This is a genomic window from Anaeromassilibacillus senegalensis, from assembly GCF_001261775.1.
Taxonomy (GTDB): Bacteria; Bacillota; Clostridia; order Oscillospirales; family Acutalibacteraceae; genus Anaeromassilibacillus; species Anaeromassilibacillus senegalensis.
Map to the genome: position 1 here is coordinate 113,324 of NZ_LN868536.1, position 56,856 is coordinate 170,179.

Annotated in this window: 53 protein-coding genes, 1 tRNA gene, 2 pseudogenes and 1 riboswitch (1 of these 57 running past the window's edge); of the genes and pseudogenes, 29 read left to right on the forward strand and 27 right to left on the reverse strand. The window is 54.3% G+C overall.

Annotated elements, in window-relative coordinates; genetic code table 11:
- Positions 1-80: 80 nt before the first annotated feature.
- Both BN2106_RS03085 and BN2106_RS03090 read right to left on the reverse strand, forming a co-directional pair.
- Entirely contained in the window at positions 81-323 is a 243-nt protein-coding gene (locus BN2106_RS03085; RefSeq protein WP_050697112.1) for a helix-turn-helix domain-containing protein, read from the reverse strand.
- 7 nt (positions 324-330) lie between these two features.
- Positions 331-579: a helix-turn-helix domain-containing protein gene (locus BN2106_RS03090; protein WP_050697113.1), complete on the reverse strand. Its 249-nt coding sequence runs from the start codon at positions 577-579 to the stop codon at positions 331-333.
- A 96-nt stretch (positions 580-675) separates the two neighbouring features.
- On the opposite strand from BN2106_RS03090, the gene BN2106_RS03095 reads away from it, so the two are divergent.
- On the forward strand, positions 676-1,146 hold the full coding sequence (locus tag BN2106_RS03095; RefSeq protein ID WP_050697567.1) for an SLOG family protein: 471 nt from the start codon (positions 676-678) through the stop codon (positions 1,144-1,146).
- Positions 1,147-1,217: 71 nt separating this feature from the next.
- Here BN2106_RS03095 and BN2106_RS15525 read toward each other — a convergent pair whose 3' ends face one another.
- Positions 1,218-1,394, reverse strand: coding sequence for an Arc family DNA-binding protein (locus BN2106_RS15525; protein ID WP_074017390.1), 177 nt, complete (start codon positions 1,392-1,394; stop codon positions 1,218-1,220).
- Between the two features lie 158 nt (positions 1,395-1,552).
- On the opposite strand from BN2106_RS15525, the pseudogene BN2106_RS15530 reads away from it, so the two are divergent.
- Positions 1,553-1,693 (forward strand): annotated as a pseudogene (locus tag BN2106_RS15530) (helix-turn-helix transcriptional regulator); the annotation flags it as partial.
- Between the two features lie 453 nt (positions 1,694-2,146).
- Here BN2106_RS15530 and BN2106_RS03100 read toward each other — a convergent pair.
- Positions 2,147-3,424, reverse strand: coding sequence for a PepSY1/2 domain-containing protein (locus BN2106_RS03100; protein ID WP_050697114.1), 1,278 nt, complete (start codon positions 3,422-3,424; stop codon positions 2,147-2,149).
- A 161-nt stretch (positions 3,425-3,585) separates the two neighbouring features.
- Here BN2106_RS03100 and murD point away from each other — a divergent pair, with 161 nt between their 5' ends.
- The 8 genes and pseudogenes from murD to BN2106_RS03140 all read left to right on the forward strand — a co-directional run bounded on the left by murD (position 3,586) and on the right by BN2106_RS03140 (position 9,721).
- Positions 3,586-4,980, forward strand: coding sequence for a UDP-N-acetylmuramoyl-L-alanine--D-glutamate ligase (gene murD, locus BN2106_RS03105; RefSeq protein ID WP_050697115.1), 1,395 nt, complete (start codon positions 3,586-3,588; stop codon positions 4,978-4,980).
- Between the two features lie 186 nt (positions 4,981-5,166).
- Positions 5,167-5,214, forward strand: a pseudogene (locus BN2106_RS16690) (hypothetical protein); the annotation flags it as partial.
- A gap of 210 nt (positions 5,215-5,424) precedes the next feature.
- Positions 5,425-6,219 (forward strand): zinc-binding metallopeptidase family protein, encoded by a 795-nt coding sequence (locus tag BN2106_RS03115; protein ID WP_050697117.1) that lies wholly within the window; start codon positions 5,425-5,427, stop codon positions 6,217-6,219.
- Positions 6,220-7,251, forward strand: coding sequence for a M42 family metallopeptidase (locus BN2106_RS03120; protein ID WP_050697118.1), 1,032 nt, complete (start codon positions 6,220-6,222; stop codon positions 7,249-7,251).
- Positions 7,248-7,976, forward strand: coding sequence for a GNAT family N-acetyltransferase (locus BN2106_RS03125; protein ID WP_050697119.1), 729 nt, complete (start codon positions 7,248-7,250; stop codon positions 7,974-7,976). Before BN2106_RS03120 ends, BN2106_RS03125 begins: the two co-directional genes overlap by 4 nt.
- A gap of 13 nt (positions 7,977-7,989) precedes the next feature.
- Positions 7,990-8,175 carry a DUF6440 family protein gene (locus BN2106_RS03130; protein ID WP_050697120.1) on the forward strand — a complete coding sequence of 62 codons (186 nt, stop codon included), beginning with the start codon at positions 7,990-7,992 and terminating at the stop codon, positions 8,173-8,175.
- A 33-nt stretch (positions 8,176-8,208) separates the two neighbouring features.
- Positions 8,209-9,480: a methionine gamma-lyase family protein gene (locus BN2106_RS03135; RefSeq protein ID WP_050697121.1), complete on the forward strand. Its 1,272-nt coding sequence runs from the start codon at positions 8,209-8,211 to the stop codon at positions 9,478-9,480.
- A gap of 157 nt (positions 9,481-9,637) precedes the next feature.
- Positions 9,638-9,721, forward strand: a tRNA-Leu gene (locus tag BN2106_RS03140).
- Positions 9,722-9,803: 82 nt separating this feature from the next.
- Here the strand turns inward: BN2106_RS03140 and BN2106_RS03145 are convergent.
- A complete protein-coding gene (locus tag BN2106_RS03145) occupies positions 9,804-11,405 on the reverse strand; it encodes a hypothetical protein (RefSeq protein WP_050697122.1) in 1,602 nt (533 codons plus the stop codon).
- A gap of 861 nt (positions 11,406-12,266) precedes the next feature.
- On the opposite strand from BN2106_RS03145, the gene BN2106_RS03150 reads away from it, so the two are divergent.
- From BN2106_RS03150 to BN2106_RS03160, 3 genes are all read left to right on the forward strand, one after another.
- Positions 12,267-12,701, forward strand: a complete 435-nt coding sequence (locus BN2106_RS03150; RefSeq protein WP_050697123.1) for a cell wall hydrolase — start codon at positions 12,267-12,269, stop codon at positions 12,699-12,701.
- A 15-nt stretch (positions 12,702-12,716) separates the two neighbouring features.
- Positions 12,717-13,232 carry a hypothetical protein gene (locus BN2106_RS03155; protein ID WP_050697124.1) on the forward strand — a complete coding sequence of 172 codons (516 nt, stop codon included), beginning with the start codon at positions 12,717-12,719 and terminating at the stop codon, positions 13,230-13,232.
- Between the two features lie 189 nt (positions 13,233-13,421).
- Entirely contained in the window at positions 13,422-13,634 is a 213-nt protein-coding gene (locus BN2106_RS03160; protein WP_050697125.1) for a cold-shock protein, read from the forward strand.
- 70 nt (positions 13,635-13,704) lie between these two features.
- On the opposite strand, the gene BN2106_RS03165 is transcribed toward BN2106_RS03160, so the two are convergent.
- Entirely contained in the window at positions 13,705-13,956 is a 252-nt protein-coding gene (locus tag BN2106_RS03165) for a helix-turn-helix domain-containing protein (protein ID WP_050697126.1), read from the reverse strand.
- 134 nt (positions 13,957-14,090) lie between these two features.
- On the opposite strand from BN2106_RS03165, the gene BN2106_RS03170 reads away from it, so the two are divergent.
- Positions 14,091-14,363, forward strand: a complete 273-nt coding sequence (locus BN2106_RS03170) for a hypothetical protein (protein WP_050697127.1) — start codon at positions 14,091-14,093, stop codon at positions 14,361-14,363.
- A 248-nt stretch (positions 14,364-14,611) separates the two neighbouring features.
- Here the strand turns inward: BN2106_RS03170 and BN2106_RS03175 are convergent, their stop codons facing one another.
- Positions 14,612-15,994, reverse strand: coding sequence for an MATE family efflux transporter (locus BN2106_RS03175; RefSeq protein WP_050697128.1), 1,383 nt, complete (start codon positions 15,992-15,994; stop codon positions 14,612-14,614).
- A gap of 66 nt (positions 15,995-16,060) precedes the next feature.
- The gene (locus BN2106_RS03180; protein ID WP_050697129.1) at positions 16,061-17,530 is read right to left on the reverse strand and encodes an APC family permease; all 1,470 of its coding nucleotides are present in this window, start codon (positions 17,528-17,530) and stop codon (positions 16,061-16,063) included.
- A 421-nt stretch (positions 17,531-17,951) separates the two neighbouring features.
- Here BN2106_RS03180 and mgtE point away from each other — a divergent pair, with 421 nt between their 5' ends.
- Entirely contained in the window at positions 17,952-19,301 is a 1,350-nt protein-coding gene (gene mgtE, locus BN2106_RS03185; protein ID WP_050697130.1) for a magnesium transporter, read from the forward strand.
- A gap of 424 nt (positions 19,302-19,725) precedes the next feature.
- Positions 19,726-22,167 (forward strand): DsrE/DsrF/DrsH-like family protein, encoded by a 2,442-nt coding sequence (locus BN2106_RS03190; RefSeq protein WP_050697131.1) that lies wholly within the window; start codon positions 19,726-19,728, stop codon positions 22,165-22,167.
- A gap of 818 nt (positions 22,168-22,985) precedes the next feature.
- Here BN2106_RS03190 and BN2106_RS03200 read toward each other — a convergent pair.
- The 5 genes from BN2106_RS03200 to BN2106_RS03220 form a co-directional block, all read right to left on the reverse strand.
- Complete coding sequence (locus BN2106_RS03200) at positions 22,986-23,615, reverse strand: acetyltransferase (protein ID WP_050697133.1); 630 nt, start codon at positions 23,613-23,615, stop codon at positions 22,986-22,988.
- A gap of 20 nt (positions 23,616-23,635) precedes the next feature.
- Positions 23,636-23,941: a DUF6809 family protein gene (locus tag BN2106_RS03205; RefSeq protein ID WP_050697134.1), complete on the reverse strand. Its 306-nt coding sequence runs from the start codon at positions 23,939-23,941 to the stop codon at positions 23,636-23,638.
- A gap of 136 nt (positions 23,942-24,077) precedes the next feature.
- Positions 24,078-24,257, reverse strand: coding sequence for a ribbon-helix-helix domain-containing protein (locus BN2106_RS16425; protein WP_050697135.1), 180 nt, complete (start codon positions 24,255-24,257; stop codon positions 24,078-24,080).
- A 343-nt stretch (positions 24,258-24,600) separates the two neighbouring features.
- On the reverse strand, positions 24,601-25,392 hold the full coding sequence (locus BN2106_RS03215; RefSeq protein ID WP_050697136.1) for a class I SAM-dependent methyltransferase: 792 nt from the start codon (positions 25,390-25,392) through the stop codon (positions 24,601-24,603).
- Between the two features lie 28 nt (positions 25,393-25,420).
- Positions 25,421-26,029 (reverse strand): TetR/AcrR family transcriptional regulator, encoded by a 609-nt coding sequence (locus BN2106_RS03220; protein WP_050697137.1) that lies wholly within the window; start codon positions 26,027-26,029, stop codon positions 25,421-25,423.
- Between the two features lie 107 nt (positions 26,030-26,136).
- On the opposite strand from BN2106_RS03220, the gene BN2106_RS03225 reads away from it, so the two are divergent.
- The 6 genes from BN2106_RS03225 (at position 26,137) to BN2106_RS03250 (ending at position 29,222) form a co-directional block, all read left to right on the forward strand.
- Positions 26,137-26,646, forward strand: a complete 510-nt coding sequence (locus BN2106_RS03225) for a flavodoxin family protein (RefSeq protein ID WP_050697138.1) — start codon at positions 26,137-26,139, stop codon at positions 26,644-26,646.
- Complete coding sequence (locus BN2106_RS03230) at positions 26,647-27,291, forward strand: NADPH-dependent FMN reductase family protein (protein WP_050697139.1); 645 nt, start codon at positions 26,647-26,649, stop codon at positions 27,289-27,291. It begins immediately after the preceding gene.
- A 350-nt stretch (positions 27,292-27,641) separates the two neighbouring features.
- Positions 27,642-27,875 carry a hypothetical protein gene (locus BN2106_RS03235; protein ID WP_050697140.1) on the forward strand — a complete coding sequence of 78 codons (234 nt, stop codon included), beginning with the start codon at positions 27,642-27,644 and terminating at the stop codon, positions 27,873-27,875.
- 162 nt (positions 27,876-28,037) lie between these two features.
- Positions 28,038-28,529, forward strand: coding sequence for a helix-turn-helix domain-containing protein (locus tag BN2106_RS03240; RefSeq protein ID WP_050697141.1), 492 nt, complete (start codon positions 28,038-28,040; stop codon positions 28,527-28,529).
- Positions 28,526-28,768 (forward strand): hypothetical protein, encoded by a 243-nt coding sequence (locus BN2106_RS03245; RefSeq protein WP_050697142.1) that lies wholly within the window; start codon positions 28,526-28,528, stop codon positions 28,766-28,768. Before BN2106_RS03240 ends, BN2106_RS03245 begins: the two co-directional genes overlap by 4 nt.
- A 73-nt stretch (positions 28,769-28,841) precedes the next feature.
- Positions 28,842-29,222, forward strand: a complete 381-nt coding sequence (locus tag BN2106_RS03250) for a hypothetical protein (RefSeq protein WP_050697143.1) — start codon at positions 28,842-28,844, stop codon at positions 29,220-29,222.
- A 335-nt stretch (positions 29,223-29,557) separates the two neighbouring features.
- On the opposite strand, the gene BN2106_RS03255 is transcribed toward BN2106_RS03250, so the two are convergent.
- Positions 29,558-30,454 (reverse strand): cation diffusion facilitator family transporter, encoded by an 897-nt coding sequence (locus BN2106_RS03255; protein WP_050697144.1) that lies wholly within the window; start codon positions 30,452-30,454, stop codon positions 29,558-29,560.
- 88 nt (positions 30,455-30,542) lie between these two features.
- Positions 30,543-30,640: riboswitch (NiCo riboswitch) on the reverse strand.
- 175 nt (positions 30,641-30,815) lie between these two features.
- Here BN2106_RS03255 and BN2106_RS03260 point away from each other — a divergent pair.
- Both BN2106_RS03260 and BN2106_RS03265 read left to right on the forward strand, forming a co-directional pair.
- Positions 30,816-32,282 carry a polysaccharide deacetylase family protein gene (locus tag BN2106_RS03260; RefSeq protein WP_050697145.1) on the forward strand — a complete coding sequence of 489 codons (1,467 nt, stop codon included), beginning with the start codon at positions 30,816-30,818 and terminating at the stop codon, positions 32,280-32,282.
- A gap of 293 nt (positions 32,283-32,575) precedes the next feature.
- Entirely contained in the window at positions 32,576-35,188 is a 2,613-nt protein-coding gene (locus tag BN2106_RS03265) for a cation-translocating P-type ATPase (protein WP_050697568.1), read from the forward strand.
- A 256-nt stretch (positions 35,189-35,444) separates the two neighbouring features.
- On the opposite strand, the gene BN2106_RS03270 is transcribed toward BN2106_RS03265, so the two are convergent.
- The 3 genes from BN2106_RS03270 to BN2106_RS03280 all read right to left on the reverse strand — a co-directional run bounded on the left by BN2106_RS03270 (position 35,445) and on the right by BN2106_RS03280 (position 42,939).
- Positions 35,445-38,981 (reverse strand): NPCBM/NEW2 domain-containing protein, encoded by a 3,537-nt coding sequence (locus BN2106_RS03270; RefSeq protein ID WP_050697146.1) that lies wholly within the window; start codon positions 38,979-38,981, stop codon positions 35,445-35,447.
- A 140-nt stretch (positions 38,982-39,121) separates the two neighbouring features.
- Positions 39,122-40,735 carry a hypothetical protein gene (locus BN2106_RS03275; RefSeq protein ID WP_050697147.1) on the reverse strand — a complete coding sequence of 538 codons (1,614 nt, stop codon included), beginning with the start codon at positions 40,733-40,735 and terminating at the stop codon, positions 39,122-39,124.
- Between the two features lie 125 nt (positions 40,736-40,860).
- Entirely contained in the window at positions 40,861-42,939 is a 2,079-nt protein-coding gene (locus tag BN2106_RS03280; RefSeq protein ID WP_154666410.1) for an FIVAR domain-containing protein, read from the reverse strand.
- Between the two features lie 451 nt (positions 42,940-43,390).
- Between BN2106_RS03280 and BN2106_RS03285 the strand changes: the two genes are divergently transcribed.
- Together BN2106_RS03285 and BN2106_RS03290 are read left to right on the forward strand one after the other, a co-directional pair.
- Entirely contained in the window at positions 43,391-43,864 is a 474-nt protein-coding gene (locus tag BN2106_RS03285) for a hypothetical protein (RefSeq protein WP_050697149.1), read from the forward strand.
- Positions 43,865-43,883: 19 nt separating this feature from the next.
- Positions 43,884-44,573, forward strand: a complete 690-nt coding sequence (locus BN2106_RS03290; RefSeq protein ID WP_050697150.1) for a DUF2461 domain-containing protein — start codon at positions 43,884-43,886, stop codon at positions 44,571-44,573.
- On the opposite strand, the gene BN2106_RS03295 is transcribed toward BN2106_RS03290, so the two are convergent.
- Together BN2106_RS03295 and BN2106_RS03300 are read right to left on the reverse strand one after the other, a co-directional pair.
- On the reverse strand, positions 44,574-45,182 hold the full coding sequence (locus tag BN2106_RS03295) for a hypothetical protein (RefSeq protein WP_050697151.1): 609 nt from the start codon (positions 45,180-45,182) through the stop codon (positions 44,574-44,576).
- Between the two features lie 16 nt (positions 45,183-45,198).
- Complete coding sequence (locus BN2106_RS03300; protein ID WP_242846253.1) at positions 45,199-45,801, reverse strand: DUF4004 family protein; 603 nt, start codon at positions 45,799-45,801, stop codon at positions 45,199-45,201.
- A gap of 261 nt (positions 45,802-46,062) precedes the next feature.
- Here BN2106_RS03300 and BN2106_RS03305 point away from each other — a divergent pair, with 261 nt between their 5' ends.
- Both BN2106_RS03305 and BN2106_RS03310 read left to right on the forward strand, forming a co-directional pair.
- Positions 46,063-46,767 carry a PBECR4 domain-containing protein gene (locus tag BN2106_RS03305; protein ID WP_242846237.1) on the forward strand — a complete coding sequence of 235 codons (705 nt, stop codon included), beginning with the start codon at positions 46,063-46,065 and terminating at the stop codon, positions 46,765-46,767.
- A gap of 26 nt (positions 46,768-46,793) precedes the next feature.
- A complete protein-coding gene (locus BN2106_RS03310) occupies positions 46,794-47,045 on the forward strand; it encodes a kinase to dihydroxyacetone kinase (protein ID WP_050697154.1) in 252 nt (83 codons plus the stop codon).
- A gap of 35 nt (positions 47,046-47,080) precedes the next feature.
- On the opposite strand, the gene BN2106_RS03315 is transcribed toward BN2106_RS03310, so the two are convergent.
- The gene (locus BN2106_RS03315) at positions 47,081-47,416 is read right to left on the reverse strand and encodes a hypothetical protein (RefSeq protein ID WP_050697155.1); all 336 of its coding nucleotides are present in this window, start codon (positions 47,414-47,416) and stop codon (positions 47,081-47,083) included.
- A gap of 124 nt (positions 47,417-47,540) precedes the next feature.
- Between BN2106_RS03315 and BN2106_RS03320 the strand changes: the two genes are divergently transcribed.
- Positions 47,541-47,840, forward strand: coding sequence for an AbrB/MazE/SpoVT family DNA-binding domain-containing protein (locus BN2106_RS03320; RefSeq protein WP_074017392.1), 300 nt, complete (start codon positions 47,541-47,543; stop codon positions 47,838-47,840).
- Between the two features lie 698 nt (positions 47,841-48,538).
- Here BN2106_RS03320 and BN2106_RS03325 read toward each other — a convergent pair.
- The 7 genes from BN2106_RS03325 to BN2106_RS03355 all read right to left on the reverse strand — a co-directional run.
- On the reverse strand, positions 48,539-49,180 hold the full coding sequence (locus BN2106_RS03325) for a D-sedoheptulose-7-phosphate isomerase (protein WP_050697157.1): 642 nt from the start codon (positions 49,178-49,180) through the stop codon (positions 48,539-48,541).
- 4 nt (positions 49,181-49,184) lie between these two features.
- Positions 49,185-50,159: an ROK family protein gene (locus tag BN2106_RS03330; protein WP_050697158.1), complete on the reverse strand. Its 975-nt coding sequence runs from the start codon at positions 50,157-50,159 to the stop codon at positions 49,185-49,187.
- 136 nt (positions 50,160-50,295) lie between these two features.
- Positions 50,296-51,282 (reverse strand): ABC transporter substrate-binding protein, encoded by a 987-nt coding sequence (locus tag BN2106_RS03335; RefSeq protein WP_050697159.1) that lies wholly within the window; start codon positions 51,280-51,282, stop codon positions 50,296-50,298.
- Between the two features lie 34 nt (positions 51,283-51,316).
- A complete protein-coding gene (locus BN2106_RS03340; RefSeq protein ID WP_050697160.1) occupies positions 51,317-52,357 on the reverse strand; it encodes an ABC transporter permease in 1,041 nt (346 codons plus the stop codon).
- 24 nt (positions 52,358-52,381) lie between these two features.
- Entirely contained in the window at positions 52,382-53,899 is a 1,518-nt protein-coding gene (locus BN2106_RS03345) for a sugar ABC transporter ATP-binding protein (protein WP_050697161.1), read from the reverse strand.
- 670 nt (positions 53,900-54,569) lie between these two features.
- On the reverse strand, positions 54,570-56,066 hold the full coding sequence (locus tag BN2106_RS03350) for an ATP-binding cassette domain-containing protein (protein WP_050697162.1): 1,497 nt from the start codon (positions 56,064-56,066) through the stop codon (positions 54,570-54,572).
- Between the two features lies 1 nt (position 56,067).
- On the reverse strand, positions 56,068-56,856 hold the 3' portion of the coding sequence (locus tag BN2106_RS03355) for a sensor histidine kinase (RefSeq protein ID WP_050697163.1). 240 nt of this gene lie beyond the right edge of the window; only the last 789 of its 1,029 coding nucleotides appear in the window; the start codon falls outside the window, past its right edge; it ends in the stop codon at positions 56,068-56,070.

Here is a 56,856-nt window from a genome sequence, read left to right on the forward strand (position 1 = left end):
CTTAAGGCCGTTGCAGTTTGTATGCTGCAACGGCCCCTTTCATTTTTGTCCCCAGCTGTTTTCGTATCATCTTACATGAGTTACTTTATTTCCTGTTCTAATGCGTCAAATTCAGGTGTGCTGAAAAATTCGCCTAAAGTAATTCCAAACCCGTCACAAAGCTTTTTGATGTTGACAATTCCTGGATTTTTGCTTTTGGTATTCAGCATGCATTGAACAGTCGAAGTCGGCATGCCTGATATGTAAGCGACAGCGTTTACACTGATATTTCGATCTTCACATAACTCTTTGATTCGGTTAGAAACAGCTTGTTTTGTATTCATTGTTTTTCTATTGCTTATTTTTTGTCTTACTAAAATTTTCACTGCGTTTGTAAGGGCGGGGGTCATCTGTCAACTCCAAAAGATAATCGGTGCTTGTGCCATAATATTCGGCCAGCTTAACTAAGGCGGCGTTTGGAATGTTTAAATTTCCTAATTCATAATCCGAGTATGTTGTCTGGTGTACCTGTAAATAGTCGGCCAGTTCTTTTTGCCCTAAGTCATTGTCTTCTCTTAGCTCACGAATTCTTTTATACATTTTATATCACCTCAAAATTAGTATGTAATAAGGGAATTACCCTTATTGACTTCCAAGGGTATTTCCCTTAAAATAGAGAATGAGGTGATTTTTAAAATGCTTGTATCTTGTTGTTTCTCCGGTCACAGAGATATACCGGAGGATAAAATTCCGCAAATAAAAGCACGACTTCGTGCAGAAGTTCAAAAGCAGGTGGGGAAAGGGGCGCGACTTTTCTATGCGGGGGGCGCACGCGGGTTTGATACATTGGCGGCATTAACCGTTTTGGAATGTAAGAAACGGAATCCGCAAATTGTGCTGATCCTTTGTTGTCCCTGCCAGAATCAGACGAAGGGATGGAACGAAGATGATATTGTATTACATGAATACATAAAGAAGCATGCAGACGCTTGCATTTACGTATCAGAGCAGTATTACAGTGGATGTATGCACAAAAGGAATCGTTATATGGCAGATCGAAGCGATGTCTGTATTTGCTATTTGACTGCTGTGACCGGAGGGACAAAATACACAGTGGACTATTGTATAAGAAAAGGCATACCATATATAAATTTGGCGGAAAGATAAAAAGAGACGGTGTATTAACGCCGTCTCTTTTTTATAATGATTCTTTGCCGATTTATCTCTTGAAATATAAATTATGATAGATTGTTACTTAAAGAAATTGGGCCATGATCGTTTTCAAAAGCCTCAACATGAATTCGTACTAGACGTAATAGCTCCCTATTGACGGAACGGTCGTTATAATCGGCGACATAGTGAAGTTTTTCCAAAAGTTCCTCGTCAATGCGAAGAGAAAAGTCTTTTATCTTCATATCTCACCTCATTCAATAAGATTAAGCTTATTATAAGCTCATAACATATGATATGCTTTATATTGAGCTCATATGAGCTCGCTAATTATGATATGACGCTGAAGAATAAATATAAATTGCAAGTTTTGTTAAATCAACTGTAGTAACAGGAAGCAGCTGACATATTAGGCGTTCACTATACTACTTATGCATATTACGAATATGGTAGTGTATTACCGTCTATTCAGACTTTGCTAAAGCTTTGCGCAATATATTATGTTTCACTTGATTATCTTGTAAGCAGGTATAGAAATAAATGAAATGTAAAGGGGCCGTTACAGTGGCACACTGTAACGGCCCCGGAAGCTTGCCCGGTAGCACAAAAGGTTTTTAAAGGCCCATATCACTCGTTCCCACTCGCTCTTCTCAGGAAGAGAATCCCGCTCCTTGCGAGGAGCGGCAAAGGGCTCTGCCCTTTGATCCCGCCGCTTTTTAGAAAAGCGGAAAAATACGTTTTAGTCATTACCAGTCAGATAAAAGTGTTCCTCGCCGTAGGCGCGAGCTGACCGCAGGTCCCGCTTTTTAGAAAAGCGGAAAAATGCGTTTTAGTCATTACCAGTCAGATAAAAGTGTTCCTCGCCGTAGGCGCGAGCTGACCGCAGGTCCCGCTTTTTAGAAAAGCGGAAAAATGCGTTTTAGTCATTACCTGCCAGATAAAAGTGTTCCTCGCCGTAGGCGCGTCCCGACCGGAGGTCCGCATGCTGAACGCAGGTCTATTTCACTAAAATACCCGCGTCGGACTGCATCATAATGAAAATCTGTTCCTCCATGCCAGTGGAAGCATTGATATAAACCAACACGCGGTCGTCGTTTTCGCCCTTGCACTGGAATTCGTAGCAGAGCACTTCATTCAGGCCCGGCGTGGGAATCAGCGCCAGTCCGGCGCTTTCCACCGTGAGTGCGGGGCTGACGGATTTCTGCGCTTCGTCCTGGCTGAGTTTCGGTTCCAGCTTCGCGCGGTCGTGGTGGTTCATGATATAGCCGGTCGCGTTGTACTCTACAATATCGCCCGTGTCCAGCGCCACGCTGACCTTGACCAAATCGGGGTAGCACACGGCGTAATCCTGCGTGTAGGCGTAATTGATGGTGCAGATGCCGTCGTTGATCACGTAGTAGCTTTCTTTCATGTTGCGGATGCCCTTGGCGTTTAAAAAGTTCTGCGCGGCGGCTTTGGCGGCGGTTTCGTCCAGCTGCATGCCGCCGATCTCGCGGGAGTCCGTCATGGCGCAGACCACGCCGCCCGCCTTGGTGACGGAAACGCGGATGGTGCCGTATTCAAAGTTGTACATGGGCAGGCCGCCGTCGTTGTCCTGCGTGTGGGTCAGCTTGTCCTGCGTCAGGCCGAGGAATTCCGCGGCGTTGTTCTGCGCGTTGCCCTGCGGCACCTCCGCCAGACCTTCCAGCAGCCGGGGCTTCATCTGTCCGATGTGGTCGGAGAATGGGCCGTCGTAAATCAGGGACGGGTAGTCCGTGAAGTCGTCTGCCGTTTGCCGGAAGCTTTCGTCCACCGGGCCGGCGTCAAAGTCCGGCTGTACCTCGCGCAGGCTTTCCTTCAGCTTGGCGGCGTACTGCTCCAGGTTTTTCATGGAGGCGTATTCTTCCTCCGTGATCTTGCCGCCCGCGGAGATGCGGCTGGACAGCGCCATGGAGAAGTCGCCTACCTGCGAAATATACTTGTTCACGTTGGAAAGCGTGCCGTTTTCCAGTGGCAGGATGGACAGCGCGGCCTTCGCCATGCTGGTTTCCCGCATCAGCTTGGCGGCAAGCCCGTTCTGTTGGGTGGGGGTGTTGGCATAGACGCTCTTGTTGAGTGTGTTCTCGATGTTGTCCACACAGTCGCCCAGGTCCATCACCGCGCGCTGGTAGTTGTAGTTCAGGTTCATCTTGTACTTGGAGGCCTGCACGTATCCGCTGACGGTGGTGCCGCCAAGCACCACGATCACGGCGATCATCGCAATGGTTAGCATCACAAATTTCCTATTCTGTTTCATAAAATTTGAACCAGCCTTTCCTGACAGAGGTGTTCTGGAAGATACGGTTATTTTTAACAGCTGACCGCCCAATTATGCGGGTTTTCGATTGCGAAAACGGATATTGTGGGCTATAATAGGGAAGTTGTGAGAACGAAAAAATCGAAACGCGGGGGCAAAGTATGGATAGCAGAGTGGAAGCATTCTTTACATCAATCAAAGGCAAAACGGCGGCGTTCTGCGGGATCGGCGGCAGCAACCTGCCACTGATCAAAATATTCCGGGAAAAAGGCGCGCGGGTGCTTGCCTGCGACCGCCGCACGCGCGAACAGCTCGGAGAAAAGGCGGAGGAGCTGGAAGCGCTCGGCGTGGAGCTGCGTCTGGGCGAGACGTATTTGCAGAATCTCGAAGCGGATATGATCTTCCGCACCCCCGGCATGAAGTTTACCCTGCCGGAGCTGGAGGACGCACGCCGGCGCGGCGCGGCGGTCACCTCGGAAATGGAGGTCTTCTTTGACCTCTGCCCCTGCAAAATTTACGCGGTGACGGGAAGCGACGGCAAAACGACCACCACAACCATCATTTCGGAGCTTTTAAAAGCCGCGGGCAAAACCGTGCACCTCGGCGGCAACATCGGCCGTCCGCTGCTGCCGGAAATTGCGTGCGTCCAGCCCGGCGATGTAGCGGTGGTGGAGCTTTCCAGCTTCCAGTTGATCTCCATGCGGAAAAGCCCGGCGGTGGCGGTGGTGACAAACCTGTCCCCCAACCATCTGGACGTCCACAAGGACATGCAGGAGTATATTGACGCAAAGAAAAATATTTTCCTGCACCAGAACGCGTTCAGCCGCACGGTGCTCAACGCGGACAATGAAATCACCGCTTCCTTTGCGCCGGAGGTGCGCGGACAGCTTTTCCAGTTCAGCCGGAAAGGCCGCAGTGCATACGGCGCGTGGGCGGATGCACAGGGGAATATCTATATGGCGCAGGGCGGAGAGGATACCTTTATTCTGAATGCTTCGGAGATTAAAATTCCCGGCGCGATCAACGTGGAGAATTATCTGGCGGCAATTTCCGCCGTTTGGGGCGACGTTGAGCTGGAGGTGATCCGGCAGGTGGCGCGGAACTTCGGCGGGGTGGAGCACCGCGCGGAGCTGGTGCGCGAGCTGGACGGCGTCAGGTGGTACAACGATTCCATCGGGACCAGCCCGACCCGCACGGCGCGCGGCACATTGTCCTTGTACGATCGCAAGATTATTTTAATCGCGGGCGGCTACGACAAGAAAATTCCGTATGACGCCCTTGGCCCGGTCATCGTGGAAAAAGTTAAGACGCTGGTGCTGCTGGGGGCGACCGCGCCGAAGATTGAGGCGGCGGTGCTGGCTTCCCCCGCCTATCATGAAGGGAATCCCAAAATCCTGCACGCGGCTTCCATGGAAGAGGCGGTCCAGCTCTGCCGGAAAGAAGCGGAGCCGGGGGATATTGTCTCGCTTTCCCCTGCCAGCGCGAGTTTTGACCTGTATCCCAACTTTGCGGAGCGGGGCAACCATTTCAAACGAATTGTAAATGATTTGGTATAATTTAATTTTATTATACTATTTGTATAAAAGGAGAACGACATGGAGGAATTAAAGGAACTGCTGTTTGCGCTTTGCGCGGAGCCGGGCACGCCGGGCGACGAATGCGCCCCAGCGAAGCGGGCCGCGCGGGAACTGCTGAACTTGGGAGAGACCACCGTGGACCGCATGGGGAACGTCGTGTGCCGCATGGGGAAGCGGGGCGCCAAACGTCACGTCCTGCTGGATGCGCATATCGACCAGGTGGGCCTGATCGTGACCCGCGTGGAGGACGCCGGCTTTTTAAACGTGACCACCAGATTTGCCACCACAATCAAAGCCAGCAAAATCTGCGACATATAATTGACAAATGCAATCACCTCGCCCTGCGTCATACCGCCTGCGCTGGGCAAAAGGAGTTTGGTTTGCCACTGATAAACATGGAAATAGGTATGAGGAGGAGCCCGCGTGGAGGACGCGGGCTTTTTGCGCGTGGACCGCTGCGGCGGCACGGACCGCCGCGTCCTGCCCGGCAGCCCGGTGACAGTTTTTGGAAAGGAAACGCTGACGGGCGTCGTCTGCTGCATGCCGCCGCATCTCACCGACGGCGGGGAGGACAAGGTGGAAGGCGTGGATCAAATGGCAGTTGACGTCGGCCTGACCGGGGAAGAGGCAAAAGCGCTGGTTTCCCCCGGGGACCGCGTGCTGGTGCGCGCGCCGCAGAAGCGATTGCTGGGGAACCGCATCGCGTCCCCCGCGCTGGACGACCGCGCGGGCTGTGCGGCGCTGATCCGCTGTGCGCAGCTCTTGCAGAAGGAGCCGCTCGACTGTGCGCTCACGATTCTGCTCAGCAGCCGGGAAGAAACCGGCGGGCAGGGCGCGGAAACAGGTGCGTTTGCGCTGGACCCGACCGAGGCCGTCGCGGTGGACGTGAGCTTTGCCGCACAGCCGGGCGTGGACCCGGCAAAATGCGGCAAGTTGGGTGGTGGGCCGATGATCGGCGTTGCACCGGTGCTTTCCCGTCCGATGACGGACAAGCTGGTGCGGCTCGCAAATGAAAGGAATATTCCATATACACTGGAGATCATGGGCGGGGACACCGGCACCAACGCAGACGCCATTGCCACCGCAAAGGCGGGCGTCCATACGGCAATGGTTTCCATCCCACTGCGGTATATGCATACGCCGGTAGAGGTCGTCGACGTGCAGGACGTGGAGCACGTAGCGCAGCTGCTGGCGGCCTATGTAAAGGGGGCGGAATAAATGGCGGATCTGAATCTTTTGGAAACACTTTGCACCGCGCGCGGCATCTCCGGTTTTGAAGAGAATGTCCGCACGCTGATTCAAAAGGAAATCGAACCCTATGCCGACCGGATGGAAGTCACGCCGCTGGGCAATCTGATTGCCTTTAAAAAGGGGAAGCAGCGCCCCAAAACCAGGCTGATGCTCAACGCCCACATGGATGAAGTGGGGATGATCGTGACGCACATCGGGGAGGACGGTCTGCTCCGCTTTGCGACCGTCGGCGGCATCGACCGCCGCGTGCTGTGCGGTAAGCCCGTCACCGTAGGCGAAAACGTGGCGGGTGTGATCGGCGCGAAGCCCATTCACCTGCTGACCGGCGAGGAGAAAGAAAAATCCGTCCCGGTCAAGGATTTATATATCGACATCGGCGCGGCGGACCGCGAAGAGGCGGAAGCCGTTGTGCGGCCCGGCGACCCGGTGACGTTTGATTCGCTGTTCGACACGTCCCACGGCATGATCAAGAGCCGCGCATTGGACGACCGCGCGGGCTGTGCCATTTTGATCGACCTGCTGAAAAGCGACCTGCCGTACGATATGATGTTCGCGTTTGTCGTGCAGGAGGAAACCGGCCTGAATGGCTCTAAAACGGCGGCGTTTGCCATTGAACCGGATGCGGCCATCGTGGTGGAGAGCACCACCGCCGCCGACGTGGCGGGCGTGCCGGAGGACAAGCAGGTCTGTCATGTGGGAAAGGGTCCGGTGCTGTCCTTCATGGACCGCCGCACCATCTACGACCGGGAATATTACAGGATGGCGTTTGACGCGGCGGAGGAAACCGGCGTAAACTGCCAGGCGAAGCAGGCGGTTGCCGGCGGCAACGACGCGGGGGCCATCCATGTGTCCAGGGAAGGCGTGCGCACGGTGGCGGTATCCCTGCCGTGCCGGTACCTGCATTCCGCCGTGAGCCTGATTTCCCAGCAGGATTTCCACGACGCGGAGACGTTGATTGCGCGGCTGGCGGAGAAAATCGCGGGCGTGGAGCCGGTATGATTCAGCAGATAAAGGCTCTTGCCGAACTGGAGCCATTCCGGAGAAGCGCGTTTGCCTGCCGGATTCGCGCCACGGCGGAGGCCTACGGGCTGGATTACCCCTTTGCGCGCTTTTGGGTGCAGGGAGAACACGCGGCGCTGTGTCTGCTGGACGACGTGCTGGTATTGGACGCCCGCCCTGGCGCAGACTGGGAAGAGCTGGCCTCCTTTGTACGGATGGCCGGTGCGCGGACGGTGCTCTGTGCGGAGGAAGCCGCACAAAAGATGCTGCTTCCTGCTTTCCTCGCGGGCGAAATCATGGTGCTGGACACCACCGATGCGCCGGAACCCGCGTGCGAATGGAATCCCAGCCTGCGGGACGTCCACGCGCTGCTGTGCGATTGCGAAAGCGCGTCCTTTGTGCCGCCGGAATTCGAACCGTTCTATCTGGACCTGTCCCACCGCATCCGGCACGGGACCGCGCGAACGGTGGGCTTCCATCAAAATGGACAGCTTGCTGCGTGTGCGATTTGCTCCGCGTGTACAGAGGAGGCCGCCGTACTGTCTGCCGTGGCGGTGCATCCGGAGTTCCGGCGGCAGGGCCTGGGCGCGCGGGCGGTACGGTCGCTGGCCGCGTCGTTACACAAGCAGAAAACATATATTTTCCGGGCAGATGGGGAGAACGAAGCGTTCTACCGTGCCCTTGGGTTTGCCGGATGCGGCCGCTTTGCGGAGCTGCAACCGTGAGAAAGGAGTTCACATGAAAGATAAACGCTTTGAGGTGTCCTATACACAGGGTACGATGGACGTCATCCGTGTGCTGGTGGACCGGGAAACCGGGATCAACTATTTGCATGTTTCCAGCGGATACGCAGGTGGACTGACGCCCCTGCTCGGCAGGGACGGGAAACCGGTGATCACGCCGGTCAGCCCCTTTGAAAAATAAAATTGACAGGGAAAAGGAAAGAGAGGGAGTCCCGTGATATACCCAGATTTTCGGATAGATGAGAGCATCCAGAGCGCCGCAAAGCGCGCCATGGAAAAGATTGCGCCGGTCCTCCTGGGGATCGACGAAACCACGGACTACAACCAGCAGAAGATGCTGGCATCGTTTATCGAGGCAGGTGTCAGCGAGAGCCATTTTGCGGCGTCCACCGGCTACGGCTACGGCGACCGGGGCCGCGAGGTGTTGGATCAGGTGTATGCAAAAGCGCTGGGCGCGGAGGACGCGCTGGTGCGCTACAATTTTGTAAGCGGCACGCACGCGCTGGCAGTGGCGCTGTTCGGCGTGCTGCGCCCGGGCGACAAGATGCTCAGCGTGACCGGTCTCCCATACGATACCCTGCGCGGCGTGATCGGCCTGACAGGGGACGGAAACGGTTCCCTGAAGGAATTCGGCATCGAGTATGAGCAGATCGACCTGCTGCCGGACGGCACGCCCGACTATGCGGCGATGGAGGAGCAAATTAATCCCTCAGCGAAAATGGTGTATATCCAGCGCTCCCGCGGATACAGCCTGCGTCCCTCCCTGTTTGTGGAAGACATTGCGCGCATCGCGGAGATTGCAAAGCGCAAAGCCCCGGACTGCATCGTGATGGTGGACAACTGCTACGGCGAGTTTGTCCAGCGTGAGGAGCCGACCTCCCACGGCGCGGACCTGATGGCGGGTTCCCTGATCAAAAACCCCGGCGGCGGCGTAGCCCCCACCGGTGGCTATATTGCGGGCCAAAAGGATCTGGTGGAAAGCTGCTCCTACCGCCTGACCACGCCCGGCACCGGCAAGGAGATCGGCTGTACGCTCGGCAACAACCGGGAACTGTTCATGGGTGCGTTCCATGCGCCGCACGTGACGGGTGAGGCGCTCAAGACGGCGGCTTTCACAGCCGTGCTGTTCAACGAGTTTGGATACGATGTAACGCCAAAACCGGACGAGCCCCGCGCGGACATCATCCAGGCGGTTTTGCTGCGCCGGGAAGAGGCGCTGGTGGCCTTCTGCCAGGGCGTACAAAAGGGCGCGCCGGTGGATGCGTTTGTTACGCCGGAGCCGTGGGACATGCCCGGCTACGACTGCAAGGTGATCATGGCGGCGGGCGCGTTTACGCTCGGCGCTTCCATCGAGCTTTCCGCGGACGCGCCTCTGCGCGAGCCGTACGCGGCCTGGATGCAGGGCGGCCTGAATTTCCACAGCGGACGACTCGGCGCAATGCTCGCAGCGCAGTCCATGCTGGAGCGGGGGATTTTGGGCAAATAACCTTGCATTGTGGCAGGGAATTCGATATAATAGCAGTTGACAGTGGAAAGTTGGGGAACGATGGTTGCTGGCAAGTCCTTTGACTTTGTCGTCCGGACTGTGAAACTAAAATTTAAAATAACGTTCAACTTTCCATTTTTCACTTTCAACTGAATACGCGGGTATGGTGGAATTGGCAGACACGCCAGATTTAGGTTCTGGTGGGAAATCCGTGCAGGTTCAAGTCCTGTTACCCGCACCAAACGATAAAGAAACCGAACCTAATCCCGATGGGGATGGGTTCGGTTTCTTCATTTATATAGATAAATACATACCAGGCGTAGTCAATACGGAATTGCGATAATTCCAGACTTCACGCTATCCTCATCGCAGTAAATCAGATAGTGGTCCGTGACAGCGGCGCGATAGACATGTTCCCCCCGAATGGTACAGAGTGTTTGTACTGCGGATTCCCGGGCGGGATAGCGGATATCCAGGCAGCGAATACCATTTTTGTCCCGGTGCCTGTACTCCTCAAACCACTTGGCGCCGTCGCGGGGTCTGTAAAAGGAAGACAAGCTCTCAAATTGATTTGTATCCACGAGTGTCCGCTGCAGGGTTGTAGCGTTGATCTCCGTCATGCCCGCCTCTGCAAAAGTCTGCACCGTTTTGTCGTCTGGGATATTCATTCCGTTCACGTTGATGCCAAACAGATTCCAGAGATAGGTTTTCTCGCCGGTCAGCAGATCCAGAAACAGCAGGCCGACATACCCGTTTTGGCTTTGCTCCAGATATACAGCGGCGCAAAGCCGTGTTCCGTTTGCCAACAGCTGTGGGTCGGAATACCGGCAGTCCGCTTCCGACTCCTGCACGTACTGCAGCTCTTGTGATACAATTGTAGGAAGCTCCCCGTTATCGAGCAGTTGACGGGAAATGCCGTTTTCCCAAAGATAAACGCCGTCCGGGGCGGGATATACGATTTTGTTATCCGCTATATCGTACTGGTAAACACGGTTTAGCCAGTTTACCTCCTGGATACCGCTGCGGATGTCCTCCGGCAGATCGAAACGGCTGAGCTCCTGACCATCCATGTCGTACTCCGCGACATAGGCGTCCGACAGCAGGCGAATTCCGCCGTTGTAGGGCTCGGTCCGCAGAATTTGGGCTGGGCTGCTCAGCGTAAACAGAAGTTTTCCCGTCGCTGCGTCTAATACCGGGACGTTATGCCAACCCTGCAAAAAAACGATGCGGCCGTCCTGATCGAAAAAGCAGCCCCTCCATTCGCCGCTCTCGTCCGGCGGAACCTTCAGTTTCACATAATTTCCATCAAACGATACTTCCGATGGTACCGTCTGTGCATCCACCAGCGACCGGATGGAATAGTAAAGCGCGGGCGGAGCCATGAAACAAGAGATTGTAGATGCGTCCTGCGGAAAAAACAGGAGCGTTTTGTCATGATACATCGCCCGTTCCTTGTTGGGAGGGTATACCTGGATGTCATGGTCCGGGTAACCCGCATAGGTTTTATAATAGTAAAGATCGATGAGGTCGGGCTCGTAGTAGCTTGTGATGCCTTCGCTTTCGATTTCCGTCAGCTCCGCCGCCGCAATCGCGCCGTATATATCGCGAAGCAAATCGGAGGTGATTCTCACGCTTCTGCCACCCGATCGGTACAGTTCCAAGTGATTCGGGCTTTCCACCGAGGTCAGAAGTTCTTTCAGGAACGGATAGCTTCCTTCTTCCGTTTTTACAGATTCTTTCACCGCGCTGGATAGTTCCTGGCTGACGGCGGAGGGTTTGCTCTGTATTTCGGAGGAGACAGCTTCGGATCTCAATTCCGGCGTTTTCACCGCTTCGTTTTCGCAGGCTGCCAAGGCCCCCAGTATTGCGAAACACAGAAACGGCGGCAAAAGCCGGCGCAATAGAGGCGCTTTTCTGCACTTCATGGGTGATCCTCCTTTTTTCGCCAAACGATTTCGGGTTCTTTTCATCTACAGGATACCACCGGTGCGCTCTCGCTGCAAGAGAAAAACGCTTCGGCGCATAAAAAGGAGAGACGGCCTCAAATAGGATGGGCAAGTTCCGTTTAGGATTAGAGAAACGGCCGGTGAATAAAAGCCGTTGTCGGATTGGTCCGTTCTGTCCTATTGTACTTTTCAGAAGTAGATATAGGGCCGGATCTTACTATATTTCCAGCAAGCCCAGCCTCTTCTGGTTCATTGCCCAATTTCTATTGTATCTAAAAATACTTTTGTCAATTTTTTAATTTAAGACTGAATTTTGTAAAAATGTGAACTCTTTTATCATGGAGAAGGGTTCGTTTTTTTATTTATATAAATATAAAAACACAGCCCTTCCCATTTGTATCTTTCACTTTTCTGTTGCTTGATGTGCAGAAACGATCAGCTGAGAAAATCATTGCAAACGGAGAATCTAAAAGCGCACATTGACGCTCAAATGCATAGAATGGAGCAAAGCGGAGAAAGGCTGGGAGTGCGCATGGAGGAAGAAACGCGCTCTTTGCGGCCGGCTGGATGCCGTTGGCGTTCCATCTTTTCCTCCGGATTTTTTGTATCCAACAGATTTAATTCATCCAGCGTGGACAGCTGGTGTGTACCATTGAGAGGGACGCCCAGGCCGCCGCCGGTTTATCCCATCCGTTGCCCGGTGTGGATCAAGCCTTTTGGCTCTCTTTTCATTCCAGTGGCCGCCCTTCTGCGCTGAAACAACCTGGACTTCGTGGAGTGCAGCTAAAAGCAGGCCACTGCGGCAGGCCAGGTGCTCCCGATTAGGAGGGTTTCATACACATGGCATATTCAGACCTGGAGCTTTTGGCACGCATCGTCAAATGTGAGGCGGGGGGCGAGGGAGAGAACGGGATGAAGGCGGTAGCCTCGGTGGTGATGAACCGGGTAAACGTAACATACGGGGAGTATGGGCGGTTCAATACTGTCCGGGAAGTGGTCTTTCAGCCCCGCCAGTTCACCTGCGCAATGGAGACGGTCAGGGGGCGCTATAACTCCCAGAACATCTATAACATGGCATTGGAGCAGGTCAACTGGGACATCGCCGAGTGGGCCATGGCGGGCAACCGCCTGACCAACCTGGGTATCGCCCTTTGGTTTTTCAATCCTTTTAGCCCCAATTGCCGAAACAATTTCCCCTCCCGTGTGGGAGAATTCGTCATCCGCATCGGTGACCACTGCTTCTATAACCCGACCGACGCCTATGCGGACACTTAGATTTGGAGGTACCCAATGAACCAGTATTATCCCGACGCGGTTCAAGACATTGCTCTGACCAGAGCCAATGAAAACAGCGGACTCAACGTCCCACCCCAGCCGGATTTTGATACCCCCGCCATGCAGGGCTCGCTTCAGCAGGCCCTGAGCGAGAACCTGGGACAGTTCGTGGTGGTGGAATTCCTGATCGGCACCCAGAGCATTCAGACAAAATCCGGTATTCTTTATGCGGTCGGCAACGCCGTCCTTACGCTTTATGAGGAAGCGACGCAGACTTTTGTCATCTGCGACATGTTCTCGGTAAAATTCGTGACCTTCTACCTGCCCGGACAGCGGCCCCAGCGCTACGCGGGCCCCTATAACGGCACGACGCCTGCTGCGCCCTCTGACTTTGGCCCGGTTGTGCCCGGCCCCGGCGGCGGCGTGATCTTTTCAGGTGCGCCCAATATAGACAATCTGAGCGGAATGGGCGGCCCCAGGAATGGAATGAATGGGATGAACGGCATGAACAATTTTCCCGGAATGGGCTGAGAAAGGCCGCGCAAAAAACCTGAAAAAGAAAAACTTGACTTTTTGAAATCATATGGTATACTATAAAAGTATTCTAAATGTACTAATTGATTTCCGTGGTGTGTCGAATCAATTTCGTTTTGATTTGATACACCGCGGTTTTTTGTTCGGATATTTTTGAATGTAATATTTTTACAGGAGGTGCCACTTATGAATAGAGGTACTGTTAAATGGTTCAATGAGACAAAAGGATTCGGATTTATTTCCAACGACGAGGGCGGCGAGGATGTGTTTGTGCATTTTTCCGCGATTGTCGGTGAAGGCTTTAAAAACCTTATGGAAGGTCAGCGCGTGACCTACAGCACGGAGCAGGATCCCAAAAACAGCAGCAAGCTTCGCGCGGTTAACGTCTGCCTTGCCTAATCGTCCCATATAGACGGCTTTATGATTGCCCCCGGTTAAAAACCGGGGGCAATTTTTTATGTGACGCGGTTTAGTCTCTGAACTCTAATAGTTTATGGACAGGTATATTGAGTGAGTTTGCGATTTTGAACAGGATTTCCAAAGTAAATGTTGTCACCATATTTGGTGCTTCGATTTCGCCTAAATAAGAACGGCTAATCCCTGCTTTTTCCGCAAGCTGATCTTGTGTAAGCCCTTCGCGTTTTCTGTAATAGGCGATATTTAAGCCTATCGCAATATATTTATCCTTGTTTTCAAAATCTATTTTTGCACTTCTTGACATAGAAATCACCTCATAAAAAGTGTACTGCTATGAAAAGAAAACATACATAATCTATTAAACTACTATTGACGTCTAATAGATGGCAAATTATAATTAATAGTAGACAATTGTAGAGATATGAAAGGATGAATGATATGAGTCAAGAAGCGCTGAATGAAATTTTTAACCAGTTGTTTGACAACGCCATGCAGGACTTTACGTACGAAGAGGGATATGAATCCCAACTGGAAAAGCGGAACCGCATCGATCAGGATTGCGATACGATGCTGGCAGAGGTTGAACGGGGCTTTGTGCAAAAATGCTTTGAAACCCTTGCGGAGATCAGCTGTCATGAAAACCAGTACGCCTACCGCCGGGGGATGCTGGATTGTGTTTCCCTGTTGAAAGCGCTCCGCGTGCTGGCATAGGGAAAAGGGTTTGTATTATCATTGACAAGGGGCCGTTGCAGAATAAAACTGCAACGGCCCCTGAAGGTTGCCCGGGAGCACAAAAGGTTTATAAAGGACCATATCACTCGTTCCCACTCGCTCTTCTCATAAAGAGAGTTCCGTTCTCTGCGGAGAACGGCAAAGGGCGCTGCCCTTTGATCCCGCCACCTTTCAGAAAGGTGGAGAAACACATTTTGACCATTACCTGCATAGTTCCTTTTTCATTGTCAGAAAAAGCCAGCAAGGGTTGGCAACGACTTACGGACGCGCTGCGTTTCGTCCCCAAAACACCGCGCAATAAACCACTGGCAGAGCAGCATGGAGAGAAGCGAGGCCGCGGGTGCGGCGAAGCCGATCTGGAACATCGACGGGTTTGCCGTACAGGTCAGCAGGTACGAAACGGGAATGCGTACCAGAAACGTTGTCAGCAGGCTGTGGACGAGCGGGAACAACGGGTGCCCGCCGCCGCTCAAAAAGCTGTTCATGCAGAACACAAAGCAGACGACGACGCAGTCCAGGCTGTATGAGCGCAGGTACCACGCGCCGGATTCGATCACCAGCGGGTCCGCAGTGAACAGGCCCACCAGCATCGGCGCGTTCCACTGCGCCAGCAGGAAGCATGCGATTCCAAAGACCAGCGAAAGCCCGATTGCCATGCGCATGCAGCGCCGTGCCCGATCCATCAGCCCTGCGCCCTGATGCTGGGCCGTGACGGCGGAGAGGGCCGCGGCAAAGGCCGTGGTGGGCAGCATGCTGAACGCGATCAGCTTTTCCACCACGCCGATCGACGCGGACGCGACCAGTCCCATGCCGTTGATCAGGGCTGTGATGATCAAAAACGAAACATTGACCAGCCCTTCCTGTAGGGCGATGGGAAGCCCTGCCGCCAACGCGTCCTTTGCGGCGCAGAGCCGGAAGCAGGGCGCGCGCCTGCGGTATTTTCCCAGAAAGCCCCGGTATGCCAGGTAGATGATTGCCAGAAGCAGGCTGGCGATCTGCGCGATCACGGTGGAAATCGCCGCGCCGGGCGCGCCCATTCGGAATATGCCTACAAACAGCAGGTCGGTGGAGACATTGATGACGCACGCCACCGCAATCAAGATCAACGGCGTGCGGGAATCTCCCAGCCCGCGCAGGATGGCACTGATGGCGTTGTATCCGACGATGAATAAAATACCGCACGCGCAGATGAACAGATATTGCCGGGTGATCTCCACCGCTTCCGGCGGCACCTGCATCCATTGGCAGATGGGGTCGAGCAGCAGAATCGTCGCCGCGGTCACCAGCAGGGAAAACAGGCCGAACACAATGCAGATCGTCTTGACCGCGTGGGCAACCTCCTGTTTGCGCTGTGCGCCGAAGGTCCGGCCGATTAAGACGGTGCCGCCCGCTGTCAGCCCGATCGACAGCCCGGTGATGGTCTGCATGATCTGCCCGCCTGTCGCGACTGCCGCAACGCCCACGGAATCTGAAAAATGGCCCACCATGAACAGGTCGGACGCGCCATAGCAGGCCTGTAATATGTTTGACAACAGAAATGGAAGAGAAAACCGCACCAATGTTTCAAACGGGCGGCCTTCCGTCAAAAGCCGTTGCTGTACCGTATCCAAGTCCCCCTTTGGTTCCTGTTTCTTAATAGGTATGCGGGACAAGGCGGCGGTATGTGCGGCAGATTTTCAGAAGACGGCCCCCAGCAGGAGCGGGAGATGCAGGGCGAGCACAAGCAGGACGGCAACGGCAACGGCCCATTTCCACAGGCGGTATTCCCGGTCCATGCGCCGCTGTTCGTCGGGAGAAGGCGGCGGGTCGTCCGGCGGAAGAAGCGCATCCTCACTGGGAGAGCCTCTTTTGCGGCAGAGCAGGAAGGCTGCCATCCCGAGTGCGCAGCAGACAATGCCTGTCAGCACAGCGGAGCGTTCCAGCTGCGTCATCATAAACAGGTAGATCAGGATGCTGACCGGCGCGCCCAGCCAAATCCACGGCGCGCGGTAGGGGCGGAAAAGCGCGGGTTGCCGGACACGCAGAACACAGGCCGCCGCCATGCCGATGATGTAATACAGCAGGGTGCAGAACAGGGAGAGCGACGCGATGTAATTGATGGAATCGGTTGAGATCAGCACGAGTGTGAATATCCCAAGCGCTGCGATTGCCGCAATGGGCGTTTTCCAGCGGGGATGCAGTTTTGCAAAGACCTTCGGCAGCGCGCCGTCCCGCGCCATGGTGTACAAATACCGGGCGGGCGCGGTCACACTGGCGTTCAGGGTGGAGAAATCCCCTCCAAAGGCGATGCCCAGGCACAGCAGAATCAACGGAAAGCCGACAACGCCCGCCTGTTTCATCCCCTGCGCGTAGGGAGCCGCGGCATCCGCCAGGGAGGCAATCGACTCCGGCGGGACGATGCGCAGCAGCGCCCACTGGAACAGCCCGTTTACCGCGAAGACCAGGAAGGGCGCGAGAAACAGCGCGCGCGGCAGGTTCACGCGCGGGCGGCGGATTTCTTCCCCCATGGCGCAGCAGGTCTCAAAGCCCGCGAAGCACCACCATACCATGGCGACACAAGGCAAAAAGCCGGCAAAAGTCAAACTGGTTGGGTCCGGCACAGTCAGCGCCTCTCCAAAGTGCATGGACGGGAGAGTCGAAAGAATCCACACGATTGCCACGCCCCAGAAGAAGAACATGAACCCGTTTTGCAGCCGTCCGGTCATTTCCACGCCGCGCACCGCCAACACCAGGAATCCGGCGACGGCAAGGCAGGCAATCCAGCGGTCGCTGATGGGCAGGGAGAGCCCCAGCGCCTCCAGCAGGGTCCGCAGGTAGAAGCTGAACGCGAGCGCTTCCCCGCTGGCGACGGAGATCATGGAGATGACAAAGCTCCATCCCGCCAGCATGCCGAAGGGACGGCCCAGCCCAAGGGCCGCATAGCGATAGGTTCCCCCGGCGGAGGGCAGGGCCCCGCCCATCTCCGCGTAGAGCAGGGAGGGATAGATGCTGATGAGCAGCGCTGCAAGCGTTGCCAGAATGACAAACGGGCCGAGGACGCCCACGACGTTGGCTCCCACGGTGAACAGGCCCACGCCGATGACAGTCCCCGCCGTGATGGTGATGGTCTCGCGGAGACCCAGGCACCTATGTAACGTTTCCCGCATATGCGCACTTCCTTTCCAGACAATTGTTCCATACTATGCGGGAATCGAATATTGGGAAACAGAAAATACGCTGGGCGCATCCAATTTGCGGAAAATACGAAAAAGAATTCGTAAATGGGTTGAAATCGGCGTGCGAAAGTGCTATTCTGTGATTGCGGGTAAAATCCGCCCGGAATGAATGTATTTGAATCAAAAAGGGGGAAAAACAAGTGGACTTATGCGGACGAAGTACGAAGATGGACAGTGACGTTCCTTTGCGGAGCTGCTTTACGCTGCGGCGCTTGTTTTTCCGCGCCCTGTAAAACAGGTTTAACATGAGACGTCACCGCATGGGGATGCGCTGTCACAACCAGCGTATCCCCATGCGGTTCTGTCCGTTTGGCTGCTTCCTCGCTGTAATCAAAGACAGGAGGAGAAACCAATGGAAAAAGAATATGATTTTGAACGGCTGTTCCGTCTGCTGGAACGGAAAGATTTTCGCGCCCTGCGCGCGGCGCTGGCGGAAGAAAACGAAGTGGACATCGCCGGCTTTATCGAGCAGCTTCCGCAGGAGCGCGCAACGGTGGTCTTTCGCACCCTGCCCAAGGAACTCGCGGCGGAGGTGTTTGCCAACTTGCCGCCGGAGGTGCAGCAGGTTATTGTCGGCTCTATCACGGATACGGAGCTGTCCGCCATCATCGAGGACCTGTTCGTGGACGACGCGGTTGACATGCTGGAGGAGCTGCCCGCAAACGTCGTCAAGCGCGTGCTGAAAAACGCCAAGCCGGACACGCGCCAGCTCATCAACCAGTTTTTGAATTATCCGGAGAATTCCGTCGGCAGCCTCATGACGGCGGAGTACATTGACCTGCGCAAAAATATGACGGTCAGCGATGCGATCAAGCGTATTCGCCGCACCGGCGAGGACAGCGAGTCGATTTATACCTGCTATGTGATCGACGAAAGCCGCCGCCTGGAGGGTGTTGTCACCGTCAAAGAGTTGCTGTTGGCGCAGGACGACCAGATCATTGAAACGCTGATGGAGCCGGACGTCATCACGGCGGGCACCATGGAGGACCAGGAAGAGGCCGTCCAGCGCATGATGAAATACGACTTTATCTCTATGCCCGTGGTAGACCACGAGAACCGGCTGGTCGGCATCGTCACCGTCGACGATGTGATGGACGTCATGGAGGAAGAGGCAACCGAGGACTTTGAAAAGATGGCGGCAATGCATCCGTCAGAGAAACCCTATTTAAAAACGAATGTGTTTGTATTGGCGAAAAACCGCATTGTCTGGCTGCTGGTGCTGATGGTTTCCGGCATGATCACGGGCGGCATTCTGGGCCGGTACGAGGCGGCGTTTGCCGCCATGCCGATGCTGGTCACATTTATTCCTATGCTGACCGATACGGGCGGCAACGCGGGCAGCCAGAGCAGCACCATGGTGATCCGCGGCATGGCGGTGGGAGACATCACCTTCCGCGATTTTTTCCGCGTGTTCTGGAAGGAACTGCGCGTCAGCCTGCTGGTTGGCGTAGCGCTGAGCGTGGTGAATTTTATCCAGCTATCCATCCGGTTCCCCGGGAATGAGCTGATAGCCCTGACTGTGGCAATTGCGATGCTTGCCACCGTGCTGATGGCAAAGACCGTCGGCGGCGTGCTGCCGATGCTGGCAAAGCTGCTGCACGCGGACCCGGCGATCATGGCCGCGCCGCTCATTACAACCATTGTGGACGCGTTTTCGCTGATCATTTATTTTAATGTGGCGCAGGCGCTGCTGCCGATTTGAAGCATGGACTTTGTAGAATAAGACTGACATAAAGGGGCCGTTGCAGTTTACATTTTGCAACGGCCCCTGAAGCTACCCGGTAGCACAAAAGATTCGCAAAGAACCATATCGCTCGTTCCCACTCGCTCTTCTCAGAAAAAAGCGTTCCGCTCCTTGCGAGGAGCGGCAAAGGGCTCTGCCCTTTGATCCCGCCGCTTTTCAGAAAAGCGGAAAAACACGTTTTAATCATTACCAGTCAGATAAAAAAATAACCCTCGCCGTAGGCGCGAGCTGACCGCAGGTCCCGCTTTTCAGAAAAGCGGAAAAACGCGTTTTGGCCGTAAACGAGAGTTGACCACAAGTCCGCCTTTTGTAACTTAGTCACTTGCCAATTATGAAAAAGAGTATAGAATGGAAGCAGGAAATGCAGAGAGGAGCGAAAGCTATGAAAATATGCATTGTGGGCGGCGTCGCGGGCGGAGCCAGCGCGGCTACCCGGTTGAGAAGGCTGAGCGAGGACGCGGAAATTGTTTTATTTGAAAAAGGGGAATATATCTCCTATGCAAACTGCGGCCTGCCCTATTATATTGGTGGAAGCATCAAAAGCAAGGACGCACTTCTGGTGACAAAGCCGGAGCTGCTGCGCAACCGTTTTCGCGTGGATGTGCGTGTCCGGAACGAGGTGCTGTCCATCGACCGCAAGGCGAAGACTGTGCAGGTGCGGGACCACGCGGCGGGGAGGACCTATACGGAGCCGTACGACAAGCTGATCCTGTCCCCCGGCGCGGAGCCGAAGCGCCCGAACCTGCCCGGCGTGGAGCTGGACGGCGTGTTCACCCTGCGCACGGTGCCGGACACCTTCCGCATTGATCAATACATCCGGGAGAAAAACGCCGCATCCGCCGTGGTGGTGGGCGGCGGCTTCATCGGCGTGGAGATGGCGGAAAACCTCAAGGAGCGCGGGCTGGATGTAAGCATCGTCGAGTTTGCGGACCAGGTGGTTGCGCCGCTTGACAAAGAGATGGCAAACCTCCTGCACCGCCATCTGACGGAGCACGGCGTGCGCCTGCGCCTGGGAACCGGTCTGACGGGGATTGAAGAGAAAAGCGGCGCGCTGGCGGTAAGCCTGACGAAGGGCGAACCGCTGCGTGCAGACCTGGTTCTGCTCAGCATGGGCGTCGCGCCGGAAAACAGGCTGGCGAAGGAAGCGGGCCTTCAATTGGGCGTCGGCAACAGCATCGCTGTGAACGAATTTTACCAAACCTCCGACCCGGATATCTATGCGGTGGGCGACGCGATCGGCGTGAAAAACCTGGTCACCGGTCAGGAAAATCTGGTGCCGCTGGCAGGCCCCGCCAACAAACAGGGGCGTATTGCGGCGGAAAATGTATTGGGCGCGCAAAAGACGACGGGTGAGGGCTTACAGGGCAGCTCCGTGCTGAAGGTGTTCGACCTGACCGCCGCTTCGACGGGCCTGAACGAAAAGCAGGCCCGGGCGCAGGGGATTGCCTACCGGAAGACCTATGTTCACCCGCAGTCGCATGCTTCCTATTATCCCGGCGCAACGCCGATCACGATGAAGCTGCTCTTTGCGGAGGATGGCAAAGTATTGGGCGCGCAGGCCGTGGGATATGAGGGCGTGGAAAAGCGCATTGACGTGCTGGCGACGGTGATCCGCCTGCACGGCACGGTGTACGATCTGGAGGAGCTGGAGCTTTGTTACGCGCCGCCGTATTCCTCCGCAAAGGACCCGGTTAATATGCTGGGCTTCACCGCCGCGAATATTTTAAAGGGCGATATGCCCGTGATCTATGCCGAAGACGTGCCGGCGCTCGACCCGGAGCAGACCACGCGGCTGGACGTGAGTATGCCGGAGGAAGTGCGCATGGGCACGGTGCCGGGCTTCCGGAATCTGCCGCTGGATGAGCTGCGCGGACGATTGAACGAGCTGGACCCGAAAAATCCGGTCTATGTAACCTGCCGCGTGGGACTGCGCGGCTACCTTGCCACGCGGATTCTGAAGCAGCACGGCTTTGACGCGTATAACCTGAGCGGCGGGTACAAGACCTATCAGCTGGTACATGCAAAGAATGTATTTGCAGAGCCTCCCGCGCCGCAAAAGCCGAAAGAAGAAAGGACGGATCATGACGTGAAGACCATTGCGGTGGATGCCTGCGGGTTGCAATGCCCCGGGCCGATCATGAAGGTTGCCGAAGGGATGAAGAGTATCGCGGAGGGCGAACAGCTCCGCGTCCGCGCAACGGACCCCGCCTTTGCCTCTGATATTCAGGCATGGTGCAAGAGCACGGGGAACCAGCTGCTTTCCGTCCAGAACGAGAAGGGAACCTATGAAGTCGTACTGCAAAAGGGCTGCGGCGCAAATCCCGCGCCGTCATGCGCCATCGCATCGGAGGAAGGGCACGACAAAACGATGGTGATTTTCAGCGGCGATCTGGATAAAGCGATTGCGGCGTTCATTATCGCCAACGGCGCGGCGGCGATGGGCCGCAAGGTGACGCTGTTCTTCACCTTCTGGGGGCTGAACATCCTGCGCAAGAGCGAGAAAGTCAGGGTTAAAAAGAATGTGATTGAAAAGATGTTCGGCGTAATGATGCCGCGCGGCAGCAAAAAGCTGAAGCTTTCCAAGATGCATATGGCGGGCGCGGGCTCGAAGATGATCCGGGAAGTGATGAAACGCAAAAACGTTTCCTCTCTGGAAGAGCTGATCCAATCCGCTATGGACAACGGCGTGCGCGTCGTTGCCTGCCAGATGTCCATGGATATTATGGGCATCCGCGCGGAGGAATTGCTCGACGGCGTAGAGCTGGGCGGCGTGGCGACGTTCCTCGGCTCAGCGGAAACTTCTGACACCAATTTGTTTATTTAAGCGATGATTATACGAAAAGTATAGGGTTGTAACGAGAATCAGCGCGGATTTTGCTTAAATGTGTTGTTCCACCTTTCTAAAAAGCAGGACCTGCGATAAGGGTTGCTTTTTGCTTGGTTGGTAAGAATTAAAACATGTTTTTCCACCTTTCTAAAAGGTGGAACCTGCGGTTAGCTCGCGCCTACGGCGAGGATTGTTTTCTACCAGACAGGTACTTTTTAAAACGCGTTTTTCCGCTTTTCTGAAAAGCGGCGGGATCAAAGGGCAGGGCCCTTTGCCGTTCTCCGCAGAGAACGGAACTCTTTTTCCTGAGAAGAGCGAGTGGGAACGAGTGATATTGCTGTTTATGAGGCAGAAAGCTTTCGCTGGGGCTTTTCCTGTAGCCCCAGCGAAGGCTGGGGATTCATACAAAACTCTAATAAAATCATACGATTACGGCGAGTTTTTTCCGCTAACCAATGTTCGTCTCCTTGCCGGGCGTCAGCCCGCCCAAATTGTCCTCCTTGTCTGGCGAAAAATCCATCACCATTCTATTTGCGCTTTTATCAGAGTTTCGTATAAGGTTCGTTACAAGTGACATTATGAGAAATAAATGAAAATGCCCTTGAATCTGGCTCTGAAAGGCCATCTTCAAAGGCATTTTCTGTTTTAGAAAGCTATTTCTTTGTACGATTTACTATTACAATCTCATTTTATAAAAAACTCAATCTATCATATCAACCGGTTTTCCACGTGTTCCGCCATAGGATACAGCCTCCGTTTTTTCTGGCGGGATCAGCTGCCACTTGGTATTATCGCATGGGAGACAGCGGTTCCTGTTATGACTGGATGCGCTTTGCCGGAACGCCTGCCACCACCTCATGGGCCGGCACGTCGCGGATGACCACCGCCCCGGCTCCAATGACCGCTTCTTCCCCGACGGAAAGATTGTTAATGATGGTACATCCAATCCCCAAAAATGCTTTTTTACCAACGGTAGTATGCCCAGCCATGGAAACCTTGGGGCAGACATTGACGAAGTCCCCCAGCACGCAGTCGTGCTCCACGATCGCCCCTGTGTTGACGATGCAGCCAGTTCCGACGGAGGCGTTAATATGAACGACGGCGAACGCTAGAACGGTACATCCCGCTGATACCTGTGCAAAGGGACTGATGTAGGCTGTGGGGTGTATGATGGTTACCAGCGGAATGCCCAGCGCGTTCAACATGGAAACTTTCTGTTCACGCAATGCGTTGTCACCCGTCGCGACAATCACCTCGTCAAAGGACGGCAAAAATGTGTGGAGTTCGACGTCCTGTTCCCGGTAGATAATGTAATTGGGAATCTCGCGTGCGCCCCGCTCCGCGAAGGATAAAAAGGCGATGGAATCGTATGTATTCATCGCCAGCGCGCAGTCCAGTGTGACGGTGCCCTGGTCGCCCGCGCCCCAGATCAACAGTTTTTTCATGGTCAGACCTCCCGTTTCTCTCAAGGTTTTTTGTAAAAGATCTGCCCTTCGGCAAATTCCTCGTAATCGTTCAAAAGTTCCAGCATCAGTAATGCTCCCATCCGGAAGCCGTAGCAGAATTTTTCCGCTGAAACGGAGCCTTCGATGGTTGACTGCGCGTCCACGTAATCCGAAAAGAGCTGGCGTTCCCTGCCGTGCAAAAGGTCAAACAGAATCTGCTGATTCTGCTGGACGGTTTGGTCCGCGCGGTCCGCAAAAGAATCGTCGTCAAAAATGGTGGTGTTTGCTTTGTTGTCCATGAAAAACAGATTTTCAATTATGCTCATTGGTTTATTTCCTTTCTGTTTCCACGGCGCCTTGCCAGAATGCTTTACACATGGTAAAATATTTATGCAGAGCCTTTCTGAGGCGCTGTGGTTTTGTGGGGAAAGCGGTGCATTTTTGAGTGTGGGCCGCTTTCCTTTACTTTTCCAGTTCGCCCTTTAACAGTTTAATCCCCCGTCGAATTGCTTCCGTTCGCGGGACCGGCACTTTTTTGCAGTACGCGTCCAGAACATCGCAGCATTCCTGATCCAAGCGGACATGTACAGAAGTCTTTTTGGGATTATCGGTTGGGCGACCCATTTTCTTTTTCTCGGGCAACTTTTTCACCTCACTTTGGAGACCCGTAATACTATAATCTGCTATTGGGACCTAAAAGTAAATAGATATGCCAATATTTGTTAAGTGAAAAATGTTGACCTTTTGGTAAATGGAAAGTGAGACATTTCATAGTTTTATTTTATCTTTTTCAATGTAGCGTGTCTACAAACAAAGTGTTATCGTTTACCGCTTTTTAGAAAAATAATTGAATACTGTTTGTTATATATACATTATATAATACAATAAGAAATAAAAGCCTGCCGAAACGACCGCATCTTGCGCGTTTCGGCAGGCTTTTTCATAAAGAGATCAAACAGTTTTATTTTCCGTCAGGCGCCGCCCCTCACCGCTTTTCAGCAGTCAAAAGATAGGACAGCGGGAACCCCTTGTGGTCATATGCTTCCGATAAACCGACATCGTAATCGTATTCGTTCAGCTTGGCGACGGACATCCGCGCGCCGCTGACGGCGTTGATGATCGCGGACATCGTGTGCGAAAAGCTGGTGAAGGTTTTGGATTCGTACTGCTCTGACATGTACCCCATGCCCTCGTTTTCAATCCACGGTTCCTTCCGGAAATAGGAATACGCGATGCGGTTTAAATGCTGATCGTCAAACGCGGGTTCACCCGGCATGGGCAGCATGTTCATGACTGGATGAAAATCGTGAATCATCAGCAGGCCCCCGGGTTTCAGGCACCTGGAAACAGTTTGGAACAACGCGCCCAAATCCTCAAACCAGGTAATTGCCCCGATGGTGAACAGCACAAAATCAAAGCGATTGTCATACGCCGGCGGGATTTCCAGAATATTGCAGGCGATAAATTCACAATGCTCGATCCCCGCCTTTTCTGCGGTATCGGCGGCCTGCTGGATGATGTTTTCCGCAATGTCAAAGCCGAAGCCGTCTTTTGCGCCGAGCTGCATCAGGGAGAGCAGTTCGCGCCCGTTGTTGCAGCAAAACTGCGCGACGGTCTTGCCGTGAAAGTCGATACCTTCCAGCTCCTTCGCCACGTCCGGGCAAAAGAAGGGAAGGCGCTCGTTTCTCAAGCGTTCATGGTTTTCTTCTCCCCAGCCGGGATGCCGGTGCTCAAAGGCCTCTTCCCAGGCCGCTTTATTTTCTTTTATATAATCCATTTTGATTTCCTCCATGTCATTGATTGTATCAGGTGTCTTCCGGCGCGAACCGGATCACAGTCCGCAGCACTCGTTCCACCTCATCCAGGTAATCCGGCCCGGCGTCGATGTTCCGGTTTACCAGCATGACCGCAATGCCGTGCACCAGTGCCCACAGGGAGATCAGATGCGGGCGGTATTCCTCTTTGGGGATGCGCAGATATTCCAGATAGGTGATCGCCGTCTGCTGGAACAGCAGATAGGGCCGTCGGTCCGTGGAGGTGTCCGCCAGCTCTTCACGGGGCACGGGGGACATAAACCCGGTAAAAAACAGGATTTTCAAATAGTCCGGATGCTCCGCCATAAACTGCACATAGCCCTTGCCCAGTTCCAGCAATCGTTCCGGCGGTGTGCCGGGCTGGCGGTCCACAGATTCCTGCAAGCCCTGCGCAAACTGCACCAGCACGAATTGCAGAATCGCGGCGAGCATATCGTCCTTATTTTGAAAATGCTTGTACGGCGCGGTGTGGCTCACGCCGCAGGCCGCCGCGATCCGGCGCATGGAGAGCTTTTCCACGCCGTCTTCCGCGATCATGCGGATGCCCGCGTCAATCAGCTCCTGCCGCAAATCCTCGTGGTGATACCGCTTTTCTTTCATCTCGATCAACTCCCGACAAAAGTATACAATAAAAAGTTGACGATGTAAACATTCTGTGCTATGATCAATTTGTCAGAATGTTTACAGTGTTAACTTTGGAGGCGGATATGAAACTGTTGCTTCACGATTTAGACCCTGCCGTATTTGCGGAGCGCTTTCCCGGATTGCCGGGCGACGTCAAGGTGATTGGGGACTGTCACGGCGTGATCCACCCGTGCATCGGCTGCTTTGGCTGCTGGATCAAAACGCCCGGCGTCTGTGTGTGGAAGGATTTTTATCAGGATCTGGGCAAATGGCTGGTCCAGTGCGATACGCTTCTGCTGCTGACGCGCGTCACCTACGGCGGTTACAGCCCGTTTGTCAAAAACTGCATGGATCGCATCATTGGCGGGCTGCTGCCCTTCTTTACCAAACGAAATGGGGAAATGCACCATGTGACGCGTTACAGGATATCGCCCGCCCTCCGCGTGTACGGCTATGGGGACGCGGACCGGGCGGAGCAGGAGACGTTCCGCAATCTGGTGGAGGCGAACGCGCTCAATTTACATACCACGGACTTCCGCGCGGTTTGGTTGGATCATTCGCCCCTGCTGGAAGATGTAAAGGAGGCGCTTTAAATGAAAATTTGTCTGGTCAACGGCAGTCCGAAGAAGAAGGGCAGCGCCTCCGGCTGGTTTATCGGGGAGCTGCAAAAGCTCCTGCCGGAGCAGGCGGAAACGGCAGTGCTGGCCTCTGCCTCGTATACGGGGGCGCCGTTTTTGGAGCAGCTCTGCGATTGTGACGCGCTGGTTTTTGTTTTTCCGCTCTACGTGGACGCGGTGCCGTCCCATCTGCTGCGCATCCTCACGGAGCTGGAAGCGATTGCGTCGGAAAAGGAACAGAAGCCGATTGTCTATACCGTCGTCAACTGCGGCTTTTTTGAGACGAAGCAAAACCGCTATGCGCTCGATGTGATGCGGCATTTCTGCCGCCGCGCCGGGCTCCCGTGGGGAGAGGGCGTTGCCATCGGCGGGGGTGCGTTTTTGGGCCAGAGTGTGGGCATCCCGCTGGAAGCTTCTCCAAAAAAATCTTTGCGTGCCGCCTTTACCGCGTTTGCCGCATCCATTGCGCAGGGCAAAACCGGCGGAGTGGATCGGTATGTGGAGCCGAACATGCCGCGCTTTCTGTATTTCCATGCGGCAAACTACGGCTGGAAACGGCAAGGGAAACAGAACGGTTTGAAAGGAAAAGCGCTTTACCGGGGCTGGGAGCGGGAGAAATAAAACTCTTTACGAAACATTATATAAAAATGGGGCCGTTGCAGTTTGAATTCTGCAACGGCCTTGAAAGTTTGCCCGGCAGTACAACAGGTCTGTAAAGAACCATATCATTCGCTCCCACTCGCTCTTGACCTCCGGTCGGGACGCTCGCTTGAGGCTAAAGCCTCGCTCGATGTTCTAAATAACCATCGCCGCTTTTCAGAAAAGCGGAAAAACACATTTTGCTCTACGCTACAATCAAAACAGGGGCTGTTATGTAACATGCCGTTTCAAAATATTTTTCCAGTTTGTCCCTTCTGTTTGAAGGTTTTCGCCCTTCTGATTCGTTTTATAATCAGAAGGGAGCGGATACCATGAAAAGAAAGACTGAGGAATGGGACGTGATTGTTTGCCTGACGGTTTTGCTGTACGGGCTGCTTTTTGCGGAGTTCTTCCTGCACCAGTGGCTGGTGGGCCAGTGGTCGGCAGAGCTGCCGCAGCTTCCGGCGTGCACGGTATATCCGTCGTGGTTTCCGCTCTATTTTTGGGCTGTCCTGCTGCTGTCAATTGTCGGGAACTTTTTGGGGCAGTTGTTCGGAATGGCGTAAAGGGCGGTTAACCGCCGGAAATACAGGCCGGAATGCGCGGATACAACCGCCGGTTTCTCAATTTACAACCAACGGTAGAGTGTTTCAACCGCGAATCGCTTCTTTTTTCATGAACTCTGTTCTATAATCAAAACAGATTCGTGATAGAAAAGAGGAAACAACATGAAAAAAACCATTGGTGAGAAGATCAGCGATCTTAGAAAACAGAAAAAAATGACGCAGGACGAGCTGGCGGAAAAGATGGGGGTGTCCTCCCAGGCGGTCAGCAAATGGGAAACCGGGCTGAGTATTCCGGACCTGCCCATCCTGATCGAGCTTTCGGACTTTTTCCATATGTCCTTGGACGACCTCGTAAAAGAAAAGGAAGAAGCCGTCTACCTGGTGCCCGTGGAGGAACGGAAAAAGATTGAAGAAATGTTTTTGCGCGTCAATATCCACACGGTGCAGGGGGACAAGGTCAAGGTGAATCTGCCGCTGGCCTTTGTCAAAATGGCGGCGGAAATGGACCTGGAAATCCCGCAGTTTAACGGCAGCGAGATTTTAAAGGCGCTCGACTTTGATATGATCATTTCCATGATCGAGAACGGCGTGCTCGGCAGGATCGTGGAGGTGGAGAGCAGCGAAGGGGATATTGTTGAAGTCACGGTGGAATGATGCTGGTAAAAATACACACAAAAGAGTTTAAAGGAACCTTCTATCTTCCCAACACCCTTCTGTTCAACAGGCTGGGCCTTTCCATCGCGTTAACGGCTTCCCAAAAATATGTCAAGGTTTCCGAAACCGGGAAAGAAGCCCTTCTCGCGCAGCTGAAGCGGTATCGGAGGCAATTCAAGGGATTGAAGCTGGTTGAGGTGCAAACCAGCGAAGGGGAAGAAATTCTCGTGAAGCTGTGAACCCCACCGGCAGGACAAATGAAAAACAACGCGGCAGCAGGGGCCGCAAAATTGTGGAATTGGAAGTGTGTATATGAAAAAGGCTGTTTTATTCCTGTCGCTTTTGCTGCTTGTGGGTTCCGTTACCGCGTGTGGGTGGATCGGAACGCAGTTTGAAGGCAGCAGATTGGGAAATGAAGACCAATTGGTGATGGATTACAAAGTGCTGAACCAAACGGATACTCAATCCCTGAAGCTGGAGGCGGGCGACGTGGTCGATTTTGCCATTGTCAGCGAATGGGGCCGGGTGGATCTTTTGCTTCAAAAGGACGGGGAAGAAGCCGTCTATGAGGGAACGGACGTCCCGACATCCTCCTTTCAAGTTGCCATAGAAGACAGCGGGACGTATCTGCTGACGGTCACGGGACGGCACGCAAAAGGCAGCGTCTATGTTACAAAAGAAAGCGATACCTGAACAGGATTTGAAAAACCAACTGAATTTAACAAGGGGCCGTTGCAGAATAAAGCTGCAACGGCCCCGAACGTTACCCGGAAGCACAAAAGGTCTGTAAAGAACCATATCACTCGTTCCCACTCGCTCTTCTCAGGAAGAGAGTTTCGTTCTCTGCGGAGAACGACCAAAGGCTCTGCCTTTGGAAACCGCCGCTTTTCAGAAAAGCGGAAAAACACGTATTAGTCATTACCTGTAAGGTGAAAATAATCCTCGCCGTAGGCGCGTCCCGACCGGAGGTCCAGAAAAGCGGAAAAACGCGTTTCGTTCTACGTTACAATCAAAACAAGGGCTGTTATCTATGCGTGCGGCTCGCCCTCCGAGGGGTTCACATGCACCATACAGTGCTTGACGGAGGGGAACTGCGCTTCAATCGCGTCATGTACACACTGCGCGGTGCCGTGCGCCTGCGTCAGCGTCTCGCTGCCGTCCGCTTGGATCTCCAGGTCCACGTAGACCTTGTCACCGAACAGGCGGGTTTTGATCTGATCGATTGCCAGGACGCCCTCCTGCTCCGCCGCCACGCCCCGGATTTCCTCCACCACCTCGTCGTCGCACGCCCGGTCGGTCATTTTATTGATCGCGTCCCGGAAAATATCGACCGCGGCCTTGAGGATGAACAGGCAGATTACCACGCTGGCGATCGGGTCCAGAATCGGGAAGCCGAGCCGCGCGCCCAAAATACCCACAAAGCTGCCGATGGAGGAAAGCGCGTCGGAACGGTGGTGCCACGCGTCCGCCATCAGTGCGCTGGAATGGATCTGCTTGGCGGCGGCGCGGGTGTACCAGTACATCGCCTCTTTTAAAACGATAGAAACGACAGCGGCAACCAGCGCCAACGCGCCCGGAACCGCCAGCCCGCCGTGTGTGCCGTTCACAATATGTTCCACTCCGTTGGCCCCAATGCCGATTCCGGTGGCAAACAGGAGCGCTGCCAGCAAAATGGCGGCCACACATTCCAACCGCTCGTGTCCGTAGGGGTGGTCCTTGTCGGACGCGCGGTTGGCGAGCTTCACGCCGATCATGACCACTATGGTGCTGAATACGTCGGAAGCGGAATGCACCGCGTCCGAGATCATCGCGCCGGACCTTGCAAAGATGCCGGCGAAGAGCTTAAAAGCGGTCAACAGGACATTTCCCAAAATGCTGACCCGCGAGACGTGCATGGCGATTTGTTCGTTTGTCCGTACTTTCATAGCCAGACCCTCCCAATATGTGCATATGAATTCTCTGAGTCCGGCAGGGTGTTTTGGCCTGAAAATAAAAAAACACCCGCGGAACAACAACTGTCCCGCAGATGTACGCAGTCGGTTTCATCTGCTGCCGTGTAAAAACGGCCCGGCCCCATGGAAAGCTTCCATCGCCTGCTCAGTTTGTACTGTTGATTAGGCATCTTGACAAAAGACGCCGTGCAGCGCAAAGAGATTTCATATAACATATCATATGCGTTTTGCTTTGTCAAGGTTCCACATGAAATTTTTTGCAGGGAGAGTTTCCGGCGCGAAGGGTATGGAACCGCCGTATTCCTGCCATACTAGAGCGGTGGAGGGATGTACGATGAATCAAATAGGACAAACGGTTAAAAAAACCGGTTTTTTATTAGGCTGTGCGGCGGTATTTGTGGCCGCGATGCTGTTTTTTTCGGCGTCCGCGCAGCAGGACCGCGCGCAGCCGCTCTCTGTGGAGGACAAACAGGTTTTACTGCAAAATCTGCATTTTCCAAGCCCTTCCAAGGAACAGCAGGTGGGCGTGACGGAATCCATTTTAAATAATGACCCGGACAACGCCGTTAGTGTGCACTATCCGGTGCTGGGTATCCAAAAGGTGGACGAACAAATACGCGCGCAGGTAGATTCCCTGTTGCAGGAATACCAGAAGCAGCTCAAGGAGGAGCAGGACCGCGGCAGGGCAACAGGTTCCCTGCTGGTGGATTACGAGTCCTATCTGGCGGGCGACCGGACTGTTTCCGTGGTGTTCCATGTGGAAATCGACTTTTCCACGCTGGCGCATCCGGATGTTTTTGTCCGCACCATGACGTTTGACCTGAAGGATGAAAAGGAACTGACGCTGCACGAAGCGCTCAAGGGCAACTATTTGCAGGCGCTCGCGGACCTGACCCGCAAACATTTTCGCGAGAATTCAAGTTATGCGGGCCTGACGGAGGACGAGCAGTTCATGCGCGGCACCGCGCCGGAGGACGAAAATTATCAATCCTTTGCCCTGACGGACGACGCCCTGCGGCTGTATTTTCAAAAATACCAGCTCTTCGCGGGCAGCTACGGCATGCCGTATGTGGATATTCCCTATGCGGAGCTGAAAGCGTATTTGAACGTCAACACGACGGAAAAGCTTGCTGCTGCCAACGCGGCGCCGGAGCGCGAGCTGGAGGAGCCGGCGGCCCCCGCTGCCATCGATAAAAGCCGCCCCGTTGTGGCCCTTTCCTTTGACGATGGGCCGAACGCCAAGGTTACGCCGCGCATCCTGGATATTTTAAAACAAAACAATGCCCGCGCCACTTTTTTTGTGCTGGGAAACCGCGTGGACAGCTATGCTTCCATTTTGCAGCGCGAATATGAGGAGGGGCATGAGATCGGCAACCACTCGTATAACCATCCTTCTCTGACCAAGCTCAGCGTAAAGGACATTACTTACCAGGTCAACGAGACGGATTCCCGTATTTCCCAGCTGGTACCGGTGGTGCCCACGCTCCTGCGCCCGCCCTACGGCGCGGTGAACGACGCGGTGAAAACCAGCGTGCAGAAGCCGCTTGCGCTGTGGTCCATCGACACGCTGGACTGGAAGACCCGCAATAAGGACGCGGTCGTCAAAGAGGTAATCGGAAAGGTTAAGGATGGGGATATCATCCTGATGCACGACATGTATTCCACCACAGCGGACGCGCTGGAGGTCATTCTGCCGGAGCTGTCCAGGCAGGGGTATCAGTTTGTCACCGTCTCGGAACTGCTGGCGGAGAAAGAAATAACGCCTGTGGCGGGCAAGGTGTACCGGCAGGGAAAAAGTTAGCAGTGTGCGACGGAATAAGAACAATCTGTAAAATTTGGCAGGAACGTTGACAGAGACGGGCAAACCCTTTATAATGAATTCCATCATATCTCTGTTATATACCCAACAAAAGGGAGTAGTTATAATACGCGCCGATCAACATACCCGGTTCCCTGCGAACCTGGCGGCGTGTGCCGGTTTTCGGTGACAAGACTTTTGGAGGGCTGTCCTGCTGTACGCAGGCGGCCGCCGGAAGTCTTTTTTTTATTTCCGGCGGCCGGGCGGAGGTCAATCAAATGGAGGGAAGAAAAAACATGGCGAACACATTCTTCAACCGTTCCGCCGAGGAAACATTGCGCGAGCAGAAGAGCAGCCGGGACGGCTTGACTGGCGCGCAGGCAAAGGAAAGACTGGAAACATACGGACCCAACGCCCTGGTCGAGGGCAAGAAGAAAGGGCTGCTGCAGGTGTTCCTGGAGCAGTTCAAGGACCTGCTGGTGGTGATCCTGATCATCGCGGCGGTCATTTCCCTGCTGTCCGGGCAAGGCGAAAGCACGCTGGTGATCTTTGCGGTGATCCTCTTAAACGCGATTCTGGGAACGGTGCAGTATTTTAAGGCGGAGAAGTCGCTGGACAGCCTCAAGGCGATGTCCTCGCCGTCGGCAAAGGTTCTGCGCGACGGCGCGCGGCAGGAAATCCCCTCCCGCGACGTGGCGCCGGGCGACATTGTCTTCCTGGAAGCGGGCGACATGGTGGTCGCGGACGGGCGCATTTTGGAGAATTTTTCCCTGAAAGTGAACGAAAGCTCCCTGACCGGCGAGTCGGAGGGTGTGGACAAGACGGAGGAACCCATTGAGGGCGGCGAAGTCGCGCTGGGGGACCAGAAAAACATGGTCTTTTCCGGTTCGCTGGTCACCTATGGGCGCGCCACGGTGGTGGTCACCGGCACCGGGATGCAGACGGAGCTGGGAAAAATCGCCGCGCTGATGAACCAGACCCAGCAGCGCAAAACGCCTTTGCAGCAGAGTTTGGACGATTTCAGCAAAAAGCTGGCGGTTATCATCCTGTGCATCTGCGCGCTGGTGTTCGGCCTTTCGCTGTACCGCGCGATGCCGGTATTGGATTCGCTGATGTTCGCCGTGGCGCTTGCGGTCGCCGCCATCCCGGAGGCGCTCAGCTCGATTGTGACGATTGTGCTGGCACTCGGCACCCAGAAGATGGCGAAGGAAAACGCGATCATCAAAGACCTGAAGGCGGTGGAAAGCCTCGGCTCCGTCTCCGTCGTCTGCTCCGATAAAACCGGCACGTTGACCCAAAACAAGATGAAGGTACAGAAGGTATATGCGGACGGCAAATTGCTGGACGGCAGCGAGATGCAGCTTTTAAACGATCCCCAGCGCCTGCTGTTAAAAGCCGCGGTGCTGGACAGCGACGCGACCGACGTGGAGGGCGTGGAAATCGGCGACCCGACAGAGGTGGCGCTGGTGCAGCTCGGCGACCGGTACGGCGTGGAAGAGGTGGCCTACCGCAGGCAGCATCCCCGTCTGGGCGAGCTGGCGTTCGATTCCGACCGCAAGCTGATGAGTACGCTGCACGATGTGGACGGCAAACCCACGCTGTTGACAAAGGGCGCGATCGACGTGCTTCTTGCCCGCGCAACGCATATCTATACCAGCGAGGGCGTGCGGGAGCTGACGGAACAGGGAAAACAGGAACTGCACCGCGTCAATCGGGAGCTGTCCGAACAGGGCCTGCGCGTCTTGGCTTTTGGCTACCGGGAGCTGGACGCGGCGCGGCCTCTCACGCTGGAGGATGAAACCGGGCTGACCTTTATCGGCCTGATTTCCATGATCGACCCGCCGCGTGTGGAATCCATGCAGGCGGTGGCGGACGCAAAGCGCGCCGGCATCCGTACCATCATGATCACGGGCGACCATAAGATTACGGCGACCGCCATTGCAAAGCAGATCGGCATTTTTATGGACGGCGATATGGCGCTGGAAGGTGTGGAGCTGGACCGCATGACCGACGCGGAGCTGGATGAAACGCTTGCAAAAATCTCTGTTTATGCGCGTGTTTCGCCGGAAAACAAAATCCGCATCGTCAACGCCTGGCAGCGGCGCGGACAGATCGTCTCCATGACCGGCGACGGCGTAAACGATGCGCCCGCGCTGAAAAAGGCCGACATCGGCGTTGCGATGGGAATCACCGGCACAGAGGTCAGCAAGGACGCGGCCTCTATGATTCTGGCGGACGACAACTTTGCCACGATCATCAAAGCGGTGCTCAACGGGCGCAATGTTTATGAAAACATCAAAAATGCAATTCAGTTCCTGCTGTCCGGCAATATGGCGGGCATTCTGTGTGTGCTGTATACTTCGATCATGGCGCTGCCCATGCCGTTCGCGCCGGTGCACCTGTTGTTCATCAATCTGCTGACAGACAGCCTGCCCGCCATTGCCATCGGGATGGAACCGGCGCGCAAGGACCTGCTGGACCGCCAGCCGCGCAACCCCAGGGAGCCGATTCTCAACGGCTCGCTGATTGGCAAGATTTTTACACAGGGCCTTTTGATCGGCATCGCAACCATGGCGGCGTTCTACATTGGATTGCAGACGAGCGCGGCGTTGGCAACCACCATGGCATTTGCCACTCTGACGCTGTCCCGGCTGTTCCACGGCTTCAACTGCCGCGGCAGGCAGTCGATTTTCTGTCTGGGCCTTCTCAGCAACAAATACAGCCTGATGGCCTTTGGCGCGGGCGTCCTGCTGCTGTGCGCCGTGTTGTTCCTGCCCTTCCTGAGCGGCCTGTTCCTGGTGACGCCGCTCTCCTTAACAAATGTGGGAACCATCGCGTTGCTGGCCTTCCTGCCGACGCTCTGTATTCAGATCTTTAAAGCGGTGCGCGGCTTGTCCAGAAAAGCATAACCTGCACATCTATCCCATGGGTATCGTCCGTCACAGGATATTCCATAGATCGCCAATATAATACGAAACTCTAATAAAAATCATGATATTATGGCGCGCCTTTTTTCACCAGCCGTCGTCGTCCTCCTTGTCTGGCAAAAAAATCTATCACCATTCTATTCACACTTTTATCAGAGATTAGTATAAAAACAGCGGAGTACCGGATTGCACCGGTACTCCGCTGTTTGTGTTACGGAAGTTTTTAATCAAGCGGTGATCAGCCGCCGTGGTTAGCCAGATATTGTTTCCATTTGATCAGATCACGCACATCGACGATTCCGTTTCCGTCGTAGTCCGCAAGGAGAAGCTGCTCGTCGGTCAATTCTGTTGTACCGGCGATGTAGCCGCGGAGAATATCGATATCCTTTTGATCCAGGACACCGTCGCCGTTCAGGTCGTTTGCGACCCAATCCAGGTCCTTCATGGCCCGGCGCAGCTTTTCTTCCGCCTTGTCAACTTCTTCCTGAGAAGCGCCTTCCTTCAGGTAAACCTCATAGGAGGCGTCATAGACCTTCTTAAAGGCTGCCCACTCGGTTGCATCGTAGTCTTTCTCGTCGATGCATTTCGCCAGAATAATCGCCCCATAGAGGCCGGACTTGTCTACAACGTAGGTAGCGGAATCAAATTTCCGCATGGCTTCACGCAGCTCCTTGGCGGCAGAAGCAATTTCTTCCGCTGTGGCGTCGCTGCCCTTGTCCACGATGGCCTGTGCGTTGTCGATGGCTTCTTTCAGCGCATCCGCTGCTTCCTGCGAGACGTTGCCTGTTGAAGCCAGTTTTTCGTTTGCTTCCTCGATCATATCCGCCAAAAGGTTGACGGAGGCGAGGAATCTTGGCTCTACCCAACAGGCGTGGTCGTACAGCGTGCTTTCAACTTCTTCCACTACCAGCTTCAGGAATTGATAGCCTGCCATGGGAACTTCCACATCGATGGGATCGGTATACGCGTCCATGTACTGCTCATAGAGCAGGTCGTCGTCGCCGTAAACCTTGTAATTGACGGTCGCTCCCTTTGCTGCGTTTTCCAGTACCTCGTCGCCGAGGCCGATCTTCGCGGTGAAGACGCCCGCCGCGCCGTTGATGTAATAGATTGCCTGGCCGGGCGCGTTGACCTGGAAGCCGCCGTCCGGACGGCTGTAGTCGATTCCGCCGAGCATCAGCGGGCCGCCGTCCTGATTCTTGCCATCCACCGCGTCTTTCCAGTAGCTGCTGACGGAAAGTGCGTTTTTCACGGTCAGGATTCCGTCGAGCACAGTGGTCGGTTCATACGAAGTAATCCGCGGGTCGATCCAGTCGGCATGGTCAAAGTCCATGTTGCCGCAGGAGTCAACCACGAGGCGCAGATAGTCGTGGTTCATTACTTTGATGTCGATGGATTTTGCGCTGCCCTTCCACTTCATCACGCCGCTGTCAAACAGGAGCTCGTCGTCCCCGTAGACATAGAAGCGGATGTCGCCATTGCCGCCGGAGTCGTCGTCCGAGCCGCAGAGCGCGGTGAACTGGACGTTGCGTCCGTCGATGTAATAGACCAGCTCCGAATTGGCGTGCGTGCCAATACCGGTTTCATAGGTGGTTCCGCCGACGGTCAGGGTGTTGCCGTTGATGGAACGATCCTGCCGGATGGTGCCCCAGCCGGATTTTCCAGACACCCAGTTGTGGATGGTCAGCGGGCCGTCCTCCAGCGGATCGCCCGGATCCACGTTTTCAACGGAGACCGAAGCCTTAAATTCCGTTGTCTCCGGCTGACGGTCTCCTTCATACAACAGCAGCGCGCTGACAATCAGGGGCTCGTTTGTCAGAGAAACGTTGCCCGCCGTAATGCGGTACCGCGCTTCCAGACTGTCCCCGGTGGCCAGATCGTTTGCAACTGTGGAGGAGAGCGCCTTAGCGGTGATGCCTTCCGGGAGCTTCAGGCTCAGGCTGGCGTTTTCCACGGTGGTTGTGCCGCCGTTGACCAGCTTTGCCGTCAGGATCGCCGATTCGCCGCTTTTCAGTTTGGTCTTGGAGAGGCCGCCGATCACGTACACGGCTTTATCGACTTCCTCACCCGGGGAAACGATATACATTTTTACACCGTGAGAGGGGACGACCGCGGAAGCGACGGGGGAGTCAAACTCCACGTTGGTGCCGTCTTCATTCTTCTCCCACACATCCTTCAGATGATAAACAGCCGTTTTGTCCAGGTTGTAGTAATTCTCGTAGTAGATTTCATCTTTTTCCCGGACCAGGTCGCCGATTTGGGAAATCTCCATGCTCATGGTGGTGTCTTCGCCGGAACGGTTAAACATCAGCAGGGAAACCCGTCCGTCGGTCAACGGCTTCACCAGGTATTCCAGATCGCCGTCGTCCTTAAACTTGATGCCCTGGATGGCGGTCGGGTCCTGATTGATTGCGATCGCGTCTTCGTTCTTGATGATCTCAAGGACTTCCGGGTGAGCGTCAAGCTTGCGCAGGTCGTTGCCGAGGATCAGCGGGGATGCCATCTGGCACCACAGGCTGAAGTGCGATACGTTTTCGTCGTGGGTCAAAGAGCCGTTGCCGACCTCCAGCATATCGGGGTCGTTCCAGCCGTAGTCGTAGTCGCCGTCTTCCTTGCCGTAGCGGCCCGCGTACTGATACAGGTTGACGTTGACGTCGTAGATGCTCATGACGGAGCTCCAGCTGGCGGAAATATCGCCGGTGGTTCTCCACAGGTTTCCGGTTTGTCCGCCCCAGGTCCAGGGCTGGCGGCCGCCCCATTCGCAGATGGAGAACGCGATTGGCCGGTTTTCTTTGCCGTTTGCCAGCGCGTATTTCTCCGTGGCCTGCATCAGGTTGTCGCGCATAAAGCCGTAATTATAGCGTGCGGTGTCGTAGTCGCGGTTGGAGCTGCGGATGGGGTTGTAGAACTTCAGGGTGTTTTCGCCCGCGTTGAGCTCCAGCATCGCGGCGGCACGGCTTCCGGGCGCGCCGTCCGTATAGCCGGTCGCGGGAAGCATCATCCGGTAGGGATGGCGGTCGTCGCCGTTGATGGTGATAAACATCGGCACTTCCGTACTGGACGATTTCTTGTAGAAGTCCAGGTTCAGCGCATAGGTGCCCGCTTCCGGAACGTTGACCGTAAAGGTTGCGGAGCCCGCGTTTTCACCCAGGCCGTCGATGTAATTGCCCTTGAGCACAGCGGTGCCCTCCAGCTTTGCGTCACTGGCGGAGTAGGAATAAATTTCCGTCCCCGGCGCGTAGGGTTTTGCGATTTTAAGGCCGTGGATGCCATATGCGGTGGTCGAAAGCTGTACGTTGTGGCAGTAATCGTATTTGAAATAATCGATTTCCCATTCCGCAAAGCTTGTTGCGTCGCTCAGCTCCCGGAATTCGGAAGCAGGCATATCCTGGCAGGTAAACAGGCCGTTTGAGGTATAAAGGCCGACCTTCAGGCCTTTGTCGTGAAGCTGTCCGGACAGCCAGTTTCCATCGTGCGGGAAGCGGATCGGATCAAATTGCAGCCGGCCGTTCACATCCCGTTCAGAGGACTGCCAGTTGTCGTCCAGATTGACATATTCGTATCCCACGTCTTTCAAGCCGTGTTCCACCATGGCGTCTGCCGTGTCGACGATCAGGTCTTCGTCGATGTTTGCCCAGAACGCGTTCCAGCTGGACCATCCCATGGGAGGCGTTTTTCCAACGCCGTTGTCGTGCGCGCTAGCGCCGGTCGCCAGCATGGCCGCCGCCAAAAATGCGGTGACGACTGCTGTAGCGAACTTTGTAACCCGTTTCACATAAATCCTCCTTTGTCATCTATTTTTGGCCCCTGCAAAAGCGATGACGCCGCGGCTTTGTTCCGGTTGGGCGGGACCAATCCTCCGGAAGCCGCCGGTGTTTTTTAAATGGTCATGTCGAGCGGTTCCACAGGCTGGAATCAGTTTCCCAGCAGGTGGTAAACGCCCAGAGCCGTAAAACCAAGGAACAGAAGGGACATAAACAGTTTAACCAGATGTTCTTTTCCCGCAAACCGGTCCGCCAGCTCCAGATACTGTTTGCCCTTGTAGAGCAACAGCGTCACCGCGACAGCGGGCAGAGATAGCATAACCGCGTAAAGCAGGAATACCGCCGCGCCGAGCAGCCAATTTCCCGCGCCCGCATCAAAATAGTAGAGGACGGTTGCGGCAAAAAGCTGGCCGGTACACAGGAATTCCCCCACGGCAACGACTGCGCCCGCAGCCATCGCCGCGAGAAAAAGGGTTTTCCCGGCGGAAACCTTTTGTATGTAGGTTTGATAGAACGCTTTCATCCGGGGGGTAAACTGTAAGATGGCTTTGCCAGCCTGTCCCTTCCTTGTCCGGATAAAATCGATAAAGCTTAGAACGGCGAAAACAGCGCCCACAACGACCACCAGAACAGTGATCACCGTGTTGATTCCGGACAGGAACGCCTTGCTGGCGGCACTCAATATGCCGTAGAATACGGTTCCCATCAGGAAATACGCGAGGATCCTGCCGAGGATGAAGCCGGAGCCCGCCTTGAGTACCCGGCGTTTATCCGTGGCCAGCAGGGAGAACAGGAGCAGAATCAGCGACATCGAACAGGGAGACAGTCCCCCGATAAAGCCGGACAAAGCGATCCAGAACAGGTCGGCGGCGGACATCTCCGCACTTGCCTGTGAAGAGGTTCCCGCGGTTGTCCCATTTTCCAGAGTCTGCACCAACTGTCTGCTGATGTTGTCGTAGCCGACCAGGTAGCCGCCGTCGTACAGAACGATTGGGACGCGCTGTTCTTCGGGCTTGACCTGGTGCTTGCGGTACAATGCGTTAATCCGTTCAATGTCGGCAATATTTCCCGCATTGACCGCATCGACGCGGAGGGGCTTTTCTGTAACCGTTCCATCCGCGTTCTTCACCTGGATTTCCATGACGCCGTCTAAAAATGCCTTTGCCTTTTCGCACTCTGCGCAGCCGTCCGCGTACAGATACTGCACCGTCACCTGATTGGAAGCGGCTTTTCGGCTGGCGTTCAGAGAATGGGTTACAGCGGTTTGAAAGCCATCCCCCAGTTCCTGTGAGCCGATCATTACGTCGTCCCCGATAAAGACGATCGGATGCAGCATCAGTTTTTCCTCGCTGATGTCCCGCTTCGCGAATTCCTGTTTCAGGGATTCCAGATTTTCTTCCTCCGCCACATTGCAGATGGTCAAATCCGCTGTAACGTTGGGAAAGTCCTTTTTGACCATCCCGAGAATATTCTCTTTGATGGTCGCTTCCTCGTCGCAGGAAAGGCAGCGGTTATAAAAATAATAGAGAATTTCCACCTCGCCTTCCTCGGGATCCGCTTCGGGATTGACGGGAAGGGTATCCAGGTAGCCGTCCCCCTCCGGAACGCCCGTGTACCGCTCGCTCTCCATATGGGAGGGAGCGGACGAGTTTTCCGGCGCTTCCGCTTCCGCAGCGGCGGAGGGAAGCACGGTGATAGCCGCCAGAAAAATCAGGAGAATGGAAAGACAGGAAATTGTTCGACGTAACTTGCTGCGATCGTGCATGGCATTTCACCTCAGTATGGATACATTAGGGCTGCTGTTTCATGTTTGCCAAGAGAATGTCAGACCTTTAGACCTCCGGTCGGGACGCACCTCCGGCAGCATTTCAGTTGGCATAGAATCTGTTTTTAACCGATTGTTACGATACAGTGCTTTTGAGCTGCTTCGTTGCCGATCGTGGTATACACGCCGGTGCTCTGGCCCGGTGTGCCGATGGCATAGACGCGGTAGTAATAATCGTTGCCGATCTTGGCGATAAACTGCGTCTTCAGTACGTTGCCGTCGCCGACAGTGAAATTCGGGGTCAGGTTTTCGCCGTTTACAACCGTCATCTTAAAGCAGTAAGCGCTGCCACGGATCAGGGTAAACGGAAGGGTGGTATCGCTGCGCACAAAGGCTTTTTCCACAACAGCCTGTGCCGCACCGACGACGGGGCTGACCACAGCGGTTCCGCCTTCACCGTATGCATTGACAGGCTTACGGGATGTTCCGGAGCTGCCGGAGGATCCCTTGGAGCTGTTGTGCGGTTTGTTCTGGAGGTTTTTCTCTGCCAGAAGTGCCGCGTCCTGAGCGTCTGCCAGTTCTTCCGGCGTAGCGTCCGGATTTGCCAGCGCTGCTGCCAGGTCGTTCGCCGCCGCGGTATATTTCGCCGCGCTGGATGCCGTGTAGCCGCTCAGGTTTTTAGCCTGCATCCGTGCGAGAAGGTCTTCTAATTCTGCACGGTCGGGGATTTTGCGCAGATTCGCAAGCGCTTTGCTCAATGCCTCCGCCGCTTTGTCAACCTCTTTCTGGGTTGCGTCCGGGCCGATATTTTTTGCCTGCTCCAATGCCTCGGTAAAGGCGTCCTGACCGGCATCCAGATATTCGTCCAGGTTGATGGCTTCCGCCTGTGCAATAACTTCGTCCAGCTCGGTGCGATCCGCACGGTTGGACTCCAGCAGCGCGATCATGGCATTGTAAAGAGACTCATATGCTTCCTCGACGTCGCCTTTCAGTGCATCGTCGTCTGCCGCGACTTCCTGTGCCTCGGTAAGAGCGGTTTCAAAGTCGCTCCATGCGGAGGTGAGGTAATCGTTTTCATCCAGGGTGAGGGCTGTCTCGATCAGGCCGTTCAGGGCGGTCTTGTCGCCGGACACAAAGGAGAGCATGTGGATCATGTGCATGAGCTCGCTCCACGCGTCGTCGATTTCGGCCTGTGTGGCCTCCGGATTTTCATAGACCTTTCCGGCGGTTTCAAACGCCTTTTCAAACTTCTTTTTCACGGTCGGGGCAAGGTCCACGGTGTCGCCCGCGTCGATGCGCTCCTGCGCGTAATCGATCACGGCACCCAGCGTCGTTTTATTGACGGTCTCAAAGACAAAGCCCAGCGTCGGGTTCAGGGTATCCATATTGCCTGTATAGGAATAGGCGTCGTCGCCGATGAGAACCGGATCGCCGCCGTTGATCGTTACGGAACGGAAGATTCTGCCTTCCACGGTCGGTACAAAATCAAGCGCCAGATCCGCGCCGTTCTCAACGTCCTTCTGCTGATAGGAACCGATCAGGTTTGCAAGCCGTTGTTCTTCGCCGCCAATCCACAGCTGTGCGGCAGGCGCGTTGAACGTTACGGTGAGGTCGGCTTTTTCCGGTGCGACCTGATGTCCCACATGCAGGGTGGCATTTTGCAGAACGCCGACAATTTCGTCAAATTCCGCGTTGTAGAGCATGACGCCGCCCATTTCAATGGTATAGTCGCCCTCCTCCATTGCCTCGTCCGCCTTGAATTTTGCGGTAAAGAGCGTATCTGCGTCCTTTGGCATGCCGTCGAGCGCGTCGCTGTCGTATACCACGGTGGTTTTAAGCTGGTCGTTGTGAATACCGGGCGTCAGGGTTCCTGCGATTTTCTCTCCCGGCGTAACCTCCGCGCAGGTCAGACCCTCCGGGTAGGTCAGGTCCATCTGCATGACGTAGATGGATGCGTCCAGCTTGTCCAAGCCGTCGATCGCAAGCTTTACGTCGAAGCTGCTCCCCGCTGCCACGGTTTCCGGTGCGGTCAGGTTCATGGTGACTGTCTGTGCTTCAGAAGCCTTGGCGCTCTCAGCGGCAGCCGTTGCATCCGCGTTGGTTTCCGCCGCAGCGGCGGAAACACTGGGAACAGAGCAGGCGGCTCCCAAGACCAGCAGGGCGGACAGCAGACCTGCCGTCCACTTTTGCCATGTTGTTTTCATGTTTGTTCTCCTTTCCTTTTCAATAATCATATTCTTCCATCCAAGGAAACTGTACGGCCCTCCCTCCTCCTTGATTGAAAAGATAAAGGGTACAACGGAACCAATATCAATTTCTTGCGTTCCCTGTACCCGCTTTTCCGGTTAACGCTTATATTCTAGCAAAGCAAACCATGAAAATAAGTGTTAAATGTAAAATTGTTAAACAATTTATGTAAAAATTTTAAAGATTTATCGTATATTTTATAAATTTACACTGATGTGTAAAAAGAGAATCAAATATTTTCTGAATGGTTATCGCTTATTTTTGATGTTATCAATCGACAGCATATTTACAAACGGTCTGTCTCGTATATAATAACAACATAAAAAGCCGAACAAACAAAAATTTGTTCGACTTTTTATGTTGTATGTGATATACTGGTAAAAAAAGGATATAAAGGAGGGACTTTCCATGCAAATTGAGCTAAAATGTTTAACATGCGGAAATATTGGCACATTTCAGATGCAGAAGCTGGAACAGGGGGATGTGATTTGTCCGTACTGCGGAATACAATTTCACCCGCATGATATGGGTCTTGCCTACGACCTTTTGGACAGAATGGACGCCTGCAACCGGCGTCAGCTGCATTCTGTCCGCATATTGGAGGCACAGGTGAACCGGGAAATGGGAAACCGTTCGTTTGCATACCGTGTACTGTTGGAGGACTTTGAACAGCTCCGGCGGGTGTTTCTCACCGGAAATGAAGATACACAGGAAAAGCTGGCGGCTCTGGTCGACCGGTTATACCTGTTGGCCAGCCGGGACGCCGGCCAGAACGAAACGCCAAACATCGACCGTTTGTATGAAGGGCTTTCCATCGAGTTTAAAGCGTCCCTGAAAGAAAAGAATCAAAATGCGATGCGCCTTTTACATAGAGAGAATTGAGATACAAGGAGGAAACCGTATGCCGATTACACCGAAAACGCTGGATTTTCTGGCGGAAAACCGCATTCAGAACAGCCGCACCTGGTATCAGGAGCACAAGCCGCAGTACCAGGAATTTGTATTGGAGCCGCTCAAGGAGCTTGCCGGGCGGCTGGAACCGGTCATGTTGAAAATTGATCCGCTGCTGGTAACGGAGCCGAAGGTGGACCGCACCATATCGCGTATTTACCGTGACACCCGTTTTTCAAAGGATAAATCCCTGTACCGGGAAATTATGTGGTGCGCCTATGAGCGAAACAAAAAGGAGTTTCCGGACATGCCCGGCTTCTTTTTTGAGTTCTCGCCGGACGGGTTCCGGTATGGCTGCGGGTATTACCAGGCGCCGGCAAAGCTCATGCAGGCCGCGCGGGAACTGATACTGGAAAAAGATCCGGTATTTACCAAAGTATATGAGGCGATGAAGCGGCAAACCGAGTTCCAGCTGGAGGGGGAGTTCTACAAGCGCAGCAAATTTCCGGACCAGCCTGAAGAACTGCGCCAATGGCTGGACCGGAAAAATCTGGATTTGATTCACAACAGCAAGGATTTTCCGCTGCTGTTTTCAGATACGCTTTGGGAAACGCTGGCGCAGGGCTTTCAGCGTCTCGCGCCGTTTTATGCATTCCTCTGCCGCGCGCGGGAAAAGACGATCCACAAAGAAGGGGCGTGATTACGGGTCGATCAGCGTGTAGTCGCCGGTGACGATTTTCACGGTGGAGTCTTTGTGGATGAACAGGCGTCCGCTGCAATCCAGCGTCTCAATCCGGCAGCCGGGGCCAATCGTGACGTCGCTGCCGTTGACGGTGCGCGCGGTGACGCCCTCCAGTTCGATGGTGGTCGCCTCGATCAGGTCTGCCGTTGACAGATGTTTGATAAACAGGCGCGCCAGCTTGCTGATGCGGGATTTGATCACAACGCGGTCGCCGACGATTTCCTTTGCATCGATCAGGCCATCCGCCAGCAGGGTGTCCGCGGAAATCTGGCCGGATACGGTCATAGAACCGTCGCAGTCGACCTCCTCCGCCTCGACGGAGCCGCTGTTGATTTTGCACAAGCCGTCCACCCGGAGGGTTTTGACCTGCACATTGCCGTTAAAGGTGGCCATGCCGTCGCAGTCGATCAGCTCCGCCTTTGTGACGCCCTGACATTTATACTTGCCGTCGATTTTGATGGTTTGGGCGATGACGTCGCCCGCGCACTCGCCGGCACCGTCGATCCGGATGACGCCGTAATCGCCTCCGTTGATTTTTCCGACGCCTTCAATACGAATATCCTGCATAAAAAATCCTCCTCAATCAGCCTTTAATGGCCATTTTCCTATTGTATTTCAGCTTAATTTGTCCTGCAAGCTCGCTGACAGGATAGGAGCCGAGCACCTGAATATCGCTGTCAAATTGCAGTGGCGCGCTGCTTTTGACTAAGGCCAGGTGGTGGCTGCCGCCCGCGGTGAAAACCACACAGGTCATATCCATGTTTTTCAGCGCCTCAGCCAGGGGAATGCAGCGCCGGAGCAGGGATTCCGTGTCTGCGGAGGATAACCGCAGCTCGCGGATTGCTCTGGAGAAAACCGCGAACAGCACCACTTCCGGGAATGTGTACTGCACCTTCGGGTCAATAGAAGCAAGCAGCGGCGGCAGGGAAGCGTCGATTTCCTCCATGCCGGAGAGCGCCTGCGCGGAAAGAAACGCGTTGGTTGCCTCCGGGGAAAGCATCTGTGCCAGCTCCTCCAGGGAATAGGAATCCTTCAGCTCTAAAATGGATTTGATGCGCTGAAGCACCTGGTCCCTTGGAAAGAAGGTCTCCTGACCGGTGTAAGACGACTGTTTGATGAACCATTCCTCCGGGATCAAGCGTTCCCGTTTCCAGCGGTAGAGCTGACCATAAGAGATGCCCGTCATCGAAAGCAGCTCTTTTTTTGAAATAAGATCCAATGTATCCACCTCCTAACGTAACAATGTTTTGTTCTATGGCTCTAGTATAACAAAACATTGTTACGCTGTCAAGAAGTTTTTAATGGAAAATTTTCTGATTGACATACTTTGAAGTTTTACGTATAATAATAACAGTTAACAGGCAACAGTGTGTGCCTGTCTAAGCGTTGAAATGGGGGAGTGTGCCGGAATGCATTGCCCTATGGAGCTTGCAAGAGGGGTTGTGCAATGAAACCTCAAACCGGTGTAGGCTGTAAAGCTGAAAGAAAATGCTCACGAAAGCCCTGCCATTCGGCAGGGCTTTCGTTTTATGGATTGGAGAACAAAGTTATGGACTTGTTATATGCGTCTGCCTATACATTTCATGCGTTGATGGAAAATGTATATACCTTTATACTTGGCAGAAAAGGACACCTAAAGGAAGTAGTTCTTGGTTTTTCTGAAGAAGATTTCCATCACCTGGTTGGTTTGCATAAGCTGAAAGATTTAGACATTGCACGTGCAAATCGGCAAAAGGTTTTTCGAGACATTTTAGCAAAACGCATTACCTGTAATGATCTGAAAAAGAGTTCTCATTTCCAAAATATTTCCAATCGATTAGAGACTTTTCCAAGACTGGAAACATTACTGGACACCAGTCAATTAGTCTTTCGCTATAATTCTAAGCTATACCCTTATTCTGCTATCAAGAGTGAACTTCTCATAAAAATGGGTGACGGCATCATTCTTGAAATAGCGTTTTTATTTCTCGATAAAAAGGATAAAGAAAAAAGCATTTACTTTTGTCGCAGCTTTTTCCCATTGGAAAAGAAGGACTATACTGAAGGACAGATGAAATATACCCTGTTAAAGAAGGAAAAAAAGAATTTACATACAGGACAAACAAAATTGCTTTACGATAAATTAACATCTAACGAGCAGAATAGTAAATAATCATTTTTGAAAGGATGGAGATTAAAATGGTGGAATACAAATTTGATACACAGCTGTTGGTGGAAGGAAAAAACCTTTCCGAAGACGCGGTACACGATTATATCACACAAAATATAGAAGGGGATTGCCTGATTGCCGTAGGAGATGAAGAGCTGATTAAAATTCATTTTCATACCAATACACCGTGGAAGGTGCTGGAATATTGCGCATCACTGGGTGATATTCACGATGTTGTCGTGGAGAACATGGAGCGGCAGGCAAACGGCCTGAAAGGGTAAAGAAAAAGGAGATAAGCCGCGCGGCTTATCTCCTTTTATATGTCGTATTCTTCTAATGCGTTTTTAATGGCGATGTTGACCAGTTTGTAAATACTCACGCCGTATTTCTCTTTTAAATTTTCCAAGCCCGCCAAATTACTTTCACGGATAAGGAGTGTATGGATCACCGGAAGTTCATGTTCCGGTTTTTCAAAAACGATAATCTTTTCATCTTCAATTAACTGTTCTATACATGCATTTGCCAAATCGGTTAAACTGGCGTCAAAGATCTGTGCCATGTGTTCAAGCTTTGTAAAAAGGTCGTCGTCAATTTCATAGTTGCGTCGATGCTTTTTTTCTTTCTTTTGAAATCTTTGCTCAAATATCCCCATTTGGCACACTCTTTCACAGTTTTGAATTGTATATCCATATTTTACCTGTAATCTGTGTGAAAGTTAAGAGTCTGAATCTCTATATTTAGATGGTATAAAAGTCTTGATAAATCAGGTATAAAGTATGTTTGATAAAGTTGTAATATTTCTCTATGATAATAGAGAAGGAAGTGAGGGCATGGACCGAACAATAGATGGAGCGGGAAGAATTGTTATACCAATCGAATACAGAAGATTCCTGCAAATTGAAGAGAAAGACCAGATGGAAATTTCCCTGCACGGAAACCAAATTGTTATGCAGAAAGCGACAAAAAGATGCGTATTTTGCGGAGGAAAAGAGCGTTTGCTTCCTTTTGAACAGGACTGGGTCTGCCAAGCCTGCCAGATAAAGCTGACTGCTGTTTATTACGCATTGCTGGAATGATAGAAAAACGCTACATTATATATAGAAAAAATATCGTACAAACCAGCCAATCTTGCTTCCGGTGGTATCTCAGCTGACAACCATGGAAAATCCTAAAAGAAATGCTCCGCCGGCAATGAAAACCACGCAAGTTGCCCGGAGTCTCTCAAGTATATGGGGATACCGGGGGTGTAGGGGGGCGTGAGTCGAACTTATCCGGAGCCCAGCTCTCGCGCCCCCCTACGCGTGCTTTTGCTTACTTTTGTGGCAAGACGGACGTGCAACGTCTTTCGCGCCTCCGGCGATAGTCGTTTGGAGCATCGAGCGAGGCTTTAGCCTCAAGCGAGCGTCCCCACCGGAGGTGCCGCCCGACATGAGGGCAAACCAGCGGTTTTCTCCCGCTTTTGCAAAAGAGTAAAAGTAATAAAGATTGCTTTCGCAATCAGAAGGATTTCCATTTGCTTCTCAAAGCAAACGAAAAACAAGCCCACCGCAGGTGAGATTCCCTCACCCACGGTGGGCCTGCTGTTTTCTATATCACTTGCCGTCCGCAAAGGACCATATCACTCGTTCCCACTCGCTCTTCTCAGAAAGAGAGTGCCGTTCTCTGCGGAGAACGGCAAAGGGCGCCGCCCTTTGATCCCGCCGCTTTTCAGAAAAGCGGAAAAACGCATTTTAATCACATGACCAGTCAGATAAAAAATAATTCTGACCGGAGGTCAAAACAGCTCCGATTCCACCACCGCGCACAGCAGATGATACACCGCCAGATGCACTTCCTGAATCCGGTATGTCTCCTGTTCCGGCGCAATGAGGGAACAGTCCGCCAACTTCGCCAGATTGCCGCCGTCACGCCCGGTCAGCGCCAGTACCTTTGCGCCGCGGACCTTCGCCGCCATTGCCGCACAGCAGACGTTTGCCGCGTTGCCGGAAGTGCTGATCCCCAGCAGGATGTCGCCTTCTTTGGCGTATCCCCAAACCTGTTGGGCGTAGACAAGCCGGGGATCGACGTCGTTGCTGAACGCGGAGTTCAGCGCCGTGTGCGCGGAAAGCGAGATCGCGGGAAGCCCGCCCTGCAATTTTCCGGCGATTTCAGCGCCTTCCGGCCCAAACAATCGCGCGAACGCCATCTGTTCCGCATTGGGAAGCGGACGTTTTAGCAGGAAGCCCTTCATCAGCTCGCCGACAATGTGCTCGCTGTCCGCACAGCTTCCGCCGTTGCCGCAGACCAAAAGCTTGCCGCCGCGTTGAAATGTTTCGATCAACAGTGCGCACGCCTGCTGAACCGGCTGTTTTAAAGCGAGAAAGCCGGTGTGCCGGGTGAAGAATTCCAAAATCATTTGATGGGAATGTTCTTTCATAGGTTCATTCCTTTCCATTGCAGTAATAGGAAGCTACGGTCAGCGCCGCGACATCGCCCACCGATTCGGAAAGTTCGCACGGGACAACTTGACAGGCCGCCCATGCGGCGGGCAGTGCTTCCCTTTGAATCATGTGTTCCGCGGCGGGCCATATCTCGTTATAGCACCGCGCAAAGATACTGCCGATCACAATGCGCTCCGGGTTTAAGAGGTCGATCAGAATGGAAAGCCCCTTTCCAAGCTGCCGCCCGACAATCTCCAGAATTTCCTGTGCGATGGGATCGCCCTGCCGTGCCGCGTCGCCTACCTGTGCCGCGGTGAGATGCTCCAGAAAAGAGCCATTCGGACAAAAGGCTGGCGGAGCGCCCCGCTGTAATTCCCGCCGGCAGATGGCCTGCGCCAGCTGCGCAATGCCGCCGCCGCTGCAAAAACCCTCAAAGGAACCGAGCTTGCCATAGCCCGAGGGGCCGTAGTCGGAAAGGCGAATATGGCCCAGTTCTCCCGCCATATCGCACGCGCCGGGGTAGAGGCGGCCGCCGAGAATCAGGCCCGCGCCCAGACCGGTGCCGAAGGTCAGGAAGAGCATGCTGGAACAGCCGCGCCCCGCGCCGAACCGCCATTCCGCCAGCGCACAGGCGTTTGCATCGTTGCAGAGGAAGACGGTCAGGCCGGTCTGCTCCTGAAAATACCCGGTAATCGGGATATTGTCCCAACCCGGCAGGTTGGGCGGGGAAAGGATGCGCCCGGATTTGCTGTCCAACGGCCCGCCGCAGCTGATCCCGATTCCTTCCGGCGGGAGGGGAGACTGCGTCCGGCAGGAGCGGATATCCTCCGCCAGCCGGACCAGTATTTCTTCCGGAGAGAAGGAAGCGGTGGGATGCGGCTTACATTTATATAGGATGTGGACGCGGTCTTCGGTAACCTCGCCCAGGCAGGCGGCGCACTTGGTGCCGCCGATGTCAATGCCGATTGCGTACATGGTTTTTGCCTCCTTGGTCCCGTATGCAAAAGACGGCCCCTGCACCCGCAGAAGCCGCCCATGCTAAGAAAGTTGAAAGAGGATTAATAGAAGAAGATTTATAGGATAGAAGAAGATCTAAGTAAAAGAAAGGGAATTAAAGAGAATCCTTATTGATAACGGAAACGCCGGTGTCGATGGTTGCTTCGCCGACGTCGTTGCCTTCCAGCGCGTTGACGGCGGTCTTCATGCCTTCATAACCCATGACGTCCGGGTTCTGTGCCATGGTGCAGAGCAGGAAGCCGTTTTTGATCAGGTTCAGGATGGTGTCGGATTTATCAAAGCCGACGCCGATTACGGTCTGGCCTGCTTCCTGAATGGCGTTGCCCGCGCCGACGGTGGAGCCTTCGTTCGCGCCGAAGATGCCGACGCAGCCCTGGGTGATGTAGTTCGCGGCGATATCCTTGGATTTCGCTGCATCGCCTTCGCCGTACTGGGTTTCGAGCAGCTCAAACTTGGAGCCTTCAAACGCTGCGCGGAAGCCTTCTTCACGTGCGACAGTGGAAGCAGTGGCGGCGTTGACGTTTACGATGCCGATCTTGCCTTCGGTGATACCGGCGGCCTCAAGGGCTTTGATCATTTCCTTGCCGGCGGTGGTGCCAGCGGCCTTGTTGTCGGTTGCCAGGGTCTGGACGCCCGGGAAATCTGCCGCGGAGTCGACATAGATGATCTTTACGCCTGCGGCGTCCGCTTCTTTCAGGGATGCGGTGACGGCATCCGGGCCGTTTGCCGCCAGCAGGATGGCTTCCGCGCCGCCTGCAACAGCGTTGTTCACACATTCAATCTGCTTTGCATCGTCCTTCACGTCCGGAGCGAGCCAGGTGTAGTCGACATTTCCGAGCTCTTCCACAGCCTTTTTGCAGCCCGCGTCCACGTTGACCCAGTGTTGGTCCATCTGGTCCATGGTGATCAGGTAAACCTTGTGGTTTGCGCCGGTAGGGGTGTTTTCAGGCGTCTGGCCTTCGGTCTGGGAAGGAGTGTTGCCGGTAGGCGCCTGGGACGGAGCGTCGCCGCCGCAGCCTGCCATCATGCCGGCCATCAGCATGCAGGATAATAAGAGAGAGGTTACCTTTCTGAATTTCATGATTCTTTCCTCCTAGTTAAATATGATTAAAGCGTTACGCCTTAACTCCACTTGGTTTGGGTTCGGGAACGTTCTTTTCCTTCTTTTTTCTGGGTTTGCCGCTGCGGACGACCACATCCAGCAGAACGGAGATCACAACGATGATGCCGATGACGATGTTGCGGATGGCGACCGGCGCGCCGGCAAACTGTAAGCCGTTCTGGAGCACGCCCCAGATGGAAGCGCCGATGACGGTGCCGAGCAGGATGCCCTGGCCGCCGAGGGTGGATACGCCGCCGATGACGGATGCGGCAACCGCGTACATCTCATACATGTTGCCGGCGTCCATGGTGCCCATGCCGCTGGTGGCGCAGATGATCAGGCCGACGACGCATGCGCAGATGGAGCTGACCACATAGGCCTTGGTGGTGCTGGATACGACGTTGACGCCGGAGAGGCGGGAGGCTTCCACATTGCTGCCGATGGCGTAGATGTGGCGGCCGGTACGGGTTTTGCTCAATAGGAAATTAAACAAAATCCAGAGGACGACGGCGATCCAGATGGTGTTGTAGATGCCGAGGAATTTGCCATAGTAAAAGAAATCACGGAAAGCCTGCGCGCCGTCGCCGATGGAATCGGTGTTGTAGTTGTTGTTGACGATCTGCGCGATGCCGCGTGCGATGGTCATGGTGCCGAGGGTTGCGATGAACGGGGGCAGTTTGCATTTGGCGACCAGCTGTCCGTTGAGAACGCCGACCAGGATGCAGCAGAGGAAGGTGATGCCCACCGCGATCCATGGGTTGATCCCCTTGGTCATCAGTGTGGCGGAGATCATGCAGCTCATGCCGACAACGGAACCGATGGAAAGGTCGATGTTGCCGGTGATCAAAACGTAGGACTGTCCCACGCCGATGATCAGGATCGGGGCGATCTGCCGGAGCAGGTTGCCCACGTTCTGCGCAGAAAAGAAAATCGGGTTTAAAAAGCCGAATACAATGCAGAGGATAATCAGGCCGCACGCCACGGTGATGACCTGCCCCATGCCCCGGATCGCCAGGATCTTCTTAAAGGGGTTTTGTTTTGTCTTGTTTTCCATATGTGTTCTCTCCCCACTCATTCGTTATGCGCCGGCCTTCTGGCCGATCTTGTTTTCAAATTTCGTCGCACATTCCAGAATCTGGTTCTGCGTGACCTCGCCGGAAAGGAACTCCCCGGTAATGCGCCCGTCGCACATGACGAGGATGCGGTCGCTGATGCCCATGATTTCCGGCATTTCGGAGGAGACGAACAATACGCCGATGCCCTCCTGTTTGAGCTGGTTCATCAGGTTGTAAATTTCCACCTTGGCCGCCACGTCGATGCCGCGGGTCGGCTCGTCAAAGATGACCACGCGGGAATTTCGTGCCAGCCACTTGGCGACGACCACCTTCTGCTGGTTGCCGCCGGAGAGGCTTCCCGCGTCGACCTCCGGGCCGGCAAGCTTGATGGTCAGGTTTTGCACGGATTTCTCCACCATATCCGCTTCCTTTTTGCTGTTGATCACCCCCGCTTTATTGCAGAGGATATCCAGATTGGGAAGCGCAATGTTGTCGCGGATGCTCAGCTTGGTGCACAGGCCGTCTTTTTTGCGGTCCTCCGGCGCCAGTACGATGCCCGCCTTGATGGCGTCCATCGGTTTGCGGATGACAACTTTTTTGCCGTCCAGAATGATCTCGCCGCTGTCCTTTGGATCGACGCCGAAGAGCGCCCGGGTGGTTTCCGTCCGGCCCGCGCCCATCAGGCCCGCGATGCCGACGATCTCACCCGCGAAGAGGTCCAGGCTGACGTCGCGTACCATGCGGCCCGCGTTCAGGTGCTTGACCTCTAAAATCTTCTTGCCCTTGGCGCAGGTCACGCGCGGGAACTTTTCTTTGATTTCGCGGCCGACCATGTAAGCGATGATCTCCGACATGTTGGTGTCCTGAAAGTTCATTGTGGTGATGTACCTGCCGTCCCGCATGATGGTCACACGGTCGACGATGTGCTGCAATTCCTCCAGCCGGTGCGAGATGTAGACGATGCCGTGCCCCGCGGCGCGCAGCTTGTGGATGATCACAAACAGGTCGTCGATCTCCTTGGAGGTCAGCGCCGAGGTTGGTTCATCCATGATCAGGACTTTTGCGTCCGTGGAGAGCGCTTTTGCAATTTCCACCATCTGCTGTTTGGAGACCGCCAGGTCGCCAACGATGGTATCGGGATCGATGTCGATGTTCAGGCTGCCCAGAATGCGGGCGGCTTCCTTGCGCATTTCGCGCTCGGAGAGGACGCCGGAGTGCGTTTTTTCCCTGCCGAGGAACATGTTCTCCGCAACCGTCAGGTGCGCGCACATGTTCAGTTCCTGATGAATGATCGCGATGCCGAGCGCCTGTGCCTTTTTCGGCGTCAGCTCCTCGATCTTTTCCCCAAAGACGGTCATCTCGCCGCTGTCGCGTGTGTAAACGCCGCTCAGAATTTTCATCAGCGTCGATTTGCCTGCGCCGTTCTCTCCCAGCAGGGCGAGTACCTCGCCCGACTTGAGGTTGAAGGAGACGTCGTCCAGTGCCTTGACCCCGGGAAAGGATTTGTTGATGTGCTCTAGTTCGACAATGTATTCCTGCATCAAATCCACCTATCTTTTCTTAGGGGACCGGTGAAACCGTGCGGTTGTTTTTCCGCCCCTTTCGTGCCCCCCGTTACTCATTGTCTCGTTCTGTGGCTTTATTATAGCACCGGGTTTTTCAGAACATAAGGGGGCTGCGTTTGGTCTTATAGGGGGTTTCTTTTGGAAATTTTGTGCGATATGAATTTTTTATCCAAACAACGTAAATGGGTTTTAGTCAAAATGATGGCCTGATACGCCGCGAAAAGAGACGATAACAGGATGTACGTTTTGCACGGAACATTGGCGGGATAAGAGCAGGGCCGTTGCAGAATAAAACTGCAACGGCCCCGGAAATTTGTCCGGCAGCACAAAAGGTTCATAAAGGACCATATCACTCGTTCCCACTCGCTCTTGACCTCCGGTCGGGACGCTCGCTTGAGGCGAAAGCCTCGCTCGACGTTCTAAACGACCATCGCCTCTTTTCAGAAACGGAGAAAAACATATGTTAAGAATTGCCCGCGAGGTAAAAATGATTCCCGCCGCCTTTAGAAACGTAGAAAGACAAATGTAAAGAATTGCCACAAGGTGAAAATGGTCCTCGCCGTAGGCGTGTCCCGACCGGAGGTCCCGCTTTTCAGAAAAGCGGAAAAACACATTTTGCTCTACGGTACAGCCTTTTCAGCGTTCATTAGGATTCTTCCCCAGTGGGCAGCCAGGGGATCGCGGTGTCCACCGGGGCGGACTGCCCGCGCAGCAGGTGGAATTCCCCGCTGCGGTATTCCCGGAGCAGGTGTCCCTGCTCCAGCATCAGCAGGCGGTCCGCCACAACCAGGCTGTCCGACATACTGACCGCTAGGATCACCACGGTGATCTTGCGGGCGCGCAGCTCGTTGATCAGATGGACCAGATGGTGGCGCAGGTACATGTCCGCGCCCGCGAAAGGCTGGATACAGAAAACGATTTCCGGGTGGTAAAGATGAACGCGGTAATAAACCAGGTTGTACAGCGAGGCGGGAGAAAGCCCCGTAATGTCGTACGCGTAGATATCTTTGCCAACCAGGGGCTCGTATTCCTTAAAAATGCTCTGCTTGAAGCGGCGGTTCATCCAGAGCAGGGGAGATTTGCGGTCCAGCAGGAAGCAGAGATTGTCAATATAAGACATCTCGCGGAACAGCATGCTTTGCAGGGGATTCTCTTTGATAAAGCTGAGGTGCTGGCGCAGTTTCTCCCGGTTTTCACACCAATCGGTGGCGTTCAGCAGGATTTTCCCGCTCTGCGGCAGCAGGTCGCCTGTCATCAGCTGGAACAGGTCGGTCAGGACCAGGTTGTTTACATCCAGGAAGACGACGCATTCCCCCTGCTCAATTGTGAAGCTCATGTCATGGATGTGTTCCGTAAAGACATGGCGGAATTTCAGTACGCCGCTGTGCTGGTCGGAATCCTGCGGCAGATTGGTCGGCCGGCTGAAGTCAAGGGTGAAATGAGAAATGATGTCGTCACGGAACTCCTCGCGCCGCAGCAGTTTGCGGATTTTTCCGCATTCCATCAGGGAAACGCGGTCGCAGATGCGGAACGTCTCCTCGTGGTGGTTGCAGATGTACAGGAAAGACATGCCCTGCGCGGTGTAGCGGCGGATCAGCTCCTGGAAGCGCAGCAGGTCCGCCGGGCCGATGAAATTGCTGATATCCCGCAGGACCACCAGCTTGACGCCGGTGACGACCGCCTTGAGAAGCTCCGTGACACAGCGTTCAAAAGAGGAGAGCTCGTCCACGCTTTCGTTGGCATCGATATGAATGCCGAGGTCCTCGGTAAACAGGGCGAGCTGGGATTTCAGCACGCGCGGGTCGATCACATATTTTTTAAACCCGCGCCGCAGGACAAAAATGTTGTCCGCCACCGTCAGGCTCTCCACCAGGCGGCTGCGCTCCTCGATGACGGAGACGTGGTTTAATTCCATAGAGCTGGATTTATAGCTGTTGACCAGCTGTTCTTCAAAGTAGATATAGCCGTAGTGAATGGGGATGTTCTCACACAGGAGATTGACCAGTGCGTCCTGGCCCTCGGAGTCGATACAGACCAGGCCCATAATCTCACCCTCAAAGATGTGCAGATTGACGCCGTCCAGCAGCGTGACGCCGTCGTCCCGTTGGGTGACCCGGTCCAGCCGGATGATTTCTTTTTGCATGTCAGTATTCCTTCGCATTCCCGGTGAGGAGCGGCAGCGTGATTTCCACGTCTGTGCCGACATCCACCGTGCTGTAAATGGAAATGCCGTATTCCTCGCCAAACAGCAGCCGGATGCGGCTGTTCACGTTGATGATGGCGATGCCGCCCCGTTTCTCGCGGTCCGGCTTGACAAAATCGAAGGAAGGCGTTTCCAGCTCGCGGTTTAACTCGCGCAGGCGGGTTTCGTCCATGCCGGCGCCGTCGTCGGAAACCGTGATAATCAATCGCTTGGAGGTGGCCTCCAGTTTGATCCGGATGTTGCCGCGGTCAATTTTGCGCTCGATGCCGTGGATGATCGCGTTTTCCACAATGGGCTGCAGCGTCAGCTTGGGCATGCGGTATTGATAGAGCTCCTCGCGGTCTTCTTCGTCGCAGTCCACAAACAGGTTGATGCGTTCGCCGAAGCGGTAGCGCTGGATGATGTAGTAGTTGTCGATGTTGCGCAGCTCATCCTCCAACGTGACCAGCTGCTCAACATTGGAGATCGTGTAGCGGAAGAAGGTGGAGAGCGCCTCTGTCATCTTGGCCACGTTGTCCAGCCCGGCGGTGATCGCCTCGCCGCGAATGCCCTCCAGCGTATTGTATAGAAAATGGGGATTGATCTGGTTTTGCAGGGCTAGGTACTGCGCCTGCTTTTTGGATGCGTTGATCAGTTCGCTGGTGTCCAGCATGCCATTGAGCTTTTCCAGCGCGCTTTCCATCGCGGGGGAGTAGGGGTGGCGCAGTTCGTGGAAGCTCTGCATGGAGTA

Excerpts from the sequence above, each read along its gene's own strand:
- BN2106_RS03085 (WP_050697112.1), bottom strand. The coding sequence starts at position 323 with ATGAATACAAAACAAGCTGTTTCTAACCGAATCAAAGAGTTATGTGAA.
- BN2106_RS03090 (WP_050697113.1), bottom strand. The coding sequence starts at position 579 with ATGTATAAAAGAATTCGTGAGCTAAGAGAAGACAATGACTTAGGGCAA.
- BN2106_RS03095 (WP_050697567.1), top strand. The coding sequence starts at position 676 with ATGCTTGTATCTTGTTGTTTCTCCGGTCACAGAGATATACCGGAGGAT.
- BN2106_RS15525 (WP_074017390.1), bottom strand. The coding sequence starts at position 1,394 with ATGAAGATAAAAGACTTTTCTCTTCGCATTGACGAGGAACTTTTGGAA.
- BN2106_RS03100 (WP_050697114.1), bottom strand. The coding sequence starts at position 3,424 with ATGAAACAGAATAGGAAATTTGTGATGCTAACCATTGCGATGATCGCC.
- murD (WP_050697115.1), top strand. The coding sequence starts at position 3,586 with ATGGATAGCAGAGTGGAAGCATTCTTTACATCAATCAAAGGCAAAACG.
- BN2106_RS03120 (WP_050697118.1), top strand. The coding sequence starts at position 6,220 with ATGGCGGATCTGAATCTTTTGGAAACACTTTGCACCGCGCGCGGCATC.
- BN2106_RS03125 (WP_050697119.1), top strand. The coding sequence starts at position 7,248 with ATGATTCAGCAGATAAAGGCTCTTGCCGAACTGGAGCCATTCCGGAGA.
- BN2106_RS03130 (WP_050697120.1), top strand. The coding sequence starts at position 7,990 with ATGAAAGATAAACGCTTTGAGGTGTCCTATACACAGGGTACGATGGAC.
- BN2106_RS03145 (WP_050697122.1), bottom strand. The coding sequence starts at position 11,405 with ATGAAGTGCAGAAAAGCGCCTCTATTGCGCCGGCTTTTGCCGCCGTTT.
- BN2106_RS03150 (WP_050697123.1), top strand. The coding sequence starts at position 12,267 with ATGGCATATTCAGACCTGGAGCTTTTGGCACGCATCGTCAAATGTGAG.
- BN2106_RS03155 (WP_050697124.1), top strand. The coding sequence starts at position 12,717 with ATGAACCAGTATTATCCCGACGCGGTTCAAGACATTGCTCTGACCAGA.
- BN2106_RS03160 (WP_050697125.1), top strand. The coding sequence starts at position 13,422 with ATGAATAGAGGTACTGTTAAATGGTTCAATGAGACAAAAGGATTCGGA.
- BN2106_RS03165 (WP_050697126.1), bottom strand. The coding sequence starts at position 13,956 with ATGTCAAGAAGTGCAAAAATAGATTTTGAAAACAAGGATAAATATATT.
- BN2106_RS03170 (WP_050697127.1), top strand. The coding sequence starts at position 14,091 with ATGAGTCAAGAAGCGCTGAATGAAATTTTTAACCAGTTGTTTGACAAC.
- BN2106_RS03180 (WP_050697129.1), bottom strand. The coding sequence starts at position 17,530 with ATGCGGGAAACGTTACATAGGTGCCTGGGTCTCCGCGAGACCATCACC.
- mgtE (WP_050697130.1), top strand. The coding sequence starts at position 17,952 with ATGGAAAAAGAATATGATTTTGAACGGCTGTTCCGTCTGCTGGAACGG.
- BN2106_RS03190 (WP_050697131.1), top strand. The coding sequence starts at position 19,726 with ATGAAAATATGCATTGTGGGCGGCGTCGCGGGCGGAGCCAGCGCGGCT.
- BN2106_RS03200 (WP_050697133.1), bottom strand. The coding sequence starts at position 23,615 with ATGAAAAAACTGTTGATCTGGGGCGCGGGCGACCAGGGCACCGTCACA.
- BN2106_RS03205 (WP_050697134.1), bottom strand. The coding sequence starts at position 23,941 with ATGAGCATAATTGAAAATCTGTTTTTCATGGACAACAAAGCAAACACC.
- BN2106_RS03215 (WP_050697136.1), bottom strand. The coding sequence starts at position 25,392 with ATGGATTATATAAAAGAAAATAAAGCGGCCTGGGAAGAGGCCTTTGAG.
- BN2106_RS03220 (WP_050697137.1), bottom strand. The coding sequence starts at position 26,029 with ATGAAAGAAAAGCGGTATCACCACGAGGATTTGCGGCAGGAGCTGATT.
- BN2106_RS03225 (WP_050697138.1), top strand. The coding sequence starts at position 26,137 with ATGAAACTGTTGCTTCACGATTTAGACCCTGCCGTATTTGCGGAGCGC.
- BN2106_RS03230 (WP_050697139.1), top strand. The coding sequence starts at position 26,647 with ATGAAAATTTGTCTGGTCAACGGCAGTCCGAAGAAGAAGGGCAGCGCC.
- BN2106_RS03235 (WP_050697140.1), top strand. The coding sequence starts at position 27,642 with ATGAAAAGAAAGACTGAGGAATGGGACGTGATTGTTTGCCTGACGGTT.
- BN2106_RS03240 (WP_050697141.1), top strand. The coding sequence starts at position 28,038 with ATGAAAAAAACCATTGGTGAGAAGATCAGCGATCTTAGAAAACAGAAA.
- BN2106_RS03245 (WP_050697142.1), top strand. The coding sequence starts at position 28,526 with ATGATGCTGGTAAAAATACACACAAAAGAGTTTAAAGGAACCTTCTAT.
- BN2106_RS03250 (WP_050697143.1), top strand. The coding sequence starts at position 28,842 with ATGAAAAAGGCTGTTTTATTCCTGTCGCTTTTGCTGCTTGTGGGTTCC.
- BN2106_RS03255 (WP_050697144.1), bottom strand. The coding sequence starts at position 30,454 with ATGAAAGTACGGACAAACGAACAAATCGCCATGCACGTCTCGCGGGTC.
- BN2106_RS03260 (WP_050697145.1), top strand. The coding sequence starts at position 30,816 with ATGAATCAAATAGGACAAACGGTTAAAAAAACCGGTTTTTTATTAGGC.
- BN2106_RS03265 (WP_050697568.1), top strand. The coding sequence starts at position 32,576 with ATGGCGAACACATTCTTCAACCGTTCCGCCGAGGAAACATTGCGCGAG.
- BN2106_RS03275 (WP_050697147.1), bottom strand. The coding sequence starts at position 40,735 with ATGCACGATCGCAGCAAGTTACGTCGAACAATTTCCTGTCTTTCCATT.
- BN2106_RS03280 (WP_154666410.1), bottom strand. The coding sequence starts at position 42,939 with ATGAAAACAACATGGCAAAAGTGGACGGCAGGTCTGCTGTCCGCCCTG.
- BN2106_RS03285 (WP_050697149.1), top strand. The coding sequence starts at position 43,391 with ATGCAAATTGAGCTAAAATGTTTAACATGCGGAAATATTGGCACATTT.
- BN2106_RS03290 (WP_050697150.1), top strand. The coding sequence starts at position 43,884 with ATGCCGATTACACCGAAAACGCTGGATTTTCTGGCGGAAAACCGCATT.
- BN2106_RS03295 (WP_050697151.1), bottom strand. The coding sequence starts at position 45,182 with ATGCAGGATATTCGTATTGAAGGCGTCGGAAAAATCAACGGAGGCGAT.
- BN2106_RS03300 (WP_242846253.1), bottom strand. The coding sequence starts at position 45,801 with ATGACGGGCATCTCTTATGGTCAGCTCTACCGCTGGAAACGGGAACGC.
- BN2106_RS03305 (WP_242846237.1), top strand. The coding sequence starts at position 46,063 with ATGAAACCTCAAACCGGTGTAGGCTGTAAAGCTGAAAGAAAATGCTCA.
- BN2106_RS03310 (WP_050697154.1), top strand. The coding sequence starts at position 46,794 with ATGGTGGAATACAAATTTGATACACAGCTGTTGGTGGAAGGAAAAAAC.
- BN2106_RS03315 (WP_050697155.1), bottom strand. The coding sequence starts at position 47,416 with ATGGGGATATTTGAGCAAAGATTTCAAAAGAAAGAAAAAAAGCATCGA.
- BN2106_RS03320 (WP_074017392.1), top strand. The coding sequence starts at position 47,541 with ATGTTTGATAAAGTTGTAATATTTCTCTATGATAATAGAGAAGGAAGT.
- BN2106_RS03325 (WP_050697157.1), bottom strand. The coding sequence starts at position 49,180 with ATGAAAGAACATTCCCATCAAATGATTTTGGAATTCTTCACCCGGCAC.
- BN2106_RS03330 (WP_050697158.1), bottom strand. The coding sequence starts at position 50,159 with ATGTACGCAATCGGCATTGACATCGGCGGCACCAAGTGCGCCGCCTGC.
- BN2106_RS03335 (WP_050697159.1), bottom strand. The coding sequence starts at position 51,282 with ATGAAATTCAGAAAGGTAACCTCTCTCTTATTATCCTGCATGCTGATG.
- BN2106_RS03340 (WP_050697160.1), bottom strand. The coding sequence starts at position 52,357 with ATGGAAAACAAGACAAAACAAAACCCCTTTAAGAAGATCCTGGCGATC.
- BN2106_RS03345 (WP_050697161.1), bottom strand. The coding sequence starts at position 53,899 with ATGCAGGAATACATTGTCGAACTAGAGCACATCAACAAATCCTTTCCC.
- BN2106_RS03350 (WP_050697162.1), bottom strand. The coding sequence starts at position 56,066 with ATGCAAAAAGAAATCATCCGGCTGGACCGGGTCACCCAACGGGACGAC.